The organism is Mycolicibacterium vinylchloridicum, from assembly GCF_013404075.1.
Taxonomy (GTDB): Bacteria; Actinomycetota; Actinomycetes; order Mycobacteriales; family Mycobacteriaceae; genus Mycobacterium; species Mycobacterium vinylchloridicum.
The window spans coordinates 1-55,780 of record NZ_JACBJQ010000034.1; the positions used below are offsets into that span (position 1 = coordinate 1).

Genomic DNA, 55,780 nt, shown 5'->3' on the forward strand with positions numbered 1-55,780 from the left:
ACATCGCCGTCAGGTAATACTTGATCGGGAACCGCTGACCAGCCGCCTCCCCGACCACCGGCTCAATACCGCACTCATACGCCTCGAGCTTGGCCCGGTTGAAACGCCGCGGACCGACCACCAACGCGATCACCACCGACACGATCGCAAACGCCGCGGCAATAACCCCCAACACCAAGATGGGTGTGTAGAGACTCATATGGCTGTGTCACTCCTCGCTGGGCTGGAGATGTGAGCTACAACACAGCCTAGCGATCTTGAGACTCGCTGTCGCGATTTCGTTAGGATGGCTTCAATAGCTGAGCGCGGCCCATCTCCCGCCGAGAGGGCAAGGGCGACAGCGTATTTGGCGTTTAGTTCACTGCACTGGGGTGCGCAGCAAATCGACGACCGCGTCGCCAAGGCGGATCGGATCGATCGGGTGCGGCACCGCCGCCTCCGCGCGCGACCAGTTGGCCAGCCATGCGTCATCCGGCCGGCCGGTCAGGACCAGCACCGGCGGGCAGTCGTCGATCTCGTCCTTGAGCTGTTTGGCAATGCCCATCCCGCCGACCGGTGCGGCCTCGCCGTCGAGGATGACCAGATCGAATCCGCCGGCGTCCATCAGCTGAATCACCATCGGGCCGGTGGCGACGTCGGTGTAGGTCAGCTCCGGCAGTTCGGGGTGGACGCGCTTGCCGAGTGCCAGGCGCACCTGTTCCCGGGTGCGGGCATTGCTGCTGTACACCAGAACGTGAAGCGGTTGTGCAGCGGGACGAGACACGCCGCCGATGCTACTGCGAAAATGCCTGCCGCCTAGGGCGTTCGGCAGCTTCTACTCAGCCTTGGCAAAGGCGACGTCCGCCAGCAGGGTGGTGGTCGCGGGCATCATGCCGACCATGTTGCCGCTGACGCCCAGCGCGGTGCGGTCGATCGTCGTCTGCGCGGTGAGTTGCACCGTGCGGTCGCCCAGCACGGCGACGGTGGCCGACAGCGGCAGCGGTTGGGTGTTGCCTCGCACCGTCAGGGTGGCCTGCACGGCGGCGGTGTTCGCGCCGGTGGGCTGCACATCCGTCACCTCGACGTGGATGACCGGGTGCGCGTCGACGTCGAAGAAGTCGGCCGAGCGCAGGTGCTCGTCACGTTTCCTGATTCCGGTCTTCAGTGACGACGCCTGGATGTCGAGCCCGCCGGAGACCGCGCCGTTTGCGCCGATCTCGCCGGCACCGCGTACGTCGGTGAAGTCGCCGGCGACGGTGGCCAGGCCCCAGAAGGTCTTGTTCTTGAACCGCAGCGAGGACTTGGCCGGCACCAGTTCCCAACGTCCGGCCGTGTCAGGGGCGACGAGGATCGCGTTCAGCTCGGACATGTGGTCGCCTTCCGTCAGCCCAGCAGTGGGCCCAATTCGGCGGGATCGAAGTATTCGTCGATCCGCCGGATGAGGCCGTCTTCTCCCAACTTCACCACCAGGCATACCCGCGTTGTGATGTTTTCGCCGCCGGTGGTCGTGGAATGAAGAAGGTGCTGCTGGACGAAGCCGCCGTCGAACACCTGCCGGTCGAGCACTTCGTAATGCCGGTAGGTAGTGGTGCCGACGTACCACCGGATCACTTTGAGGGCACGCGCCTTGTCGTTGTCGCGCTCATCGCCCGAGTGCCACACGGTGACGTCGTCGGACCACAGCGCTGTCACCGTGTCGATGTCGCCGTCCGAGATGGCCGCGAACAATTGATCGGCAGCTTCGATGATCTGGTCGTGGGTGGGCATCAGCGCGGCGCTCCTTCGGGGCGGTCGTAGCCGGGATGGGAGATGGCCAGCCGGTGGGCGACCAGTGTTCGCAGGGTTGCCATGAGCTCGGTGCCGCGAACGTCGAGGTCGCCGGCGCGGATCGCGGCAGCGAGTGTGTCTTCGCACGCGTAGCCGAGTTTTTCGAGTGCCGCCACCGCGTCGGCCGAGGTTGTGTCGAGCAGTTCGCGTTCGACGGTGCGCAACACGTTGGCGGCGACGAGCGCGTGGAAGTTGACCGAGCCGCTGGTGTTGGCCCGGACGTCGCCTTCGAGGAACTCGGCGACTGCGGCGACCAGTTCGGCGGCGGTGGGCCGGCCGTTCAGCGCGGTCATGACACACCCTCCAGCAGGTCCAGCAGGTCCCATTCGGTTTCGCAGACTCGGCGTCCGATCGCGGCGAGTTCCACCGATCGGGACTGGCCGGACAGGTGGCGTTCGGCCTGGAAGCGGCAGATCACCCCCCAGCGCAGCGTGGCGACCACGAGCCACCAGCGCAGTGCCGCGCGGTCGACGGTGGCACCACCGGCGTGCTCGTAGGCTGCGATGAAATCGTCGATGCCGCCCAGCCCCCCAGCGGCCATACCGGCCGGGGCGCCGAACCGCCAGGCCCTGATGCAGAACCAGGCGAGGTCTTCATAGATCTCGCCGATGTGGACCAGTTCCCAGTCCAGCACAGCGGCCAGCTCCGACCCGTCGACGATCAGGTTGCCCATCCGGAAATCGCCGTGGACCAGCCGCCGCGGTGACGGTGGTGGCCGGTGTTCCGCAAGCCACCGGAACGCCCACTCGAATGTTGCTGTCGTATCACCCATTTCGTCGAGACGCAGCCGCCACTGTGCCACGTCGTCTTGCGCGGTCAGCCCCGGAGCGTCGACAGCGCCGCGATGGATGGCGGCCAACGCCTGGGCGCATTGGCCCAAGAGCTTGGCGCGGCCGACGTCGTCGAGTTGACGTTGAATGCGCCGGACGATGGTCTCGCCGGGGATCTCGCCGCAGATCAGAAACGGGTTGCCCAGCGCCTCAACAGAGTCGGAGGCGATCAGGATCTCGGGAACCGGGGCGCCCGCCGCCGCGGCCGCCACCTGGACCGCGGCCTCCAGCTCCATCCCGGCGTGCACGTCGTCCGGCGGCCCGGTACGCAGGATCAGCGCGCGCCGCTGGGATCCGGTCACCGCGTCGAAGGCCCACGTGGTGCGGCTGGCCCCACCGGTCAGCGCCCGGAGGTTGTCGATCTCGGTGGCCGTGCCGAGGATGGGGCGCAGCACCCCGGCCAGATTCACCGACAGTGACTCGGCGGCCACGTCAGCGGGCCGGCTTGCCGAACTTGAACATCCGCTGTGCGACCCTGCGCATCTGGATCTCCTCGGCACCCTCGGTGATCCGGTAGCGGCGGTGATGGCGATAGATGTGTTCGAAGGGCTCGTGGCGGCTGTAGCCGATGCCGCCGTGAACCTGCATGGCCCGGTCGGCCGCCTCGCAGACCAGGCGATTGGCGCGGTAGTTCGCCATCGACACCTTGTCGGACACCTCGAGATGGTGGTTGCGGTCCAGCTCCCAGGCGGCGTAGCGGACCAGCAGCCGAACCATCTGCGCTTCGGTCTGCAGCTCCACCAACGGCCACTGCACCGCCTGATTGACCGCCAGCGGCTTTCCGAACGTCACCCGCTTACCGGCGTACTCCACCGCGCGGTCGATACAGTGCTGGGCCGCCCCCAGGCTGCTGGCAGCCTGCCGAATCCTGTTCTCGTGCAGGAACGTCTGCGCGACTTCCAGTCCGTGGTCGAGCTCACCGAGCACCGCGTCGGCGGGCACCCGCACATCCCGCAGTTCGACCTCGCCATGATCGGTGGGCATGTTGAACGTCCACCAGTAGAACGGCACCTCGAAGCCGGGGGCGTTGCAGGGGACCAGGAACGCGGTGATGCCGCGGGCCTGGCCAGGCTCACCCGAGGTGCGAGCGAACACCAGGTCGTGGGTGGCGCGGTGCACGCCGGTGTTCCAGCGCTTGGACCCGTTGATCACCCAGTCGTCACCATCGCGTTCGGCGCGGGTTTCCAGCCACGTCGCGTCCGAGCCGTGGTCGGGTTCGGTGAGGCCGAACGCCATCGACCGCTGACCGGTCAGCATCGCCTCGATCCACTCGCTCTTCTGCTCCTCGGTGCCGAACCGGTCCATCATGATGACCTGCGGGAAATTGCCGACGATCGACGACTCGTCCTGCAGGTCGTTGTGCAGGCCAAGGCCCTTGTGCGCCAAGTGCTCCCGGATGACGGCCATGTCCACATTCGTGCCGTCGCGCCCGCCGAACTTCGAGGGCAGTCCATAGCGCAGCCAACCGGCCGCATCGGCACGGCGGCGCATCTCGTCGAGCAGATCCTCCCATTCCCGGCGCGGGATACCACCGTTCTCCACGTCGGTGCGGGCGAACTCGCGGCGCTGATCGAAGTACTGCATGTGTTCTCGTTCGAGCGGTTTGATCTCGGCCTCGATGAACGCATCCATTTCGGCCAGAACTGCCGGAAGGTGTTCGGGCAGAGTGAAATCCACGTTGATCTCCTTGTGGGTCAGAAACCGTAGAGCGTTTTCTTCCAGATGGTGGACAGGGTTGTGATGGCCTCGGCGTCCGACAGTCGCAGACCGAGGCCGGCGCTGTCGGGACGTAGGCACACCGTGGTGAACTGCTCGAAAAGCAGCGCGATCGCCAGCGCGGTGTGTTCGGGCTGCAGGCCGGCCGCGTATCCGTGTTCCTGGGCGCGTAACACCGAGGCGGAGACGATGTCGATGCCGAACTGGCGGAACTGATTCTGCAGCGCGGCGAAGCGGGGCTGGGTGTTGGCGAGCTGATCCACGGCGACCATGATCCCGATGCTCTGCTTGAACATGTCCCAATAGGCGGTGACGACGGTGACGAAAAACCGGCTGTCGTCCGGGGATTCGGGCAGATGGAGCCGCAGGCCCGACGGCAGTACGACCTCGTGGAGAAACGAGTCGGCCAGCGCCGCCAACAGATCCTCTTTGTCGTCGAAGTACCGGTAGAACACCGCTGGTGACCGGCCGGCCGCCGAGGTGATGTCACCAAGGGTGGTGCCGTGAAAGCCCCGTTCGGCGAACAGTTTCCGTGCCGCGTCCTCGATGGCCCGGCGGGTCTGCCGACCTTTGGAGCTCAGTGTGCGCGGGCCGTCGCCGGCCCCGTCCGCCTTCTGCGGACGGTTAGACGGTTCCATGGCTGGCCCCCGTGCTCGCCGGTGCAAAACTAAAGCTAACGTTACTTTTCGTTCTGGTGGTTGGCAAGAGCTCGCCGGTGTCGGGAATTCGTCCTGACCTGCCTTTACGCAGTCTGGCAATGGCTCACAACAACGGTGGGTATTCTTGACCAAGGTCGGGGCGGCTCTTGAGCAGTAGGAGCTACGCACTACACAGCCCAACGTCGAAGGCCTTCCCTTGCTACCAGCACCGAGCAACACATTTGCCCTCAAGCCGCACTTCGAGGACGTTCAGTCGCACTACGACCTGTCCGACGAATTCTTCCGGCTGTTCCTGGATCCGACGCAGACGTACAGCTGTGCGTTTTTCGAGCGCGACAATATGACGCTCCACGAAGCCCAGCTCGCGAAGATCGATTTGTCGCTGGGCAAGCTGGGCCTGCAGCCCGGCATGACCTTGCTTGACGTCGGCTGCGGCTGGGGCGCCACGATGCGCCGGGCGATCGAGAAGTACGACGTCAACGTCATCGGGCTGACGCTGAGCCGCAACCAGCAGGCGAATGCGGAACGCGCTTTCGCCGAGATGGACACCAAGCGGACCCGCTGTGTCCTGCTCGGGGGCTGGGAGCAGTTCAGCGAGCCAGTGGACCGCATCGTGTCGATCGGCGCGTTCGAACACTTCGGGGCGGACCGCTACAACGCGTTCTTCGACTTCGCCTATGACGTCCTGCCCGACGACGGCTTGATGATGCTGCACTCGATCATGCAGATCCCGCGGTCCGAGATGGAGGCGCGTGGGCTGCCGATCACGATGAGCCTGCTGCGGTTCTTCAAGTTCATCTCGGTGGAGATCTTCCCCGGCGGCCACCTGCCGACCCGTGAGATCGTCAAGGAGTTGTCCGGAAAGGCCGGCTTCACAACCGATCTCGTCCAATCGCTGGAGCAGCATTATGCGAAGACCCTCGACCTGTGGGCGGCCGCGCTCGAGGCGCGCCGGGATGAGGCGATCGCGATCCAGTCCGAAGAGGTCTACGACCGCTACATGAAGTACCTGACCGGGTGCGCGGACCTGTTCCGCAACCGTTACACCGACGTCTGCCAGTTCACGCTGAAGAAGTAGGCGGTCGTCAGCTCACCGCTGGCTCGCGCGCCATTTCTCCAGAGCCCGTCGTTCGCGCTTGGTCGGCCGGCCCGCGCCGCGGTCGCGGGCGGCCACCGGCACGGCTGGAACGCTGGGCGGCTTGGGTGTGTGGTCCAGATAGCACGTGCCGGCGTCGGCCGCGCCAACCCGCTTCGCTATCACCCGCACCACCTCGACGACGCGCGTCGTGTCACCCACTCGGGCCCGCACCTCGTCGCCGGGGGAGATTGTCGTCGAGGGCTTGGCCAGTCGGTCGTTGACGCGGACGTGGCCGCCGCGGCAGGCCGCTGCGGCGTCCGGCCGGGTCTTCGTCAGCCGGACCGCCCACAACCACCGATCAACCCGAGTCGAGTCCACGACGCCTGACTAGTTCAGGAGCCGGTCGCCGGCCCGCAGCAACGCACTGGGCAGCTCGTGACCGACCACCGCCCTGGCGACGCCGGCGGCGCGGATCGCCGCGTCCAGATCGACATCGACACCGATTCCGCTGTCGCGCAACAGGTACACCAGATCCTCGGTGGCGATGTTGCCGCTGGCGCCGGGTGCGAACGGGCAACCACCAAGGCCGCCGACCGACGAGTCGAGCCGCGTCACCCCGGCGGCCACCGCGGCGTAGGCGCTGGCCAGCCCGGAGCCGCGGGTGTTGTGGAAATGCGCGCCCAGCGGCAGGTCGCCGATGCGGGGCTTCACCTGGTTCACCAGGGAAGTGACCCGACCAGGCGTGGTGGTGCCGATGGTGTCGGCGATCGCCAGCCGGTCCGCGCCGAATTCGCATGCGGCGTCGACGATGTCGAGCACCCGTTGCGGCGGGGTCGGGCCGTCGAAGGGGCAATCCCAGGCGGTAGCGATGATGACCTCGACGCTGACACCGGAGTCGTGGGCGATGGCGACGATCTCGGCGATCTGCGCGGTGGCCTCCGCACTGCTGCGTCCGACGTTGGCCCGGCTGTGAGCGTCGGCGGCCGACACGACGTATTCGAGGGAATGCAGCCCCGCGGCGATGGCGCGCTTGGCGCCGTTGGGACTGGCGACCAGCGCGGAGAATTCGATGTCGGGATAGTCGCCGAGGTGGGCGGCGAACTCGGGTGCGTCGGCCAGGGCGGGAACCTTCGACGGGGAGACGAACGCCGTCGCCTCCACTTCGCGGACTCCGGTGGCGGCGATGGCGGCCAGTAGTTCCAGCTTGGCCGACAACGGAATTGGCTCCTCGATCTGCAGGCCGTCGCGCAGGGCGACTTCGCGGACCGTTACGTGTTCTCCCAGCTCGCTCATAGCACCCCCTTGGACTCGAGGTCGGCGATCTCCTCAGCCGGCAGGCCCAGCAGCTGGCCGTAGATCTCGTCGTTGTGCTGACCGGGCCGCGACGATCCCGCCGACCGGATGGTTCCCGGCGACTCGGACAGCACCGGCACCACGCCCGGTCCCTTGACGTTGCGGCCGATGCGCTCATCCCAGTGATCGGCGATCATCCCGCGCGACACCAGCTGCGGATCGGTGACGACCTCGGCGACGGTGTTGATCGGCCCGCTGATGACACCAGCCGCGCTGAGGGTCTCGATGATATCGGCGGGCTCGCGAGCCGCGGCCCAGTCGCCGATGATCTTGTCCAACTCGTCCTGATTGCGGCCGCGCGCAACATGATTGACGAATCGGTCGTCATCGGCCAGCTCGGGTTGATCCATCGCCGCGCACAGCCGCCGGAACACGGTGTCCTGGTTGGCGGCGATCACCACCCAACTGCCGTCGGCGCTGCGATAGATATTGGACGGGGCGATCCCTTCCAGCCGGGTGCCCGACGGCCCGCGGACCACACCGCCGACGTCGTAATCGGGGATCGTCGACTCCTGTACTGCCAGACAGGATTCGGTCAGGGCGGCGTCGACGATCTGGCCCTCGCCGGTGACGGTGCGGCGGTACAGCGCGGCCAGTGCGCCCTGGGCGGCGAACATGCCGGCCAGGCTGTCGCCGAGCGAGAGAGCCAGACGGGGCGGGGGCCCGCCGGGAAAGCCGTTCATGTGTCGCAGGCCGCTGGCCGCTTCGGCGACCGAGGCGTAGCCGGCCTTCTTGGCCTCCGGGCCGGTCTGGCCGTAGCCGGAGACCCGGACCAGGATGATCCCCCGATTGCGTTCGCGCAGAACGTCGTAACCGAGGCCCCACTTCTCCAGTGTGCCGGGCCGGAAGTTCTCGACGATGATGTCGGACTTCTCGACCAGATCGAGGAACAGGTCGCGGCCGCGAGATTCCCGCAGGTTGAGGGTGACGGCTTTCTTGTTGCGCGCGTGCACCGTCCAGAAGAAGTGGTGACCGTCGAGTTCGGCCTGCCCCCAGGTGCGCAGCGGGTCGGGAGCGCCGGGCGGCTCGATCTTGATCACCTCGGCGCCCATATCGCCCAGCAGACGGCCGGCGAACGGTCCCGAGATCAGCGTGCCGACCTCGATCACCCGAATGCCGTCGAGAGGCCCGGTGGGGGTCACCTCAATCCGCCTTCGCGAAGTCGTGCCGAACCAGCCAGTCGGTGACGATGCCGACCGCTTGGCGCAGCGTCTCTTTCTGATCGGGCCCGGAGTAGTAGTGGTTGGCGCCGGGGATCTCGTGCATCTCCTTGTCGGGATGCCCGACCGCCTCGTACAGCCGGCGGGTGTGACTGGGTGTGCAGGCGTCATCGGCGAGGTTGCCGATCACCAGCGCGGGCACGGCGATGTCCGGGCCCGCCTTCACGGCGTCACCGTTGGCGTCGTCATAGCTCCACTGTGACAGCCAGCTGCGCAGCGTGCAGAACCTTGCCAGTCCGACCGGGCTCATGTTGACCACCTGCGGGTCACCGAGGTAGCAGGTGCCGGGGGCGCGTTCGTTGGGGTCGACGGTCGGGTCGAGCCAGCGCGGGTCGGCCATGGTGCCGTGCACGACGAAACAGAACTCGTCGTCGGGTCGGCCGTTCGCCCTAAGTTCGGCCAGTTTCTCCTTGACCCACTTGGTGATCCGCCGGTTGCGGGCGATCTGCGCCTCGTGGTAGCGCGCCAGGAACTCGCTCGTGTAAGGCGGCTGGTTGGGGTTGTCCGGGTTGTACAGGTCGAGTTCGGGATCCCGCTTGGTCGGGTCGTTCTCGTCCAGGATCGAGGCGTCCATCCACTCGGTCATCGTGCCGTGCCTGCTGATGTGGGCGGCCAGCAACATGATGCCGTCGGCGGGCAGCAGACCGAGTTTGGTCAGATCGGGACCGTCGCCCGACGGGCTGGCGGTGATCGTCGGGTGCTGCGCCTGCTGCTGGTAGAACACCGACAACGACCCGCCCCCGCTCCAGCCGGCCAGCACCACCTTGGCGTAGCCCAGCCGGTTCTTGGCGTCCTTGATGCATTCGCCGAGATCCTCGACCACCTTCTCCATCAGCAGTGCGGAGTCGGTGCCGCGGAAGCGGCTGTTGCAGTAGATGACGTGATGACCCGCCCGCGCCAGTGCGTTGATCATCGGCAGGTAGGCGCCGCCGCCGATCGGGTGCATGAACACCAGCACGGTGTCTGACGGGGTGGTCGGCTTGAGCAGGTAGCTTTCCAGCACGACCAGCTCGGCTACCCCGCCGTACACGTCACGAACAGCCGAATTGTTCTGGTAGGCAATAAGATACGGAATACGCTCGTAGGCCCGCTTGACTGGGGTGACCATCAGTGCTGCCCCAGATCATTGGCCAGAACCTCCGGTGAGGGCACCAGTCTCCTTCGGGTGTCGACGGCGATCACCTGCCAATCAACGCTGCTGAAGTCGTCGAACTTGCGCCTGGCCCGTTCACGCGCCTTCTCGGGTGCACCATGGTGCACGCCCTGCGGCGCATGACTGATCAGCCCCGGCGGCATCGGGATGCCGTAGAGGGATCCGCCGTGGAAGAACGCGATCTCGTCGAAGTCGACGTTGCGGTGATACCAGGGCGTGCGTTCGGTCCCCGGAACGGATTCGGCCGGCTTGGGCAGGAAGTTGCAGACATAGACGCCGGTGGCCTCCATGAAGAGGTGGACCATCGGCGGCAGGTGCACGCTGTCGGATGTGATCACGTTGTAGTCGGCCACATTGAAGGTGAACGCATAGTTGTCGCCCCGCCAGCCCTCGACGTCGATCGGATTGTGCGGGTAGATCAAAGTCGTCGTCTCGACGCCGTCGATCGGCCGGTGATACAACCGCACCTCATATTCGCCGTCGTTGTGCGGGCCTTCGCCGTCGGCCGTCGGCTCCGGTTCGGGGATCACGGCCTGGGACGGGTCGAAGGGCCAGTGGCGCCCGAGCGGGCCGGCCGGGGGCACCCGGAACTCGTCGGTGGCCTCGATCATCAGCCAGGTGCTCTCCGCTGGGTTTGTCCCCGAGTCGCTACGCTCCAGCCCCGAGGAAGGCGTCTGCCGCCACGTGCAGGCCTTCGGGAGGTAGATCCAGTCCCCGGTGCGGTAGGAGAGTGGGCCGAACTCGGTTTCCAGGCGTCCGGTGCCCTGATGGACGAAGCAGAGCAGGTCGCCGTCGACATAACGGGCATAGAACGGCATGGCGGCCTCGCGCCGGCTCAGTGAGATGCGGCAATCGGGGTTGGAGAACAGCAACAGAGGCGCCCCGGCGGGGTCGGTCAGATCACCTGGTTTGAGCTCACTGGACAGCACGTCGAGCGGCCGCAACGGGCCGGTGGCCCGAAATGTGGTCGGATCGTTGCGCCGATAGATGTTGGCGGTCCGGCCGGTGAATCCACCCCGGCCCAGCTCGTCGTCCTTGAGGCCGTCGAGGTCAGCGTGCAGGCGCCGTGGGGTCGTGCCTTTACGCAGGTGAGTGAAGGATTCCATGACATCTCCCAAGATCAGCATCGAGGTACTGGCGGGCGAAAACTAAAAGTGACATTAGTTTTCCTTCCGCCCACTGACAAGGCCTGAAGCACCAAGGTGTAACGTGGCGGACTTTCACAGGTTCGAGACGACATGTTTTACTCAACTCTGCAATCCGACTACCGGGGTCCATAGAAAGCTGGGTGGATTTGTGACTTCCTTGTTCGACAAGGTGCGCGGATGGTCGCGCCGATTCGCGGTCGCCGCAGTCGTGACGGCGGCCCTTCCGGGCCTGATCGGCTTGGTCGGCGGTACCGCGACGGCGGGCGCGTTCTCGCGCCCAGGCCTGCCCGTGGAGTACCTGATGGTTCCGTCGCCCTCGATGGGCCACGACATCAAGATCCAGTTCCAGAGCGGCGGCCCGAACTCTCCTGCGGTCTACCTGCTCGACGGTCTGCGTGCCCAGGACGACTTCAACGGCTGGGACATCAACACCCAGGCCTTCGAGTGGTACTACCAGTCCGGTCTGTCGATCATCATGCCGGTCGGCGGACAGTCGAGCTTCTACGCCGACTGGTACTCGCCGGCGTGCAGCAAGACCGGTTGCCAGACCTACAAGTGGGAGACCTTCCTGACGAGCGAGCTGCCGCAGTGGCTGTCCGCCAACCGGGACGTCAAGCCCACCGGCAGCGCGGCGATCGGTCTGTCGATGGCCGGCTCGGCCTCGCTGATCCTGTCGGTGTACCACCCGCAGCAGTTCATCTACGCCGGTTCGATGTCCGGCTTCCTCAACCCGTCCGAGGGTTCGTGGCCGTTCCTGATCAACCTGTCCATGGGTGACGCCGGCGGCTTCAAGGCCAACGACATGTGGGGCCCGACGCAGGACCCGAACAGCGGCTGGAAGCGCAACGACCCGATGGTGCAGATTCCTACGATCGTCGCCAACGGAACCCGCATCTGGATCTACTGCGGAAACGGCCAGCCCAACGAGCTCGGTGGTGGCGACCTGCCTGCCACCTTCCTCGAGGGTCTGACCATTCGCACCAACGAGACCTTCCGCGACAACTACATTGCCGCAGGCGGTAAGAACGGTGTGTTCAACTTCCCCAACAACGGCACCCACAACTGGGCCTACTGGGGTCGCGAGCTTCAGGCGATGAAGCCCGATCTCATCAGCCACCTGGGAGCCACTCCGCAGTCCTGACGTAGCAGTCAACAAAGCGGGCCACCGGTGAAAACCGGTGGCCCGCTTTGTTGTTGTGCTCAGAACCCGCCGGCGACTCGCACCACCGCGCGGCCCGAGTACTTGCCCGCCCGCACCTGGTCGATCACCGCGAGCACATCCTTGACATCGACCTCGTGGGTGACGTCGTCGAGGTGGCGTGGCTTCAGCCGGCCACCCAGGCGCTCCCACAGCGCGCGGCGCGGGGCGATCGGCAACTGCACCGAGTCGATGCCCAGCAGCGAGACACCCCGCAGGATGAACGGCATCACCGTCGTACTGAGACCAGGGCCGCCGGTCAGCCCGCTGGCCGCCACGGCCCCGCCGTACTTCAGCGTGCTGATGACGTCGGCCAGCGTGGCCCCGCCGACGCAGTCCACCGCACCGGCCCAGCGCGTCTTGCCCAGCGGGCGCGGTGTGGCGTCGGGATCCTCGGGCAGGCGGCCGATGACGTCGGCGGCCCCGAGGACTCTGAGATGCTGCGCGGCTTCGGCCTTGCCGGTGGAGGCCACCACCTCGTAGCCGGCCGCGGCGAGGATGTCGACGCTGACCGATCCGACCCCGCCGGTCGCTCCCGTCACCACAATCGGACCGTCCTGCGGCGTGATGCCATGGGAGATCAGCGCTTCGACGCTCATCGCGGCGGTGAAGCCGGCGGTCCCGATCGCCGCGCCTTCGCGCGGGGTCAGCGAGCCCAGCGCGACGACGTGTTCGGCGGGCAGCCGGATGTACTCGGCGTAGCCGCCGTGGTGGCCGGTGCCAATCGCGTAGCCGTGCGCCAGAACCTGTTCTCCCACAGCGAATTCCGGAGACCGAGACTCCACCACCTCGCCGGTGAGATCGATGCCGGGCACGATCGGATAGTCCCGAACGACACCGCCGCGCGGGGTCAGTGCGAGAGCGTCCTTGTAGTTGACGCTGGAATAGGCCACGCGAATCGTGACATCGCCCGGCGGAAGTTCAGCGGCGTCGAGCGTCTCGATCGAAGCGGTGACCTTGTCGCCGTCTTGGCGGGCTAGCAGTGCCTTGAAGGAATCCATAGCCAAGACGGTAGCGGCCCCGCTCCGGGCTACCCTCGGGTCGCCTCATAGCCGGTCGTGAACCACCGGACCGTGCGTTCGATGGTGGGCAGGATGTCGGTGATGGCGATCTCGCCGGCGGCGAAGCGGCCCGACAATCCGAACACCAAGGTGGCCAATACGGTGTCGAGGTCGGCGACGAAGTTCTCGTCGACGCCGTCGAGCACCTCCATCGCGGCGGGGATGACCATGTCGAGGCCACGGTTCAAGACAAGTTCGCGTCCGGTGGACGACCGCGAGCGGTAGTAGGCCTTGAGCATTTCGGGGTGCCGCTCCCACGGCTCGAAGATGGTGCCGAAGAGGCGCATCAACCCGTCGTAGACCGACTCGTCGGGCGCATGGTGTTGACGTGAAAGGCCCGCATAGCGGTGCTCGTCCATCCAGGACTCGAGCGCGGCGAGGATCAGGTGGTCCCGGGTGGGGTACCGCTTGTAGATCGTGGCCAGCGACGTGCGCGACCGCCGGGCGACTTCGCGCAGCTGAACCGCGTCGTAGCCCTCGCTTTCCAGGATGTCGACGACGATGTCCAAGATCCGATCGCGGGAGTCGACCGCGGTACCGGTTGTCGTCTCGACGTTGTCCACGAATGCCCTTGCCCTCGGTGAGTAACGCGGTTACTGTACCTCAGTAACACGGTTACTGCACGCAGGCGAAGGCGGGACACATGGGCTCTCTGGACGGCAAGGTCGCGTTCATCACCGGAGTTGCGCGCGGTCAGGGCCGAAGTCACGCCGTTCGGCTGGCCGCCGCCGGCGCCGACATCATCGGGGTGGACATCTGCGCGGACATCGCCTCCAACGGTTATCCGATGGCCAGCCGTGCCGAGCTGGACGAAACCGTCGAACTCGTGGAGGCCAAGGGCGGCAAGATGGTGGCCTCGGTCGCCGATGTCCGTGACTTCCACGCGGTGAAGGCCGCTCTGGACAGCGGGGTCGAGCACTTTGGCCGTCTCGACATCGTGTGTGCCAACGCCGGCATCGCCGCCATGGCCTTCCGCGAGCTGACGATCGACGAAGAGCTCGAGCAGTGGAACGACGTCCTGGGCGTGAACCTCGTCGGCGCATTCCACACCGCCAAGGCCGCGATCCCGCACCTGATCGCCGGCGGACGCGGCGGGTCGATCGTCTTCACCAGCTCGACGGCGGGGCTGCGCGGATTCGGCGGGCTGCAAGGCGGCGGGCTGGGCTACGCGGCGTCCAAACACGGCCTGGTCGGCTTGATGCGGACGCTGGCGAATGCGCTTGCCTCGGAGAGCATTCGGGTCAACACCGTGCACCCGACAGCAGTGCGCACCATGATGGCCGTCAACCCCGCGATGGTCGCCTTCCTGGAGAACTATCCCGGCGGCGGTCCGCACCTGCAGAACCCGATGCCGGTCGACATGCTCGAACCCGAGGACATCAGCGCCGCGATCGCATATCTGGTCAGCGACGAAGCCAGATTCGTCACCGGGGTGACGTTCCCGGTCGACGCCGGCTTCTGCAACAAGCTCTAGGAGAGACATGACGCAACCGACGGGGCGAGTGGCCGGCAAGCGGGTCCTGATCACCGGGGCCGCCCGGGGTATGGGCCGTAGCCACGCCGTGCGGCTGGCCGAAGAAGGCGCCGACCTGATCCTGGTGGACATCTGCGAATCGCTGCCGGAGGTGGAGTATCCGCTGGCGACGCGCGAAGAGCTCGACGAGACGGTCGCCCTGGTGGAAAAGCACGGCCGGCGCGCGGTGAGGTATGTCGTGGACGTCCGCGACGCCACAGCCCTGGCCGAGGCGGTGAACTATGGCGTCGAGCAACTCGGCGGCCTGGATGCGGCCGTGTCCAATGCGGGGGTACTCACGGTGGGGGCGTGGGACGCCACGACCCCCGAGCAGTGGCGAACAGTGTTGGACGTCAATCTTATTGGCACGTGGAACACCTGCGCCGCGGCCCTGCCGCACCTCGTCACCCACGGCGGGAGCCTGGTCAACATCAGCTCGGCGGCCGGACTGAAGGGCACGCCGCTGCATCTGCCCTACACGGCGGCCAAACACGGTGTCGTCGGGCTGAGTCGAGCGCTGGCCAATGAGCTTGGCGCGGTGAATGTTCGGGTCAACACGGTACACCCGACCGGTGTCGAGACGGGCATGCGGCCCGAGTCGTTGCACAAAGTGCTCGGTGAGGGCCGGCCTGATCTCGTGCCGATCTTCCTCAACGCGCTGCCCGTCGTGATGGTCGATGCGGTCGACATCAGCAATGCGGTGCTCTACCTGATCTCCGACGAATCCCGCTACGTGACAGGCACCGAACTCAAGGTCGACGCGGGCGTCACCATCCGATGACCGCGATCGAGAGCGACCGCCGCGAACGGGGCAGGCAGGCGTTCGCCGATGTGATGACGTTTCCCGCGCCGCAGGATGACACGCCGGCGGGCAGGGGCCTGATCGAGTTCGTGTACGGCGAGATCTGGTCGCGTCCGGCGCTGAGCCGTCGCGACCGGCGGTTCGTCACCCTGGCGTGCGTGGCGGCGGCCGACGCCGAGGGACCGCTGCGCGACCATGTGTATGCCGCTCTCAACAGTGGTGATGTGTCCATCACCGAGATGCGAGAGACGGTACTGCATTTCGCGGTGTACGCGGGGTGGCCCAAAGCGTCGTGGTTCAACATGCTCGTCGACGAACAATGGGAACGGATCCATAGCGACCGCGGGCAGAGTCCACCAGAACCGGAGCCGCTACTGCCATTGATCACGCCGAGCGACCCGGAGGGCCGGCTGCTGGTCGGCGAGCAGTCGTTCAAGGACATCAACTGCATCCCGTATGCCCCGATCCGGGACAACCCCTACTCCGGCGCCGGAATCCTGAACTTCGTCTTCGGTGAGATGTGGCTTCGCCCCGGCCTGGGCATGAAGGAACGCCGGCTCATCACGGTGGCGTGCGTGGCGTTCCAGGACACGCTGATCCCGATCATCAGTCACGTGTATGCCGCGCTGAAGAGCCGCGACGTCTCCTTCGACGAGATGGAAGAATTGGCATTGCATTTCGCGGCCTACTACGGCTGGCCCAAGGCGTCGCATCTCAATCAGGTCATCGCCGAGCAACAACAACGCGTGCTCGAGGAGTGGCGCACCGAAACGGGCGACTCGTGATCCCACCGGCCGGTCTGCTGATCGGTGGTGAGCGGATCGCACAATCGTCGGCGGGAAGCCACGACCACATCTATCCCGCCAGCGGGCAGCCGAATGTCGTTGTCTCGCTGGCCGGCCCGCAGGAGATCGATCGTGCGGTGGCCAGCGGCTGGCAGGCGCACCAGGCCTGGATGTCGTTGACCGTGGACCGCCGCCGAGACCTGCTCATCGACCTGGCCGACCTGGTGCACGAGCATCTCGCCGAACTCGCCGAACTCAATGTCCACGACTATGCCGTACCGATCTCCTACGCCGGAACCGCCCTGCTGCTCGAACGATTCCTGCGCCACTACGCCGGCTACGTCGACAAGCCACACGGCGCCAGCACGCCGGTCAACGGCTCGTTCGACCTCAATCTGATCGAACGCGAGCCCTACGGTGTCGTCGCAGTCATCGCACCGTGGAACGGTGCACTGGCTGTGGCGGCCTCATGCGTGGCGCCAGCACTGGCCGCCGGAAACGCGGTCGTGTTCAAGCCCTCTGAGCTGGCACCGCTGGCGGCCCTGCGGTTCGGCGAACTGTGCGTTGCGGCGGGGCTGCCGCCCGGCTTGGTGAACGTGGTTCCGGCGGGAGCCGAGGGTGGTGATGCCCTGGCCCGCCACCCCGGCATCCGCAAGGTCCACTTCACCGGTGGGGGAGTCACCGCCCGTAAGGTCATCGCGGCGGCCACAACGAATCTGACGCCGGTGGTGGCGGAGCTGGGCGGCAAGTCCGCCAACGTCGTGTTCGACGACGCCGACCTGCAGACCGCCGCGACCCTCGCGGCTCATCAGGGGCCGCTGATGCAGTCGGGGCAGAGCTGTGCCTGTGCCAGTCGGATCCTGGTGCAGGACAACGTCTACGACGAATTCGTCGACGCATTCCTGGCCCGGATCGCCGAAGCGAGGGTCGGCGATCCGCTGGACCCTGCGGTCACTGTCGGACCGGTGATCGCGCAGAGCGCGGTCGATCGCATCCTGGCGGCCATTGGTGATGCCGTCGGACACGGGGCCGGAGAGTTGCTCACCGGGGGTCGACGTCTCGGTGGGGAGCTGGCGTCGGGCTACTACATCGAGCCGACGGTGTTCGGCAATGTCGACAACGCTTCGGAGCTGGCCCAGATCGAGACGTTCGGCCCGGTGGTGTCGGTGATCAGATTCCGCGATGCCGACGAGGCGGTGTCGATCGCCAACGACAGCGCGTACGGGCTCAACGCATTTGTGCACACCCGCGATCTCGGCCGCGCTCACGGCGTCGCACGGCGACTGGAGTCGGGATCGGTCTGGGTCAACACGTTCAGCGACATGGCGCCGCAGGGTCCGTATGGTGGCTACAAACAGAGCGGCTTCGGCCGCACGGGTGGGCTGGAGGGGCTGCACGAGTTCCTCCAAGTCAAGAACATCCGTATCGCGATGCGCTGACCTTGACACGGGGCAGGCCCTGCTGCCACAGTATTGATCGATCGATCAAATTGTTGATCGACCCGTTGTCATCAGGCGCCGTACGCGCGTCAGGTCTCCCGAGACGAGGGATTTCATGGCTGGAAGAGTCGAAGGCAAGGTCGCTTTCATCACCGGTGCCGCCCGCGGCCAGGGCCGCAGTCACGCGCTCCGGTTGGCCCAGGAGGGCGCCGACATCATCGCCGTCGATGTCTGCAAGCGCATCAGCAGCAATGACGACATCCCCGCACCCACCCCCGATGACCTGGCTGAGACCGCGGACCTGGTCAAGGGTCTCAACCGCAGGGTCGTGACCGCCGAGGTCGACGTCCGCGACTACGACGCGCTGAAGGCCGCCGCCGACGGCGGGGTCGAGCAACTGGGCCGCCTCGACATCATCGTGGCAAACGCAGGTATCGGCAACGGCGGCCAGACCCTGGATCATGTCAGCGAGTCGGATTGGGACGATATGATCGGTGTCAACCTCACCGGCGTGTGGAAGACCGTCAAAGCTGCTGTGCCACATCTGATCTCTGCGGGACGCGGCGGGTCGATCATCCTGACCAGTTCGGTCGGCGGGCTGAAGGCCTACGCGCATACCGGCCACTACATTGCGGCCAAGCATGGGGTGGTCGGGTTGATGAGAACCTTCGCCGTCGAACTGGGGCACCACTCGATTCGGGTGAACTCGGTTCATCCGACCAACGTGAACACGCCGCTGTTCATGAACGAAGGCACGATGAAGCTGTTCCGTCCGGATCTGGAGAACCCGGGCCCCGAGGATATGGCCGTGGTCGCGCAGATGATGCACGTGCTGCCGGTCGGCTGGGTCGAGCCGGTCGATATCAGTAATGCCGTGCTGTTCCTGGCATCCGATGAGTCACGTTACGTCACCGGCCTTCCGATGACCGTCGATGCCGGAAGCATGCTCAAGTAGCTTGCGCCTGCTCGGGGGACGCGAACCGATTCAGGAAGCGCTCCACCAGCTCTCGCATCTCCTCGTGGCCTTCGGTCATCCCGATGGCGCTCTCGTTGCACAGACTGCGCGCGATTTGTGCAACGAGCATCGAGATCGCGACCGGCGGATATTCGGTCAGGTCCAGCCCGCGCGCGCGCATGGCGACTGTGGCAGCAGCGGTTTCGATATCGCGAACGCGCTCGGCGTAGGCCTTGAGCTCGGCGCTGATGGCCTTGCGATGGTTGGCCAGTGCGACGAACTCGGTGTACAGACCCGTCCAGCGCGGGTCGGTGTTGATGGACCACAAGGCCCGCAACGGTTCATCGGCGGTGATCGCCTGACGCATGCGCGCCAGCGATGCGTCGGAGCCGGACCGCAGCACCGCGACGAACAGATCGTCCATCGTCGGAAAGTAGTAGTACACCAGCGCGGACCGGACCCCGGCGCGTGCCGCCACGCGGCGAGACGTCGCGGCGGCGTAGCCATCTTCGAGCATGATCTGCGCGGTCGCCTCCATCAGGCGTTCGCGCGCGCCGGCGTCTTTGTCTTTGGTCTTCGGAGTCGACGCCATGGCGGCCATCCTCTCAAGACTGTTCCTCGCTTGGCTAGGCGCCGCCTCGGGGCCGGCTCTTGACCGGTTATTTCCGGGCGTGGTTAAGTATGTCCAACGCAGAATTTGATCGATCGATCAAACTTTGCCGAGCAATCGATAGGAGAGCGCGATGACTGCGGCTCGTTGGCGCGTGCAGGTCGACCGGGACCTGTGCGAGGGCCATGCCCTGTGTGTCGAGTTGGCCGCCGAGGTCTTCGACGTCGGACCCGACGATCTGGCGACCTGTCTCGAGTCGCCCCCCGACGAGCGGCGCGAGCAGGTCGAGGCCGCCGTGGCCGCCTGTCCGCGCCAAGCCATCAGTATCGTGAAAGGGCCCCAAGAATGACCGATTTGGCGACCGCCGATTACTTCTCCGACCAGGACATCGCCCAGGACCCCTACGCGTACCTGGACTACCTGCGCGGCCAGAACCCGGTCTTCCGCGAGCCCAACTACGGCGTCGTCGCGGTCACCGGGTACGACGAAGCCGTTGCGGCGTTCAAAGACTACGAGACGTTTTCGGCCGTGAATGCCATCGGCGGGCCGTTCCCGCCGCTGCCGTTCGTCCCCGAGGGCGACGACATCTCCGAGCAGATCGAGGAGCACCGGCACCTGTTTCCCATCAACGAGATGATGGTGGTGATGGATCCGCCGGCGCACACGCGGGCGCGGTCCCTGCTCAGCCGCCTGCTCACCCCCGCGCGGCTCAAGGAGAACGAAGACTTCATGTGGGAGTTGGCCGATCGCCAGCTCGACGAATTCATCGCCGACGGGCGCTGCGAACTCCTGGGCCAGTACGGCAAGCCCTTCGCGACGCTGGTGATCGCCGACCTGCTGGGCGTACCGGACGAGGATCGCGCGGAGTTCCGGCAGAGCCTGGGTGCGGGCAAGGAGCCGGGAAGCGCGGTCGGCGCCCTGGATCACACGCCGGTCGCGGTCAACCCGCTGGAATGGCTGGACGGCAAGTTCACCGGCTACATCGAGAACAGGCGCCGGCATCCCCGCGAGGATGTGCTGAGTTCCCTTGCGGCAGCTACGTATCCGGACGGCACGACACCCGCTGTCGTCGACGTGGTCCGGGCGGCGACCTTCCTGTTCGCAGCGGGGCAGGAGACCGTCGTCAAGCTGCTGAGCGCGTCGACGCGCGTGCTGGCCGAACGGCCCGACCTTCAGGACAAGCTGCGGGCGGACCGCAGCCTGATCGGTAACTTCATCGAGGAGTCGCTGCGCATCGAGAGTCCGACCAAGGTCGACTTCCGGTTGGCGCGCAAGACCACCACCTTGGGTGGCGTCGACATCAAGGCCGGCACGGTTCTGATGTTGTGCCTCGGTGCCGCCAACCGCGACCCGCGCAAATTTGAGCAGCCCGACGAATTCCTGGTCGACCGCAAGAACGTTCGCGAGCACATCACGTTCGGTCGTGGCATTCACACCTGCGCCGGGGCGCCCCTGGCTCGGGTCGAAGCGAAGGTCACGCTGAATCGGCTGTTGGACCGCATGACCGATATCGCCATCGACGAGACCCAGCATGGGCCGGCCGGGGACCGCCGCTACCGCTATGAGCCGACATTCCTGTTGCGGGGCCTGAGCGAGCTGCACCTTACCTACACGCCCGTCGCCTGAGATCAGAGGAGACCGATGACGCTGCAGACCGTCCTGGACGACATCGCCGCGCGCCCGGGCGCCGGGGAGCTCATCCAGATCATCAACCCGGCCACCGAGGAGCCGATCGCCGAATTCACCGACGGCGGAGCCGAAGCCGTCGACGATGCGGTTGCGCGCGCCCGGGCCAGCTTCGAATCCGGAGTCTGGTCGGGTAAGCCCGGCAACGAGCGCGCAAAAGTGCTGTGGCGGATCGCCGATCTGATCGATGAACACGCGATCGACCTGGCCGAGATCGATTCGTTCAACACCGGAATGCCGTACCTGCAGGCGCGCATGATCACCTCGACGTGCGCCGAGATGTTTCGCTACTACGCCGGCTGGTGCACCAAGCTCGAAGGCATTGCCCACGATGTGCAGCAGACGGGCGGCATCACCGGCGCGTTCTCCAACATGCACGCCTACACACTCAAAGAGCCCTATGGAGTAGTCGGGCTGATCTTTCCGTGGAACGGGCCGATCTTCAATTTCTGTGCCAAGCTTGCCCCGTCGCTGGCGGCGGGCTGCAGCAGCGTCGTCAAACCCGCTGAGGAGACGCCGCTTTCGGCGCTGCTGCTGATGCGAATTCTGGAGCAGGGCGGCATTCCGGACGGTGTGGTCACTCTGGTCACCGGTCACGGCCACACGGCGGGTGCGGCGTTGGCCGAGCACCCCGGCGTCGACAAGATCGCGTTCACCGGCTCGACCGAGGTGGGTAAGCGCATCGCGCAGGCGGCCGGCGCCAGTAACCTCAAGCGGGTCACTTTGGAGCTCGGCGGGAAATCGCCGGTCCTGATCTACGAAGACGCCGACCTTTCGATGGCCACCACCATGGCGTCGATGGGCATCTTCATCCATTCCGGTCAGGGATGTATCTGCGGCTCAAGGATTTTCGCGCACCGCAAGGTCTACGATCAAGTCGTGCAATCGGTGGCGGCCATGGCCGACTCGGTGCAGCTCGGTGGCCCGAAGGACGAAAACGCACTCATCGGCCCGCTCATCAGCGAGAAACAGCTGAGTCGAGTCATGGGATTCATCGACGAGGGCAGACGTGACGGGGTCGAGGTGGTGACCGGGGGGCACCGCCTCGATCGTCGCGGATACTTCGTTCACCCGACCGTGCTGACCGACGTCCACCCCGGGATGCGGCTGTATCAGCAGGAAATCTTCGGGCCCGTCGTCGCGATTCTGCCGTTCGACGACGACGACGAAGTTGTTGCGCTGGCCAACAACTCCGACTACGGCCTGGCCGCCACGGTGTGGACCAAGGATATCTCCCGCGCGCACCGGTTGGCCAAGCGCATCCGGTCGGGCACCGTCACACTGAACTGCCAGATGGTCTTCGACCATTCGATGCCGTTCGGCGGCTACAAGCAGTCCGGTTGGGGTTACGAGTGGGGCCGCGCCGGTATCGAGAGCTACCTGCAGACCAAGACGGTGTACGCGCAGCTCTAAGGACTATTGCACTATTAGTGCGATATAGTGCACTGCATGGACGGCAGTGCGGCAGCTCTCGCCACCGTGATCGGTGCCCGCGTGAGGCGCGAGCGCCTGTCGCGCGCGTGGACCCTCGACCAGTTGGCCGATACAGCGGGCGTGAGCCGGCGAATGGTGGTCAGCGTCGAACAGGGCGAGGTCAACCCCAGCGTGGGCACGCTGCTTCGACTCAGTGATGCGCTGGGTATCGGCCTGCCTGCGCTGGTTGAGCCGCCCCAGGTGGCGACGGTGAAGATCACCCGGCGCGGGGAAGGCGCGACGCTGTGGAGCGGCGAACATGGCGGCCAAGGCGTGCTGGTGGCCGGTACGGCGCCTCCCGATGTCGTCGAATTGTGGGACTGGACCCTGGCACCCGGTGACGCGCATGTCAGCGATGCCCATACGCCCGGCACCAAGGAACTGATTCAGGTCCAGCAGGGTTCGATCACGGTCACGATCGGCGATCAGTCGGCGACCCTTCGCGTCGGCGACGCGATGACGTTCGGCGGCGATGTGTCCCATTCCTACGTCAATGCGGGCGGGCGGCCGGCGCGCTTCAGCCTGGCTGTCTTCGAGCCGGGCGTCGGCTCGGGCGCCCCGCAGACCGGCGGCGCGTGATGGCTGAGAACGCGACGCTCAGCCAGGCGCTGGCCGGTGCTCGCGTCGAGGATGCGGTGTTCACGCTGCGGCCCGATTACCGAGCCTTGCTTCTGGCTGTCGACGGGCTGTCACCGGGCCCGACGGACGATGCGAGCGACGCGCTATTGGCGGGCGCTGAAGCTGCTGTCCGCGAATGCCTGTGCGGCAGGCCGGTGGAGGAACTGCCGCATATCGCCGCATGGCGGGAGGCATACCGGAGTTTCGGCGCAAAGCCACAACGCACTCGCAACAGTGTCGAGGCGTTGATTCGCCGAGCTGAGTCTGGGTTGCCGAGGGTCAACCGGCTCACCGATTTGTACAACGCGGTGTCGGTCATGCATCAGCTTCCGGTGGGTGGCGAGGATCTGGCGCGGTACATCGGCACGCCACGTTTGGTGCGGGCGCTGGGGACTGAACCGTTCGACACCGTGGCCGATGGCGGACCTGTGATCGACCATCCGGAGCCTGGCGAGGTGGTCTGGTGCGACGATGCCGGCGTGACATGCCGCCGGTGGAATTGGCGCCAGGCGCGGCGTACCCAACTGAGTGCGGACACGACCACCGCGCTCTTCATCCTCGATGCTCTCGGGACGATGTCGGACGTCGAATTGATATCTGCCGCAGACGATTTAAGTGCAAACCTCATCCGGTTGGGACCTGATGTCCGCATCGAGCGCCGACTCATCGCCGGCTCGGATAACCATCGAGGAGAATGACATGCTCATCCATCCCTGGGACGCCGCGCAGAGCGCCGGTGAGTGGCGCGACTGGCTGGCTTCCACCGACCGGTTCGGTGTGCTCGCGGTCAACAACGTGGATCCGGCCCAGGCTCCGTTGCTGCTGCCCACCCACTTCACCCTGGCCGGCGACGAGCTGCTGATCCATCTGGCCCGGCCCAACCCGGTCTGGCCGCATCTGGAGGCCGCGGCCGAGGTGCGGCTGGCCGTGATCGGCGACTACGCCTACATCCCCACCTACTGGCGGGCCAAAGCCGGCGGCCCCGACGAGGACGGTGTGCCGACCAGCTACTACTCCTCGGTCCAATTCGTCTGCCGTCCAACGATTGTCGATGATCCGCAGGGCAAGGTCGAGATCCTGGCGAGCCAGCTCGGCGACTTCCAGCCTGAGGGTCGGCACGCCGAGGTCGCCGTCGGAGAGGACCCGTACGGCCGGATGCTGCCCGGTATCCGCGGCGTCCGGCTCACGGTGGTGCGGGTGGAGGCCAAGTTCAAATACGACGACGCCAACCCCGTCGAACACCGGGAGCGGGTCGTGGGCTACCTGGAGGAGCGCGGCCGCCCCCTCGACGCCGGGGCGGCCGTCCAGCAGCGGCGCCGCCTGTCGGCGATCGGAGACTGGCGCACCCGGCGTGACCGGTCCTGACCGTTGTGCCGGCCCCGCTCACCCGCCTAACATGGACAGGTGTCCAGACAGTCGTCGGATGGTGGTGACCGTGTCACCCACCGGGTGACGTGCCCGCTCTGCGAGGCGATGTGCGGCCTTCGGGTCACGGTCGACGGCAATCGAGTCACCGATATCCGTGGCAATCCCGACGATGTCTGGTCGGCGGGCCACCTCTGCCCCAAGGGAACCGCGCTCGGCCAGATCCATGACGACCAGGACCGCCTGCGGTCACCGATGGTCAAGCAGGCAGGAGGAACCCACGTCGCGGTCTCCTGGGAGGAGGCCTTCGCCGAGGCGGAGCGGGTTCTTCGTCCGGTTCTCGACAGCGACGGCGCCGCAGCGATCACGGTGTACGTGGGCAATCCGGTCGCGCACAATCTGGGGCTGAGTTCCTACATCGGCGCGCTGGTCGGCATGGCCTCGGCCGCCGGGATGGGCGCGTACTACTCGCCGGGCACCGTCGACCAATGGCCGCTCAACGTCGTCGGGACCCTGCTCTTCGGCGGCATGTGGAACGCACCGATTCCCGACCTTGCCCGTACTGACCACCTGGTGATCATCGGCGCCAATCCGGCGGCCTCGCAGGGATCGATGCTCTCGGCGCCCAACGTCACGGGCCATCTCGCCGACATCCGTAAACGCGGCGGCCGAGTCGTGGTCATCGATCCCCGGCGCACCGAAACCGCCCAGCGGGCCGGCGAGTGGGTGCCGATCCGGCCGGGAACCGACGCGCTGGTGTTGTTCGCGGTGCTGCGCACGCTGGCGGCCGAGGGCTTGTTGCACCATCACCCGCACCTCGATGGGCGTGTCCAGGGCCTCGATGCCGTGATCGCCCTGGCTGAACCGTTCACCCCGGAGGCCGTCGAAGGACCGAGCGGGATCCCGGCCGCGACGATTCGCCAGTTGGCCCGCGATCTCGCGGGCGCGTCGAATCCCGTGCTGTACAGCCGCATCGGGGCCTGTACCCAGGAGTTCGGCACACTGGCCACCTGGCTGGTTTTCGTGCTGAACACCGCGCTGGGTGCCGTCGATCGGCGCGGCGGTGCGGTTTTCCCGACGCCGGCGGTGTACTCCCCGATGTTCATGAAGCCACCGGACCAGACCGGTCCCCGGTGGGAATTCGGCCGCTTCACCTCGCGGGTGCGCGGCATCGGTGAGGTGCTCAGTCAATTTCCGGTCAGCTGCCTGGCCGAAGAGATCCTCACACCGGGGGAGGGGCGGCTGCGCGCGATGATCGCGGTCGCCGGGAACCCCGCGATCTCGGCACCGGCGGCCGGCCGCATCGACGAGGCGCTCGCCTCCTTGGATGCGCTGATCTGCGTGGACAATTGGCTCAACGAGACCACCCGCCACGCCCACGTCATCTTCCCGGGGCTCTCGCCGCTGGAGCGCCCGCACGCCGACGACCTGTACTGGATGTACGCCGTCGCCTCCTGTCTGAAATGGTCGGAGCCGCTGTTCGCGCCCGACCCTGGGCGACCGTCGGAATGGGAAGTGCTCCTGCGCCTTTCAGGTGCTGTCCTGGGTACATCGGTGCCCGATGTCGACATTGTCGCGATGGATGACCTGTACACCGGCGGCCTGATCGCCACCATGTGCGCTCAGCCGGGCACGCCGCTGACCGGGCGGGATCCGGTCGAGGTGATGGGCATGCTGAAAGGGCAAGGGCCCGAACGGATTTTCGATCTCTACGTCCGATCGGGTCCCTGGGGTGACGGGTTGGGGGCCAACCCGGGCGGATTGACTCTCGACGATGTCCGGGCTCAGCCCGATGGTCTGCGGCTCGGGGAGCTGCAGGGCGGTCGCCTGGACGCCGCGGTCACGACGCCGTCGGGTGCCATCGAACTGGTGCACGACCTCTTCGTCGACGACGTGCCGCGCCTGCTCGGGCGACTGGACCGAGTCGAGGACTCGCTGTTGCTGACCAGCCGGCGGCATCTGCGGTCCAACAACTCGTGGTTGCACAATGTGCCGTCCCTGATGCGTGGCCGTGACCGGTGCACGCTTCTGATCCATCCCGACGACGCAGTGCGGGCCGGTGTTGGCGACGGCGATCTTGCGGAGGTCAGCACATCGGAGGGGAAGGTGTCGGTGCCGGTGGAGGTCAGTGACGAGATGATGCCTGGGGTGGTGTCGCTGCCGCACGGCTGGGGGCACGGTGTGCCGGGCAGTCGCCTCGGCGTCGCGAACGCACATCCGGGCGTCAACTCGAACCTGCTCAATCCGCCGGATCTGCTTGACGTGCCCAGCAATACCCAGGTGGTCAACGGCGTGCCATGCCAGGTTCGTCCGGGCTGAGCCTCAGCCGTCTATCGAGTCCGCCAGGCGCTGCAGCAGCTCGGTGAGCGCCAGCTGCTCCTTGCCCGACAGGATGGAAAACAACTCGTACGCGGCGGCGGTGTAGGCGCTCGCCCAGGTCTCGGCCTGGCGGCGGCCAGTGGCGGTGGTCTGCAGCAGGGTCACCCGACGATCCGACTCGTCGGCGAAGCGTTCGATCAAGCCCTCGCGGACGAGCGCGTCGGTCAGGGTGGAGGCAGTGCCCTGCGTGATGCCGACCGTCCTGGCCAGGTCCGTCAGCCGGACCGGACCGCACCGGTTCACTTCGAAGAGCACCTTGGAACGTGGGGTGGACACGCCATGGTCACCGAGCCGCTCGTCGAGGGCGCGGACGAGTGTCTTGCCGGCGCGGCCGAACGCGTCGGCGAGGGCGACGGCGCGCTGACGGGAATCGGCGTCGTGTGCTGAGCGCGGAATGTGGCTTCACCTCCCTGGGTTGACAGGAAGCGTAGCGCGCCGGCAATATAGTTTGACATCAAACAATTCGACCTCAATGCGAATGGAACATCGATGACACGCTTTCCGCTTGCCGGTTACCACGTCCACCGCGTCGGATTCGGCGCCATGCAGCTTCCGGGCCCGGGTGTGTTCGGGCCGCCGCGCGACCACGACCAGGCACTGGCTGTGCTTCGCCGCGCCGTCGACGCCGGCGTCGACCACATCGACACCTCGCAGTTCTACGGCCCCGATGTGGCCAACGAACTGATCCGCGAGGCGCTGTACCCCTATCCCGAGAACCTGGCCCTGGTCAGCAAGGTCGGCGCCCGCCGTGACGACCAGGGGGGATGGCTGCCCTACAACCAGCCTGATGAGTTGCGGGCCGGCATCGAGGAGAATCTGAAGACCCTCGGCGTCGACCGGCTGGCCGCGGTCAACCTACGGGTGATGGAGAACGAGGCCGACGCCCTGTTCACCGACCAGCTCGGCGCCATGATCACCGCCCGTGACGAGGGGTTGATCGCAGGCATCGGGCTGAGCAACGTCAGCCACGAGCAGCTGCTGCATGCCTTGGAGCTCACCGACATCGTGTGCGTGCAGAACCCCTTCAACCTGGTGGACCGCGCGTCGCAGCCCGTCCTCGACGAGTGCATCGCCCGCGATATCGCGTTCGTGCCGTTCTTCCCGCTCGGGTCGGCGTTTCACGAGGTGAATCCGGTCCTGACGCACCACCTCGTCGAGGGTGCGGCCACGCGACTGGGCTACACCCCGGCGCAGATTGCGCTGGCGTGGACGCTTGGCGTCGCCGACAACGTCCTGCTCATCCCGGGCACCTCCTCGCTGGGGCACCTCGAGGAGAACCTCGCCGTCGCCGATATCGAACTCGACGATGAGACCCAGCGGGAGCTGACCGCTGTCGCCTGACTACTTCAGCTCGGTCGACGACAGCCCGAGCAGCCTGCGGGCCACCACCAGCTGCTGGATCTGCTGGGTGCCTTCGAAGATGTCGAGGATCTTCGAGTCGCGGGCCCACTTCTCCAGCAGGGTCTGCTCGGAATAGCCTGCAGTCCCGGCCAATTCGACAGCCTTGAGGGTGATATCGCTGGCCACCCGGGCGGCCTTCGCCTTGCCCATGGAGGCTTCCTTGGAGTTCGGAATCGCGTTGTCGGCCTGCCACGCCGAGCGCACGGTCAGCAGGTAGCCGGCCTCCCAGTCCGCCTCCATGCGAAGGAATTCCGCGGCCGGCGCGCTCTGCGCGTGAGCGGGCTTGTCGTAGGAGATCTCCACGCCGGCCTCGGTCAGGATGGTGCGGAGCTCCTCCAGGGCGGCGCGAGCCACGCCGACGGCCATCGCTGCCACGATCGGGCGGGTGTTGTCGAAGGTCTCCATGACCCCGGCAAAACCCTTCTCCACGTGGATCTCCGGGTCGCCGAGCAGGTTCTCCTTCGGGATGCGCGCATTGTCGAACCGAATCACTGCGGTGTCGGAGGCCTTGATGCCGAGCTTGTGCTCGAGACGTTCGACGGTGACACCGGGATGCTCGCGCGGCACGATGAACGATTTGATGGCCGCACGGCCCAGCGCCTTGTCCAACGTCGCCCACACCACGATGTGGGTGGCCCGGGATCCGGCGGTGACGAAGATCTTCTCGCCGTTGATCACGTACTCGTCACCGTCGAGCACCGCGGTCGTGGACACCGCAGCAGAGTCGGACCCGAACGACGGTTCGGTGATCGCCATCGCGGCCCAGACGTTCTTACCCAGCCGCTCGAGCTGCTCGTCGGTGGCCACGCCCGAGATCGCGGCGTTGCCCAGGCCCTGGCGGGGGACCGACAGCAGTAGCGCGATGTCACCCCAGGAGATCTCCAGGGCATTGAGCAACGCGGACATGTTGCCGCCGTTGATGTTTCCCTTCGGCCCGTCATCGCTGTCGCGGAACGCTTCGGCGCCGGCGAAGGAGATCGTGTTCGCCTCCGAGATGCCCTCGAACAGCGTGGCCAGGGTGTCCAGCTCGACGGGGTAGGCGTGTTCGGCGACGTCGTACTTGCGTGAGATCGGCCGCAACATCTCCGCAGCACCCTGGTGGGCCTTCTCGATCACGGCTTCCAGCTTGCGCGGCATTTCGAGATTGATTGCCATGACTGTGTTTTCCGTTCGTTAGCCGGTAGGCGTTTGCCTGGACTTCAGAGAACAACAACACCCTCGGCGACGCCGATGGCCCGCAGATCGCGGTACCAGCGCTCGACCGGGTGTTCCTTGGTGTAGCCGTGACCGCCGAGCAACTGCACACCGTCCAAGCCGATCTGCATGCCCTTGTCGGTGCCCAGCTTCTTGGCCAGCGCGGCCTCGCGCGCGAACGGGAGGCCGCGTTCCGCGCGGGCGGCGCCGCGCCAGGTGATCAGCCGCAGGCCATCGAGTTCGATGGCGATGTTGGCGCACATGAACGCGACAGCCTGCCGGCGAGCGATCGGCTCGCCGAATGCTTCGCGTTCTTTGACGTAGGGGATCACGTAGTCGAGCACGGCATGGGAGGTGCCGACCGCCAGTGCGGCCCAGCCCAAGCGGGCCAACGCAATTGCTTCGGAGTAGTCCGCGTCGCCGGCACCGTCTTCGCCGAGGCGCGCCGACAACGGCACCGTCACTTTGTCCAGCTCCACCCGGCCCAGTGCGGCCGCGCGGATGCCCATGCTGGGATCGGCCTTCACCGACACGCCGGGCTCGGACGCCTCGACGATGAACAGCGCCGGCTTCCCGTTGAGTTGTGCTGCCACAATGAACAATTCAGCGTCGGCGGCGGCAGGAACCAATGACTTGACCCCGTCGAGGCGATAGCCGCTCGGGGTGCGCACCGCAGTGGTCTTCAACGCGGTGGGATCGAACAAGGCGTGCGGCTCGGCGATCGCCACGCAGGCCTGCGGCACGTTCTCGCCGGCAAAGGCATTGAGGTACGTCGCCTGCTGATCGGCGCTGCCCCAGTGCGTCAGCGCCGACGCGACGCCCCCGGGTGCCAGGATCGGCAGCGCCAGGCCCATGTCGCCGTAGGCCAGCGCCTCGGCCACCAGGGCGTTGGTGACGGTGGTGCGGTGCTCGGCGATGCCGTCGAAATCCTCGGGAACGTTGATGGCGGTGATCCCGAGCTCGGCGGCCTTGGCGATCAGGTCGGCCGGATAGGCCGCGGCCTCGTCGGCGGCGTGAGCGGCCGGACGCAGAATCTCCTCGGCGAACTCGTCGACCGTCGCAACGATCATCTTCTGGTCGTCGTCGGGGGTCAGGTCGAAATAGTCTGCGCCGCTGGGCCGCAGCCGCGTCGGCTCCTTGCCGATGCCCTGGACTCTCTTGAACTGACGGGTGACTGCCCCGCCTGTCGAGAACGCTTGCTTGACACCGTATTTCAGGCCGCGGTTGAGCGGATCGCGCAGGTGGTAACGGTCCAGGAAGTCCTGGCCGACCAGCGGCGTGATGATTGCCAGTCCGATGTCGGTGATGGACCGCCTGTGCTTGAACTGCCCGACCGCGCTGTCGCGGGCCCGGGTGCTCGTTGTTGTGGGCGGAAGTGTGTTGGTCATTTTCGTCAGCCTCGTCGACGGTGGGCGGTGCTGGTCAGAACGCGCTGACACCTATCTTACTCCAAAGTAAGGTAGGCGGCGGAACCCCAAACGGCCGGCAGGTTTTGTTGAGTAGGTCACACCGCCTGGAAATGGGGTAGTGGTCTACTCGCATCCGCACCCCGACTGCGTTCAAGACTCGATGGGAGAGTTATTCGAGCAGGTCTGGGGGCCGAAATGACCATCACCATCGACGCACCGCGATTGCCCAATGTGTTCGACGCCGGCTTGCCGGCCATCGACTACGACGCTGTGACGAATCCCGACGAGGCCCTGGCGATGCTGATGCGGGCGCGCCGGCAGGCCCCGATCGCGATCGGCCCGCACGGACCGGAATTCCTGAGCTACGAGATCGTCCACGACGCGTCGCGCGATCGCAGATTTCGCGTGCCCCAAGGGATGTTCCTCGCGTCCCAGGGCATCACGTCGGGTCCGTTGTGGGACCGGGTCGTCGCCACCATCATCAACATGGACGGTGACGAGCACCATCGGCTGCGGCGCCTGGTCTGCAAGGCGTTCACGCCCAGGGCGACGTCGCGACTGCGCACCACGGTCACCGACGTCATCAACGGATTGGTCGACCGGTGTACTTCCGGCGGACGCTGCGATGTCGTTTCCGACATCGCCCGGCACTATCCGATCCCGATCATCTGTGCACTCCTGGGTGTTCCGGACGGCGACTGGGAACAGTTCGCGACGTGGACCGACGAGTTCTTCAAGGCGTTCAGCTGGAATGTCGCCGAGTCGGTGCCGTCGATCCTGGCCGCATGGGACGAGTTGGACAGCTATGTCGACGACATGGTTGCCGAGCGACGGCACCGCCTCACCGACGATCTGGTCTCGGATCTGATCCGGGCCGAGGTCGAAGGTGACCGGCTCACCCTCGCCGAACTGCGGATGCTGGTGGCCGGGCTGCTGATGGCCGGCACCGACACCACGCGCAATCAACTCGCCGCGTCGGTATCGGTGCTGTGTGACCACCCCGACCAGTGGGCGCTGCTGGCGCGTCAGCCGGAACTTGCCGCCAACGCGGTCGAGGAGACCATGCGCCATTCGCCGATCGTGTTCGGCACGCTGCGCACCACGGTCACCGACGTCGAAGTCGCCGGATACGCCATCCCGGCCGATACCCTCGTGATCCTCAATTCTGCTGCCGCCAACCGTGATTCGAGTGTATGCGAGCACCCGGATCGCCTGGACATCACTCGCGCCGCAGCGTTGCCGATGCAAACGTTCGGCGGCGGCGTGCACTACTGCCTCGGTGCCAACCTCGCTCGCCTCGAACTGACCGAGGCGCTCACGGTGATGGCGCGGCGGATGCCGAACATCCGCCGCACCGGGCCCGCGCCGTGGAAACCGCTCAGCGGACTCAGTGGGCCGGCAACTCTGCCCGTGGAATTCGACCCCGGCTACTGACGGGCGGCCAGGCGCGCCAATGTCGCGTCATGCAGTAGTCCGTTGGTGGCTACGGCGTGCCCGCCATGCGGGCCGGGCGAGCCGTCGAGGTTTGTGAAGGTGCCGCCGGCCTCGCGCACCAGGATGTCCAGCGGGGCCAGATCCCACAGCTTGACCTCCGGTTCGGCGGCGATGTCGACGGCTCCTTCGGCGACCAGGCAGTAGGAGAAGAAGTCGCCATAGGCGCGCACCCGCCAGACCGCGTCGGTCAGGTCGATGAACTGTTCGCGCAGGCCCAGGTCGGCCCAGCCGGACAGGCTGGAGAACGACAGGCTGGCCGAGTCCAAGTCGGCCACGCCCGAGACGGCCAGCGGGCGCGCCGGCCCGCCCCCGGTGCTGGCGAAGGCGCCCAGTCCGCGGCCGGCCCACCACCGCCGGTTCAGTGCGGGGGCGCTGACCACGCCGACCACCGGCACACCGTCCTCGAGCAGCGCGATCAGGCTGGCCCAGACCGGCACGCCGCGGACGAAGTTCTTGGTTCCGTCGATCGGATCGATCACCCACTGCCTGCCACTGAAGACGGCCGTCCCGCCGTATTCCTCGCCGAAAACGTCGTCGCCCGGGAGTTCGTGGGACAGGATCGCCCGCAGGTCGGCCTCGACCGCTTCGTCGGCGTCGGTGACCGGGGTCAGGTCAGGTTTGGTCTCGATGCGCAGATCCAGTGCCCCGAACCGGTCGAGGGTGATCGCATCGGCCCGGTTGGCCAGCTCCATCGCCACCGAGAGGTCTGCCTGTACATCGTGGCCGTCGCTCATGGCAGCAGTCCTACCATGGCGGCATGTGGGAATTCGCGGTGATACTGCTCATCGTCGGCGCGCTGGTCCTGGTGTTGGCTCCGCGCTTGATGCGTCGCGGTCCGCGGGGTGAGGTCGCGCAGGGCACGCTGCTGGTGACCGGGGTGAGCCCGCGCCCGGACGTCACCGGGGAGCAGTTCGTCACGATCAGTGGGGTCATCAATGGTCCCACCGTCAACGAGCACGTGGTCTACCAGCGGATGGCGGTCGACGTGAACAGCTGGCCGACGATGGGGCAGCTCATTCCGGTGGTGTATTCACCCAAGAATCCGGACAACTGGTCGTTCGCGCCACCCGACCCGCCGCTCGGGTCTATGGGCTGATCCGCGGACCCCGCACTAGGTGCGCGGCGCGTCCACGCACTGGTCGATGATGCGGTCGATCACCGCGAGCAGTCCCTCGTCGAGCGGGGTTCGCGGTTGGCCGCCGAGCGCACTGGACATCGCGTGGTGGTAGAGCCCGTCGCCGATCAGCTTGATCGTGCGCGCGACGTCACGGTCGCCGAGCGCCTCGGTGAGCACGCTCAGCCACTGGTCCGAAATCATCTCGATCGCCGCGCGTGCCCTGGGATCGCCGGCCTGCTGTAGCCGGGCGACCGCGACCAGCGTGCGGTCCAGCGGGGTGTTCGCGTAGTGCGAGGTACGGATGTAATGCCGTGCGGGTCCGTCGGCCGCAGTGCGCATCATCTCGACATCCTCGGCGGCCAGGGCGATCAATCGATCGCAGAGCGCCTCGGCGAGCTGATCCTTGGCGGGGAAGTGGTAGAGCAGGCCGCCTTTGGACACCCCGGCCTTGGCCGCCACCGCGTCCAGCGTGGCGTGGCGCTCCCCATCGACGGCCAACGCGTCGGCATACGCATCGAGAATGCGCTCACGCGAGGTCGTCATCGGGAGAGTTTATCGACTTTCGCACTGTACCGTCTGGACGGTACAGTGCAGAGGCATCTGGAGAACTAGAACCAATTGATGGAGTGATAACCGTGCGCGCCTATGTCGAGCTCATTCGAGTTCCAGGCGTGGTCAACGTGACCGCCTCGCAGCTGTTTGCGCGGCTCCCGCTGGGGATGCTGTCGCTGGCGATCCTGCTGCACGTGCAGGCCCGGACCGGGTCCTACGCGGTGGCGGGAGCGGTGGTGGCAGCCACGAGCATCGGAGAAGCAGTGGCGATGCCCATGACGGCACGCCTGCTCGGCCGGATCGGTATGGTGCCGACTTTGGTGTCGGCCGCCGTGATCAACGGCATCTGCATGCTGGCGCTGGCTTTCGTCCACGTCCCCGCGACCGCCCTCATGGTGTTGGGGTTCGGAATCGGCGCCTCGGTGCCGCCGCTGTTGCCTGCGGTCCGCGCGCTGTACCCCCAGATGGTTCCCGGCGACGGGCTGCGGGCCCTGTTCGCGCTCGACACCACGGCGCAGGAACTCATCTGGGTGATCGGGCCGGTCGCCGCGACGTTCCTGGCGTCGGCGATCTCCACCGCGATCCCGCTGCTGTTCAGCGCCGCCGTCACCGTGGTGGGGACGGTCTGGTTCCTGCTCAGCGCTCGCCGGCTGCGGCCCGCGATCGTGCCCAATACGGTCGCATTCGGCCGCGTCCTGGCGAACCCCGCGGTCATTTTGGCCATGGTGGCCAGCCTCGCGCTGGTCGCCTCGTTCATGGCCCTCGAGGTCGGCGTGCTCGCCCTGTTCGGCAACCACAACCTCTCGGCCGGCGTGGCCTTGGGTGTGGCCAGCCTCGGGTCACTGATCGGCGGCGTGCTGTTCGGACATCGCCGGCTGGGCGTGCGCGGTCTGGCGATATCGATGACGGTCGTCGCCACGGGCACCGCAGTGTTCGGGCTGGTCGATGGCTACGGTCTGCAGCTGACCGCGCTGTTCGTGTCCGGGCTCGGCTTCGCGCCCGCGCTGGCCGCGCTGTACGTGATGGTGTCGCACGAGATCGCCGAGCACTCCACTGCCGAGGCGTTCGGGTGGCTCAACAGTGGCGCGCTCGTCGGTGGTGCCATGGGCACCGCGCTCGGCGGCGTGATCGTCGACAGCTACAGCACGTTCGCGGTGATCATGGTGTCGGCCGGCCTGGCCCTGGCCGCGGCATGCACGCCGCTCATCGCGCGTACGGCCGGTCCGGTCGGCGGGCTGTCCCGCGAGCGGGAGACCTGCGAGGTCTAGCCGTGCTGTATTGGCTGACTCCTCAACGCTCGTGCCTCGCTTGATCGTCGTCAGCCGTGCCCGATGCGCAGCAGCTCGGCGACGCTGGTCAGCTTCACCCGCGGCCGGCCGTGCGGCTCGCCGGCGCCGCGCTCGTGCGCGTCGATCAGCTTCCAGTGATCGTCGGTGATCAGCTTGGGCTGACGCGACAACAGCCATTCGACGAGCGTCTGGCCCTGATCGTCGCCGGCATCGCGGAGCTCGCGGCCCTCGAGGTCGGCCAGCAGCGTCGCGACGGTGTCCGCCGAGTCCTTCTTGTTGCTGCCGATGACCCCCGACGGGCCGCGCTTGATCCAGCCGACGACATATTCGTTGGCGCTGCCGTCGACGCGGCCGTCGGTGTGCGGAATCGTGCCCGAGCGGTCGTCGAACGGCAGACCCGGTGTCGCGATGCCGCGGTAGCCGACCGCACGCACCACCAGCTGGGCGGGCAGCTCCTCGCGCGCCCCGGTGTCCTTGGCGACGATGCGGCCACCCTCATCGACCAGCTCGTTGCGGCCGAGCACCACCGCCTCGACACGACCGTCGCCCTTGATCTCGATGGGCGAGGTCTGGAAGCGGAACACGATGCGGCGCTTGGCCCCCCGCGGTGGGGTCTCGGCATAGCCGCGCAGCACCTTGACGTTCAGTTTCACGGTCTTGCCCGCCGCCTCGAGCTGGTCGTCGGTGATGGAGTCGAAGTCCGCCGGGTCGACGATGACGTCGACGTCGGCCATGGCCTCGAGGTCGCCCAGCTCGCGCAATTCCATCGTGGTGAAGGTCGCCTGAAGCGGACCACGGCGGCCGATGACGACGACCTCTTCGACGCCCTTTGCGTGTAGCAGGTCGAGTGCGTGGTCGGCGATGTCGGACTTGGCGAGTTCGCGGGGATCGCTGACGAGAATGCGCGCGACGTCGAGTGCCACGTTGCCGTTGCCGACCACGATGGCGCGCCCGGACGAGAGGTCCGGCGCCATCTCTCCGAAGTGGGGGTGGGCGTTGTACCAGCCGACGAAGTCGACGGCGGCCACGCTGCCCGCCAGCTCCTCACCGGGGATGCCGAGCGGGCGGTCGGACTGCGCCCCGATCGCGTACACGACGGCGTCGTAGCGCTCCGCAAGCTCCTCGGCCTGCACGTGCTCGCCGACGCGGATGTTGCCGAAGAACCGGAACCGCGCGTCGAGCGAGATCTTTTCGAACTGGGCGCTGATGGTCTTGATCTTCGGATGGTCCGGTGCGACTCCGGAGCGCACCAACCCCCACGGGGTTGGCAGCATCTCGAGCATGTCGACGTGAACATCCGGTCCGCCACCGGCAACCGAGCTGTCGGCAAACTTCAGCAGCGCCGCCGCCGCGAAGTATCCCGAGGGTCCCGCACCGACGATCGCGACATAGTAAGGACGCATTCCCGCGCTTTCTGTCCGGACCCGGCCGCGCGCAAGGGGCTGTCGCGTCGCAGTCGAGAAGCACCGCTATGGGCTGCGCGGCGCCACATCCTGGTTACGGATGTGATGTTAGACGCGCGACCGGACCACGCGCCCCAGAAGTCTCTGGAGCCGCCGTGGATCACAACGTGTCGTGGCGCCGGTACCCTGAGGACCCGTGGACCTCGATCGTCAGTCAGATATCGCCGCCCTCGATTCCACCTTGACGACGGTGGAACGAGTGCTCGACGTCGACGGTCTGCGCGCCAAGATCGAGAAGCTCGAGCACGAAGCCGCCGATCCGAATCTCTGGAACGACCAGAGCCACGCGCAGAAGGTCACCAGCGAGCTGTCGCATGCCCAGGGTGAGCTGCGCCGCGTCGAGGAGCTCCGCCAGCGCGTCGAGGACCTTCCGGTGCTCTACGAGCTCGCCGCCGAGGAAGGTGGAGCAGGCGGCACCGAAGCTTTCGCCGAGGCGGACGCGGAGCTGACCAAGCTGCGCGAGGACGTCGAGGCCATGGAAGTCCGCACCCTGCTGTCCGGGGAGTACGACGAGCGCGAGGCCGTCGTCACGATCCGCTCCGGCGCCGGCGGCGTCGATGCCGCGGACTGGGCCGAGATGCTGATGCGGATGTACATCCGCTGGGCCGAGGCGCACAAGTATCCCGTCGAGGTGTTCGACACGTCGTACGCCGAAGAAGCCGGCATCAAGAGCGCCACCTTCGCCGTGCACGCCCCGTACGCCTACGGCACCCTCTCGGTCGAGCAGGGCACGCACCGGCTGGTGCGGATCAGCCCGTTCGACAACCAGAACCGGCGGCAGACGTCGTTCGCCGATGTCGAGGTGCTGCCCGTCGTGGAGACGACCGATCACATCGAGATCCCCGAAGGCGATCTGCGCGTCGACGTATACCGCTCCAGCGGCCCCGGCGGACAATCGGTCAACACCACCGACTCCGCGGTTCGGCTCACGCACATTCCCACCGGCATCGTCGTCACCTGCCAGAACGAGAAGTCGCAGCTCCAGAACAAGGTTTCGGCGATGCGCGTCCTGCAGGCCAAGCTCCTGGAACGTAAACGCCTCGAAGAGCGGGCCGAGCTCGACGCCCTCAAGGGCGATGGCGGGAGCTCCTGGGGCAATCAGATGCGCTCCTACGTTCTGCACCCCTACCAAATGGTCAAGGATCTGCGGACCGATTACGAGGTCGGCAGCCCCGCGGCGGTACTGGATGGGGACATCGACGGGTTCCTCGAGGCGGGAATCCGATGGCGCAACCGGCGAGATGACGACGATTGATCTCGTGGCCTCCGCCACGAGGACCAGCTTCGCCGCGATCGCATTCTCCGATCGCTGGCATGACTTCTGGCACGGCACGATCGGCGAGTGGATCCTGAGCAAGGGTCTGCGGATCACGTTGCTGATCCTCGGCGGGCTGCTGGCTGCCCGGTTCATCAACTGGTCGGCCCAGAAGATCTCCCGGCGCATCGACGCCGACTTCCGGGAAAGCGACGCCCTGGTCCGCTCGGAGAGCGCCAAGCACCGCCAGGCGGTGGCCTCGGTCATCTCGTATGTGGCGATCGCCCTGCTCGGCGTCATGGTGGTCGTCGAGGCCACCGACATCCTCGCGGTCCCGGTCAGCTCGCTGGTCGCTCCCGCGGCCGTCCTGGGTGCGGCGCTGGGCTTCGGCGCGCAGCGCATCGTGCAGGACCTGCTGTCCGGGTTCTTCATCATCACCGAAAAGCAGTACGGCTTCGGTGATCTGGTGTCGCTGACCGTGGCCGGTATCGCCAAGGAGGCGACCGGCACCGTCGAGGACGTCACGCTGCGGGTGACCAAGCTGCGGTCGTCGGAGGGCGAGGTGTTGACGATCCCCAACGGGCAGATCGTCAAAACCCAGAACCTGTCCAAGGACTGGGCGCGCGCCGTCATCGACATCCCGGTGCCGACCACCGCAGACCTGAACCAGGTCAACGACGTGCTGCATGGGGTATCCGAGAAGGCGATCGACGACCCGGAGTTGAAGGATCTGCTGCTGGACGCCCCGCAGCTGATGGGAGTGGAAAGCATCGAACTCGACACCGTGAACCTGCGCATGGTGGCGCGCACGCTGCCCGGTAAACAGTTCGAAGTCGGCCGCAAACTGCGCGTGCTGGTGATCGCCGCACTGATGCGGGCCGGCATCGCCAGCCCGGCCGACAGCTCGCCGGTGGTGGAGGCCATCGTGCACCCGGCGACCGCCGGCGGTGCCGAAGAGGGCCAGGGACCGGTGACGTCGAAGTGAAGCTGATGCCGACGCGCAGGGAAGGCCGCGGCTGGCCCCACTACATCCTGTGGGGACGGGTCCGCACGTCCACGGCCGTACTGTTGTCCGCCTTCATCGCGGTCTGGTGGCTGTATGCGACCTACCAGCCGGCTCCGGAACCCCCGGCCACCCAGGTGGTGCCGCCAGGCTTCATCCCCGACCCGTCCTATACCTGGGTGCCGCGCACCGACGTCCGGGATCGCACCACGACCACCAGGACGACCACCACCACGACGACGCCGACGACAACCACGACGACCGAGACGACCGAGCCCACGACATCGGAGACGTCCCCGACATCGCCGACGTCGCCGACCTCGCCGACGTCGACCACGCCGACATCACCTGCGCCGTTCCAGATACCCGGGCTGCCCACGCCGACGCCCACACCCACGCCGATTCCGTCACCGGCGCCGGGGCAGGGGCCCATGCTCACGCCCGCGGCTCCGACGCAGTAATCCGGCGTCCGGCTACACTGGCGTGCCGTGATGATCACCCTTGACCATGTCAGTAAGCAGTACAAGTCGTCGGCGCGGCCCGCCCTCGACAATGTCAGCGTCAAGATCGACAAGGGTGAGTTCGTCTTCCTCATCGGCCCGTCGGGGTCGGGTAAGTCGACGTTCATGCGGCTGCTGCTGGCCGAGGAGACGCCCACGTCGGGCGAGCTGCAGGTGTCGAAGTTCCACGTCAACAAACTTTCCGGCCGGCACATCCCCAAGCTGCGCCAGGTGATCGGCTGCGTCTTCCAGGACTTCCGGCTGTTGCAGCAGAAGACCGTGTTCGAGAACGTGGCCTTCGCGCTGGAGGTGATCGGCAAGAAGCCCGACACCATCAACCGGGTGGTGCCCGATGTGCTGGAGATGGTGGGCCTGTCGGGCAAGTCCAACCGGCTGCCTGCCGAGCTGTCCGGCGGCGAGCAGCAGCGCGTGGCGATCGCGCGGGCGTTCGTCAACCGCCCGCTGGTCCTGCTCGCCGACGAGCCGACCGGAAACCTGGACCCGGAAACCAGCAACGACATCATGGATCTGCTCGAACGGATCAACCGGACGGGCACCACCGTCGTCATGGCCACCCACGACCACCACATCGTCGACTCCATGCGCCAGCGCGTGGTGGAGCTCTCCCTGGGCAGACTCGTCCGCGATGAGCAGCGTGGTATTTACGGAATGGATCGTTAAGTGCGCTTCGGCTTCCTGATCAACGAGGTCTACACCGGACTTCGCCGCAACGTCACCATGACAGTGGCGATGATCCTGACGACGGCGATCTCACTCGGTCTGTTCGGCGGTGGTCTGCTCGTGCTGCGGATGGCCGACCAGTCTCGCCACATCTACCTCGACCGTGTCGAGAGTGAAGTGTTTCTGACCGACGACATCTCGGCCAACGACCTGACGTGTGACGGCGATCTGTGTAAGGCGTTGCGCGCCAAGATCGAGGCACGTGATGACGTCAAGTCGGTGCGATTCCTGAACAAGACGGACGCATACAACTTTGCATTGCAGAAGCTGCCGCAACTCGCGAAGGACGCCACCCCGGACACGTTCCCGGCATCGTTCATCGTCAAGCTCGACAACCCCGACCAGCACGTCGAATTCGAGAAGGCGATGCAAGGTCAGCCCGGGGTGCGCGGCACTCTCAACCAGAAGGTGTTGATCGACCGCCTGTTCGCGGTGCTCGACGCGATGTCCAAGGTCACGTTCGCGATCGCGGTGGTGCAGGCTATCGGCGCGGTTCTACTGATCGCCAACATGGTTCAAGTCGCGGCCTACACCAGACGTACCGAGATCGGCATCATGCGGATGGTGGGTGCGACCCGCTGGTACACCCAGCTGCCGTTCCTGTTGGAGGCGATGCTGGCGGCGTTCATCGGTGTCGTCATCGCAGTCGTCGGGCTGGTCGTGGTTCAGGTGCTGTTCTTGGACGACGCACTGGCCCAGTTCTACGCGGTGAATCTGATCGCCCGCGTCGATTGGCAGGACATCCTTTTCATTGTGGCGCCCTGGATGCTCGGAGTCGGTCTCGCGATGTCCGGGCTCACGGCCTACGTCACGCTGCGCTTGTATGTACGGAAGTAGCCGTGGCCAAAAATCCGGACAAGAAGCCCGATCGCAAAGTCGTTGCCACCAATCGCAAGGCGCGGCATAACTATTCGATCCTCGACACCTACGAGGCCGGCGTCGTGCTGCAGGGCACCGAGGTCAAGAGTCTGCGTGAGGGCCACGCGTCGTTGGCCGACGCGTTCGCGACCGTCGACGACGGCGAGATCTGGCTGCGCAACCTGCACATCCCCGAGTATCACCACGGCACCTGGACCAATCACGCGCCGCGGCGCAACCGCAAGCTGCTGTTGCACCGCAGCCAGATTGACACGCTGGTCGGCAAGATCCGTGACGGCAACCTGACCTTGGTGCCGCTGTCGCTGTACTTCAACGACGGCAAGGTGAAGGTCGAGCTGGCGCTGGCGCGCGGTAAGCAGGCCCACGACAAGCGGCAGGACCTCGCCCGCCGAGATGCCGAGCGCGAGGTGATCCGCGAGCTCGGCCGGCGGGCCAAGGGCAAGCTCTGATCGGGGTCCTGCTCGCGCTGGCATCGGCAATCGGTTACGGCGTCAGCGATTTCGTCGGGGGTATCGCGGCGCGGAGGGTCGCGGCCCTGCGGGTCGTATTGGTGTCCTACCCGCTGGCGATGGTCATGCTCGGGATCGTGGCGGTCGGGGTCGGTGGCACTGTGTCCGAGCCGGCGGTGGTCTGGGGTCTGCTGTGCGGGGTGAGTCAGGCGTTCGGTGTCTGGTGGTTCTATGCCGCGCTGGGTGCGGGCCCGATCTCGGTCGTCTCGCCGCTGACCGCGGTCCTCGTCGCCGCTGTGCCGGTCAGCGTGGGACTGGCGATGGGGGAGCGGCCCGGCGTCATCGCGGGAATCGGAACGGTGTTGGCCTTGATCGCCGTCGTCCTGGTCAGCCGTGAAGCCACCGATGAGGATGTGCGCCCGCACCGGTTCACCCTGACGGTGGCGTGGCTGACCGTCGGCTCGGGTCTGGCGTTCGGACTCAATTTCGTGCTGCTGCACCAGGCCCCGACCGACGCCGGGATGTGGCCGCTGTTCTTCGCGCGCGTGTCGGCGACGGCCATCGTGTTCGTGGTGGCCGCGTTGAGCGGCAACTTCCATGTGCCGGGCGGGCTTCCGCTGAAGCTGGCGGTGGTGGCGGCGCTGCTGGATACCGGCGCGAACGTCGCGACGCTGCTGGCCCTCCAGGCCTCGATGCTGTCGCTGGCCAGCGTGCTGATGTCGCTCTACCCGGCGGCGACGGTGCTGCTGGCCATCGTGGTACTACGCGAGCGGGTCACCCGCTGGCAGGTGCTGGGGATGGTGCTGGCGCTGATTGCGGTCGGGCTGATCGCGGCACGCTAGCCCATCGTGCGCGACCGTGCGTGTCTGCGCGCGACACCCGGACAGTTGCGAGCATTTCGCGCACGCTCGCGGCTGACTTGCTCTTCGCGGTTCGCTAGCGCAGTGTCTCGCTGGGCACGTTGAAGCGCTCCTGGTAGGCGCGAACCTTCTCGCGGAGCTCTGCGGCGTCGAGTCCGGTATCGGCCCAGGTGTACCGATTGCCGCCACCGTCGCCGGGATTCTCCGAAAGGTGGTCGCGCATGCGCTGTTCGGCAACCGGCGTCAGTTCTCGGCCCAGCCGAGCGTAGATCGTCCTGATCGTGGCGAACGGGTCGCTCATGAAATCGGCGAACTGCACGTCGATGATCCGGTCCTGTGCGATCACGCCGTCGTCGATCATCTTCATGGTGCGTTCGAGCCCCAACAGCGTGTCGGAACTGCACAGCTCGGCGGCACGCTGGACCGATGCGCTGTCGCTGGCGAGCTTCTGAAGGTGCGCGATCAGGGCGCTGATCGAGGAGATGACCACCAGCGGATCACGGTGTGTCTGAACCAGAATCGCATCGGGATATTCGGCGAGCAGCTTGTCCAGCTGCCAGGTGTGGGCCGGGCTCTTGAGCAGCCACTGGCCGGGAACACCAGATTGCAGGTGCTGCAGGTAGGTGCGGTGATAGCGGTAGGCGGCGCTGTGGTCGGCCTCGTAGTTGAGCCAGTGGGCGTAGTTGGGCAACCGGTACTGCGTGTTGAAGATCATGCTGCAGAACGTGCCTGCCGTGATCCGGACGCATTCCTGGCCGCCGCGCGCGCTCATCGGATGGAACTTCATGAATCCGGGCATCAGCTGTTCGGTCATCTCCAGCTGCGCCTGGGTTTCGGCGATCCGCGGGTCGGTCTCGTAGGTCTCGGGCTGGGGGACCGGGAAAGGGTTGTCGACCTCCCAGGTGAGCGGCGCCCGCAGGTCGGGATCCTGGGTGAGCAAGTCGTAGAGGATCGTTGTGCCGGTGCGTGGTTGGCCGAGGATGAAGATCGGCTGCTCGATCCGCTCGTCGGCGATCTCGGGATGTTGCTTGCGCCAGTTGGTGATCTGCAGTCGGTTGCGCAGCGGCACGAGGATGTCGGCCGCGGCGATCTCCACACCCAGCGGGGACAGGTCGGCCTCGGCGACGAAGTCGTCCACCAACCGGGCCAGGTTCTCCCGCCAACCGTCGTCGACGCCGAAGTCGTCACTGCCGGCCAGCTCACAGGCCTGCTCGATCATCTTGTCCGGATCAAGCCGGGCCTCGACCGCACTGGTCATCGCTGTATCTCCTTCTCCAGCAGGCGAACTGTCACGTCGGGGGCATTCGGGTTGTCCAGCCATCGCACGATCACGAATCCGCGTCCGCGTCCGCCGGTGTCCAGCCAGTGGCCGTCGCCGATGTCCTCGGCGCCGATCGTCAATCGGACGAAGCCGTCCGGGTCGGCGCTGACGCCCTTGTTGGTCACCGAGCTGTTGCGCACCAGAGGTTCGAGGCATTCGTGCCAGATGCTCTCCAAAGTGACTGACCAATAACGGGTTTCGGGAGGCTGGAAGATCAGTTGCAGGCTCTGGTTCGGCTCGAGGTCGAACATGCCGAGCATGTAGAGGTTGTCCGGGGTGGTGTTCTCGCCGCCCAGATTCTCCGCGCCCGACGTGATCAGGATGTTGGGGGTGTCCAACAGGTCTGGCCGCACGGTGCGATGCAGGGTGGTGAGTTTGACGATGGTCCAGCCCATCGCGGTGAGCTGGCCGGCCAGCACCTCGTCGCTCAGCGGGGCCGGCGGCGGCGCCTCGCCGAGAAGTGAGATATCCAGCTGGACCGGGATTTCGGTGGTCGGATCGGCGATGTAGTCGCGGACCACGATCGAGGTGGCGTCCTCCGGGATCTCGATGAACTGGGCGCCGGCCAGGTCACTGTCGGCCGGGCGGGTGGCGGCGAAGACGACCTCGAACCGGCCGCCCTCGTCGAGATGCAGATCGCGGTCGGAGAGGTAATTGCTCATCCGGCGCGGGTTCATCCCGGTGCCGGCCAGCACCTGCAAGCCCAGATAGGTGGAGGTGCCACGGGTACCGGTGACGCGGTAGGCGCGGTCACCGCTGATCATCGCCAGCGGGTAGGCGCCGTGCGGATTGGGTCCGCCGACGAAGCGGAATGGGGTGCACATGTCGACGAAGCGCGGATAGTCGGGGTCGACGTCGACGGACAGTTCGGTGCACAGGGCGCTCACCCGGTTGAGGACGCGCAGCCCCTCGAGCAGTTCGCGTTCGTCGCGGGCGTCCTCGGTGATCTGGCCGGTCAGGTCGTCGAGGACCTTGCGGACGAATCCCCATGCCTCCAGGGACTTTTCGCCACTCATGTGCTCCTCATTCCTTGTCTGGGCACGGGGCCATCGAGTTGACCGCGCGGGAGATCCGATCCGACAGCGATCCGCCGTCGCGTAACCAGTCGTCGATGGAGATCCGGACCGATGCCATCGCCAAGGCGCCGATCAGTCGCGGGCGGGGGTCGTCGACGGTCAGATCGGGCAGCCGGGGGGCGATCGCCTCGGCAATGGCCGTCTCGAAGTTCAAGTAGCACAACAGCGTCCAGGCGCGCAGGCTCAGCGAGTCGCGGGTCTGGCGTTCGATCTCGGCGATGTTGTCTTCGACGAGCGCGAACCCCGGGGTGAGTTCTGCGAAAGCGGCGGTGAGCGCCTCGTTGACCGAGAGTTCGGCGGGCTGGCGGAGCAGGGCATCGGTGATCGCGGCAATCCAGGTCGAGGTGAACCCCTCGGCGACGGCGTACTCCTTGGACTCGAAGTACCGGAAGAACGTCGCGCGGGCGACATCGGCTGCTTCGGCGATCTGGTCGGCAGTGGTGGCGCTCAGCCCGTTCTGCATGACCAGGTGGGAGGCCGCGGCGGCGATGCGTTCCCGGGTTCGCTGCCGCTTCCGGACCCGCAGTCTTTCAGACACCGTCTCACTGTAGACAGAGTCTCATTTTCTGGTGTGCCTTTTCGCCCAAACCGACACATCGCAGAAGAAGTCCCAGGAGGCGTCCTGCGGAACGTCGACCTCGACGCACGGATTAATCCACTTCAGTCCGGGGTTATAACTCGCGTACCATTGGATGTCCGGTCGAACCTCGGCCGGGGTGCGAGGGGCTGAACGGTTTCGACTTCGCGCATCGAATCAAGGGAAGCGTGCCGGTGCAGGCAAAGACCACCGTAAGCGTCGTTGCAACCAATTAAGCGCCGATTCCAATCAGCGCGATTACGCTCTCGCTGCCTAAGCGAAGCTAATCCGTCAGACCGGGAGAGCCCTCGACCCGGACCCTGGCGTCATCTAGAGGGACCCACCCACGGGTTCGGTCGCGGAACCTGTGGGGACATCAAACAGCGACTGGGATCGTCATCCCGGCGAGTCCGCGAGACCGGGAGATCCAAGTAGAGGCATAGCGGACTGCGCACGGAGAAGCCTTGAGGGAATGCCGTAGGACCCGGGTTCAATTCCCGGCAGCTCCACCGAACCGAAGAAGGGCCAGGACGAAAGTCCTGGCCCTTCTTGTGTCGGCACCTGGGTCAACGAATGCGCCGACAGTCATCCGTACTTCACGAACAGGGCCATCGCGTCGTCGATCTTCTGGCGGACGAACTCGTTGTCGTGCCCGCGCATGGCCAGGCCGGCGCTGTAGCCGGTCAGTCGAACGACCAGGTCGACGGGGTTGTCGACCTCCAGGAGTGCGGTACGAAGCCCCACCTCCCAGGGGCCGTCGAGTTTCACGCCGTCGAAGCGGCGTTTCACTTCGTCGTAGAGGGTGTTCCACGCGCGGTCGCGATCACTCGGGACGGTCATCGCGCGAGCCTAGGTAGTGCACTACGCAACAGTCATGCGTAGTCGACCACTCTAAAATTGACGGAGTGATCCCCGGCACAAAAGTTTGCCGCTGCTGGGTACGGGGTAGAGACGAGAATGCCGTCTCGCTGCACACGTGGGTCTCGCGCGGGCACCGCGCGATCTCCCCGACGTTGGCTCGGCGTCGGCGCTTCGGCACTCGTGACCGCCGGCGTCCTGCTCGTCGCCCCCACCGCGCCACCGGTCGCCTCAGCCGCCGACTGCCCCGACGTCGAGGTCATCTTCGCGCGCGGCACCGATGAGCCCGCCGGCATGGGCCGGGTCGGTGATGCGCTCGTCGACTCGCTGCGCAAACAGACCGGCGGCCTGAACATCGACACCTACGCGGTGAACTACAAAGCCAGCAAGTTGCAGCTCCACGGCGGCGACGGCGCCAAAGACACCATCGCCCACATCAAGTCCACGGTCTCGGCCTGCCCCGACACCAAGATCGTGCTGGGCGGCTACTCGCAGGGCGCAAGCGTGATGGACATCGTGGCCGGCGTTCCGGTGGGCGGCATCCCCTGGGGTGATCCGCTGCCGCCGCAGTACGCGACCAACATCGCAGCGGTCGCGACCTTCGGCGACGTCGCCACGCGGACCGGTCAGGCGCTGCCGACCACGAGCACCCTGCTCGGGGCCAAGGCGATCGATCTGTGCAACCCGGCCGACCCGATCTGTCACGCCGGTCCGGGCAACGAATGGGCCGGTCACACGCAGGGCTACGTGCCCGGATACACCGACCAGGCGGCGGCGTTCGTGGCGGCCAAGTTGTTGGCCGGCTACACCCAGCACCTGCCCGGTTACGGGCCGCCGCCGGGAACCGGCTCGGCATCGATGGGATATGGCCCCGCGATCATGGGGACCGACCCCGACACCGCGATGCACGGTCCGTCAAACGGATACACCGCCGAGACGCCGGCGTACGGTCCGCAGGCGCCGGGGCCCGGCCCATCGGCGGTCGGGCCAACTCCGTCGACGGTCACGCCGACGTCGCCGTCGTCTCAAACCCCGCTGGCCGCCGAGGCCCGCTGACCAGGCCGCCCTAGCGCGCCGCCTTCTTCGCTTCCTGCTCGGCGGCATGGTCTTCGATCGCCTTGCCGATGGCATGCGCGGCGCGATCCACGAACTCCGTCCCGCTGCCGGTCACCCAGTCGCGTGAGGCCTCCGGCCCCTCGAGTTGGCCGGTGAAATGCGGCATCACGTACTGCGCGAACAATTCGTAGCTGTGCAGCTTTGCCGCCGGCGGTGCCCAGTCGTGATCGAAGAGCAGGAACGCGCCGAAGCCGCCATTACTCGCCTCGACCAGTTCGGAGATCTTGGCGACGGCGTCCTCGGGCGTACCGATGACCGCGAAGCCCGATTCGCGGTTGTTGGCGATGATCTCGGCCGCGGTGTCGCCCTGCACCGGACCCGCGGGCAGGATGTGGCTGAAGTAGCGGGAGAACTCTGCGATGCCGTACTCGACGTCACGCTCGGCCTGCTCGCGGGTGTCGGCGAGGTGCATCGGCCCGACGAGCCGCCACTTCGAGCGGTCGGCGACGTGCCCGTTCTCCCGCGCCACGTCCTCCCACGTCGCCCAGTGGTGGGCCAGAAGGTCCATGCCCTGCTTCGCGGTCGCCGCGATCGACAGCATGCCGATGCCGTGCTTGCCGGCGCCGCGCGGCCCGGTAGGCGAAAAGGACGCTGCGACAGCAACATCGAAGCACGGATCGCTGTAGGGCTTCAGCTGCAGGCGTGCGTCTTGGAGGGTGAACCCGTCGGTGTGCATGGTCACGGTCTCGCCGCGCAGCAGCCGCATGATCGCGTCGAGACACTGTTCCATGCGCGGGCGCTGCTCGTCGGCGGGGATGCCGAGCATGTGCGCGTCCGATGTCAGCTGTCCCGGGCCGCAGCCCAGCATCGCCCGGCCGCGGGTGAGGTGATCGAGCAGCACCATGCGGTCGGCCAGCATCAACGGATTGTGGTAGGGCAGTGAGCTCACGCCGGTGCCGAGCTTGATGTGCTTGGTGCGCTCAGCGGCAACGGCGATCACGACCTCGGGTGAGGCGATGATCTCGAATCCCGCGGAGTGATGCTCGCCGATCCAGGCTTCCTCGAATCCCAGGCGATCCATCGCCACGATCAGGTCGAGGTCCCGCTCGATCGCCAGCGTGGGGTTCTGCCCCGTCGGGTGGAAGGGGGCCATGAAGCTACCGAAGCGCATACGCCCGCACGCTACCGGGTGAGCACCGAATCCAAGCCCCGACGACGCTGCAGGGGCCTTCTCGATGCAGGACTTACGTCGAGTACGCCCTATTCTTCCGTGGTGAGCGCGATCGACCCGGACAAGCTCAGCACCTGCCTGCAGGTGCTGTCTGACGTCGAATCGTTGCCGCCCGAGCACCCCGATGCCGTCGCCGTGCGTCGGGCAACAGCGGCCATGTTCAAGTCGGTCAAGAAAGCCCGCCGCGCCGCCAAACGCGACGAGGTGTCGGCCGCCGACCGTGCCGTCATCGCCGCCACGGCCACCGGGGCCCCCGGACGTATCGATGACGAAACCGCTGGCCTGCCCCTGGTGTCCAACGTGGTCGGGGCCAGCGCGGGAACGCTGATCCGCTCGCGCGCCTGCTACATCTGCAAGAACCACCACACGGTGGTCGACGCGTTCTATCACCAACTCTGCCCGGACTGCGCCGCGCTGAACCGCGCGAAACGCGACGCTCGCACCGACTTGACCGGGCGGCGGGCTCTGCTCACCGGTGGCCGCGCCAAGATCGGCATGTACATCGCGCTGCGGCTGCTCCGCGATGGCGCCCACACGACGATCACCACCCGTTTTCCGAACGACGCCGTGCGCCGCTTCGCCGCGATGCCCGACAGTGCCGACTGGCTGCACCGGCTGCGGATCGTCGGGATCGACCTGCGCGACCCCGCTCAGGTCGTCGCGCTCGCGGACACCGTGGCCGCCCAAGGCCCGCTGGACATCCTCATCAACAACGCCGCGCAGACCGTGCGCCGGGCACCCGGCTCCTACGCGGCACTGGTCGAGGCGGAGCGGTCCCCGGCGCCGGAACTCGTCGACGTGGTCACCTTCGACCGGGTGAGCGACGCCCATCCGGCAGCCCTCGCCGGCAGCCTCGCCGAGCACCAAAGTCCGCACGCTCCATCGATTCCCGGGTCGCTTCGCTCCTGCCCGCCGGTCACAGAACTCGCCCTCGTCGCCCGCAGTGCCTCTCCGGAGCGGATCGCCGCGGGCACCGCGATCGACGCGGGTGGTCTGCTGCCCGACACCGCGCCAATCAACAGCTGGACGCAGCGCGTGGACGAGGTCGACGCGATGGAACTGCTCGAGGTTCAGCTGTGCAACCAGACCGCGCCGTTCATTCTGGTGAGCCGTCTGCGCGCCGCGATGGCCGCATCGCCCGCGCGCCGCAAGTACGTCGTGAACGTGTCTGCCATGGAGGGTCAGTTCGGCCGGGCGTACAAAGGCCCGGGGCATCCGCACACCAACATGGCCAAGGCCGCCCTGAATATGCTCACTCGCACCAGCGCCGGTGAAATGCTCGAGAAGGACGGCATTCTCATGACCGCCGTCGACACCGGCTGGATCACCGACGAGCGACCGCACCCAACCAAGCTGCGGCTCGCCGAAGAGGGTTTCCATGCCCCGCTCGACCTTGTCGACGGGGCCGCCCGCGTGTACGACCCGATTGTCCGGGGCGAGTTGGGCGAAGACCTGCGCGGGTGTTTCCTGAAGGACTACTCACCGAGCCCCTGGTAGCTTCCGGCGAAGCTGCAAGGCCGCGACAGTGAGCGGATTGTCCAACCGCCGGGGCAGGACGAGGCTGCGCGCGACGGTCCGGCCCAGCCGGTGGCGCAGCACCGAGGCCCCGACGAAGCCGGTGACCACGCCGAGGGCGAAGTATCGACGCGCATGGTGCTGTCGCCGCTGACGCACGACGCCCGCGACGTATCCACCCACAGCGGCCAGCGCGGCGATCGCGATCAGCAGGCAGCACAGAGCTCCTACCGGATCCACGTCTGCGATCACACCACCCTCTGGACCAAATCTGCAGTGCCCACGAAAGGTCGTGACCGAACCGAGGACGCAGCGTTACCGTCAACGGGGAAGAGACTCCATCCGGGCCTCGTCCCAACAATGTGCGATTGACTCGTTTCGCCAGGTCATGTTGCTAGGCTCCGCATGGCAAGCAACGCCACCTGACGTCTTACGGGTTCGATTCGGAGCAGACGACTGTGGCAAACATTGTCATCATCAATCCCCGGTTCGAGGTGTCCTACTGGGGCCTGGAGCACGCGTTGGCGCTGCTCGGCAAGAAATGCAACGTCCCGACGGCTTGCCTGCCGCTGCTGGCCGCGTTGACCCCCGCCGAGCACCACGTGACGCTCATCGACGAGAACGTCGAGGAGATCGACTTCGAGAAAGTCGCCCAGGCCGACATCGTCGGCCTGACCGGCATGATCGTTCAGCGCCAGCGGATGCGCGAGATCCTGGGCGAGCTCAAAGCCCGTGGCGTCTTCGTCGTCGTCGGCGGTCCGTGGGTCAGTGTGCAGGAGGACTACTTCGACGGCCTGGCCGACGCCATCTTCGTCGGCGAAGCCGAGACCACCTGGCCGCAGTTCCTCGACGACTGGGCGCACGGCCGGCACCAGTACCGCTACGAGCAGGCCGACCGCACCGACATGACACAGGTCCCGGTGCCCCGCTACGACCTGCTCAAGACCAAGAACTACGTCTTCGGCAGCATCCAGTTCAGCCGCGGCTGTCCGTTCCAGTGCGAGTTCTGCGACATCATCGTCACGTTCGGCCGCAAGCCCAGGTTGAAGACCAGTGCTCAGGTGATCGCCGAACTGGAGGCCATGCGCAAAGCGGGCCTGTCGATCGGGTTCATCGTCGATGACAACCTGATCGGGAACAAAGCCGCCGTGAAGGTGCTGCTGGCCGATGTCCACGAGTGGCAGGAGCGCGAAGGATATCCGCTGCAGTTCTTCACCGAGGCGTCACTGAACCTCGCCGAAGACGACGAGTTGATGGAGTTGATGGTCGCCGCCAACATCACGGTGGTTTTCATCGGCATCGAGAGCCCGAACGAAGACTCGCTGAAAGAGGCGAAGAAGTACCAGAACGTGAAGAAGGGCGGCACGATCGTCGACCGCGTCCGCAAGGTGCAGGACTCCGGGCTGGAAGTCTGGTGCGGAATGATCGTCGGCTTCGACAACGACGATGCCCGAATCTTCAAGGAACAAGCCGAATTCATCAACCAGACCGACATCATGCACGCGATGGTCGGCATGCTCGCGGCCATCCCGAAGACGCCGTTGCATGCGCGCCTGAAGAACGAGGGCCGACTCGATCTCGACGACGAACAGACCTTCGGCACCAATGTGATTCCACTGAACATGAGCCGAGATGAGTTGCGCGACGGCTACATCGCCCTGATGCGCGACCTGTACGATCCCGATTCGTACTTCGAGCGTCTCGAAAATCTCTATCTCACACGCGAATTCGACTTCGGGCGGGCCCGCAATGCGTACCTGCGCGAGCATCCGTGGCGCCGCAGAAAAGCGCAATTGCTAGACGGCGGACGGGCTTTCGGCCTGTTTGTGCTGCTGATGAAGAACGTGCCGGATCCACACCTGCGGCAGGTCTACCGGCGTCGGATGTGGAAGATGCTTCGGAGCCGGCCGGATCCGGGCGTCCTGTTCGTCAGCGTGGTCAAGTGCGCGACGCACTACCACCACTACACGATGTCGCGGGAGATGTCCGAGCGCCGAACGCTGGTCAATACCTTCTAGTTCTGCTCGCCGTTGCTGCCGGTGACCTTGTCCAGGAAATCCACGGCGAGAACGCGAACGGGCACGTTCGTCGCCTGACTCTGCACGCGCAACACATCGAACGCCTCGTCGGCGTCGATGCCGCGCATCGCCATCAGCACACCCTTGGCCTGCTCGATCGGTGCCCTGGTCTGCAGCACCCGCTGGATGGACTCCGCGGTGTCGTGCGCGGATTTGAACCGCGCGAAATCTCCGATCGCCCGGGACACCGCGGTGGTCAGCAGGTCGAGGATCTCGGCGTCCAGGCTGTCGAAGGCGTGAAAGTCCCGCCCGTACAGATTGAACGCCCCGAGCGTCTGCTCGTCGGTGAACAGCGGCGCGGCCAGGAAGCTGTTGACGCCCTCCGCGCGTGCGGCCGCGGCGAACGCCGGCCAACGCTGCATCGCTTCTTCGGACCCGAGCAACACGATGCTGCGGGTGCGCGCGGCGTGCAGGCACGGCCCGTCGCCGGCCGCGTACTGGTCGCTGTCGATACGCAGGGTGCGCTCGTCGGTGTGCACCGCGGTGTACGTCAGGCCGCCGAGGTCGATCGTGATGCCCGTGTAGTCGGCGCCGTCGATGGCCTCGTGCGCGATACCCGCGACGTGCTGCAACAAGGTCAACAGGTCGTCTTCGTCGGCGACGCTGCGGCCGGCGTCGACCAGCATCCGGCCCAGTGCTGCCGGGGAGATGGTCTTGCGGATCGCGGCGTCGACGACGATCTCGGCCGCCTGTTCGGTTTCGGCTCCATCCAGGACCTCGGTCGGGATGGAGTCTTCGACGCGTCGGTCGCTGGTGTCGTCCATGACCTTGAGTGTCCCACCGCTGGGCCATTTGGGTAGTAATTGGGCCGTCAGGGCAGCACAGTATGCATCAGCATCACGTTGTAGGCCGACCACAGCGAGAGGTTGTAGTACAACTCCCGGCCCGTCGACCACGGGTGCAGGAACGGCGCGTAGATGCCGCCCGGGATCTGCATGGAGGACACCAGCATCTGCTCGGGGCCCCACGGCCCTTGCGGCGCCGGCGCGGTGCGCATCACCACGTCGTTGTTGCCGTTGCAGTACAGCACCAGGTATTGCTTCAGATAGGTGTTGAACTGGGCCGACATCTCTCCGACCGGACCCGGGATCACCGGAGTCGCCGCTGCCGGGCTACCGGCCACCCACGAGTTGGTGTCGGCGTTCCAGTACTCGTACGTCGCCAGGTCCGGGATGGTGGCCGGGTTCACCCGTGCCACGTAGGCCGATCCGCCGCGCCCGTTGGGCGTTCCGAACGAGTAGATGTACGGGTCACCCGGGCCGGGCTTGAGGAACGCGCCCATCTGGAACTTCTCGTTGCCGTTGGTCGGCTGGCGGACGGTGTTGGGGTAGACACCCCAGGTCTCACCGTTGTCGGATGACACCGCGACGGCCGAGTAGTTCGTCGTCCACGCGCCGTAGTTGTCCCAGCTCTTGATGGACATGAAGTTCATGAACTGTTGCGACCCGACGGCGACACCGGAGGTCGGGATGATGCCCGTCTCCTCCGGCGCGCGGTTGATGCTGTTGACGACCTGCTTGGCGATACCGGGCCGCCACACCGGCGAGCCGGAGTACTTGTTGCCGACGGCGCCGTCGGGCACCGCGACGGTGTTGGCCAGCGAGCCGTCGGTACTGCGCATCAGCACGTTGTAGCGCCACTGCTTGCCAGGGATCTGACAGAAACCGTTCGTATCGCCGAACGCCATCAGAACCTGGCGGTGCGCGGGATCGCCGTTGTCCCACATGATTCCGAGGTCGGTGCCGGTGATCGCGAATTTCTGGATGGTCTGGTTCGGGCTGTCCGGGCCGGTCACCCAGCCGACGACCGAGGTACCTGCCGGCGCGGTCGACGGTGCCGGCGTCGCCGCGGCCGGTGCCGGTTGCGGCTGGGCGGGTGCGGGTTTGGGCGACGGAGCGACCGCGGCCTGCTTCTGCACCTGCCCCGCGTTCGGGATGAACGCATTGATAAGCATCTTGCCCAACGCCGGCAGTGGCGCTTGGTCATTCGCCCCGGCGGGCTTGTGCCCGATCGGGCGGTCGAAGGGCGCGATCGCCGATGGCTGTGGAATCTGGAACGCCTGGTTCGCTGCGGGTTGCGCTGCGGCAGAAGCGCCCTCGCACGGGTCGGCATTGGCCACCGGGGGCGTGACGCCTGTCGATGCGCACAGTCCGACGACAAGCGCCGAGGCCAGTGACAACGAAGGAATGCGGGGGCGCGGCGACACGACACACCTTTCGGGGCGGGACGTCGCTGTGACGTCTGTTATCCCATGTGACGATAGGGAGCCGTGAGTCCCTTGTGACCGGTCCTGTATCGATAGGTATCCATCCGTGACCGTGTCGCAACCTGGGAGGCCCCAGGTGGGCTACTGTGCGCATGACACCCAGAGGGGGACCCATGAGACGTGGAGCGTGTGCGATAGCGGCCGTTGCCGTGGTGATCGGGATTGCCGGCACGGCCTGCAGTAACTCTGACTCCAAATCGGGCACCGGCTCGGCGTCGCCGGCCAGCAGTGCGGCCCCGGTCGCGACCGACAAGCTTCCAGGCCTGGTGCCGACACCGGCCAACAGCCAGGAGACCAAGGGGCCGAACAACATCGCCGACGGCGGGATCCACCTGTTCTTCAAGGTCGACGGACCGCCGAATGATGTGATGACGGCCTACAAGGCGGCACTGCAGGACAAGGGCTGGTCGGTGACCACGATGGTCACCTCGGGCGGCGATGGCGGAGGGGGCGCCACCTACACCGGAACCAAAGACAGCGCCTACGGCGTGTTCGACGGGGGCGGCTACAACACCAACACCTTCCTCGACGTCTGTGTCTGGCCGGCCAAGCCCGAGAATCCCACCTGCAGCCGCGGAGATCGATGACAGGGCCTCGACGCGCAAGCGAGGGCGCGGGGAAAAACGAAAAAATGAAGGACTGAAAGCCACAGCCTCTGTGGTCCCTCGAGAAAGCCGCACCAGGCGGGGTCCGCGCACTCATAGGCATTGAATCGCATGCCGGTGCTCATGGCAAGGTCTTCACCGTTCGTTGCGCAGCTTTACCAACGACACCAAGCCCATCTCGCCTCGTAGTGCCGCCGGGGACACCACCCGAAAGCCCAGTACTCCCGGCCGCCCCGTGGCGGCCTGTACTATCTTGCGAGCGATGCGAAAGTCCAAGTCTTTCAACGTCCCTCGATCTGTTGTGCTGTCGAGCAAGGATGGCAGGCCGGCAACCGCAAAGGGGCTCGTCACATCCAGCATCACATTTGTGGCGGCGACGAGCTGACGAGCTCGCTCGGTGGGCGGCAGCCGACGGAGTCCGGCCGCAACCCCGTCGATTCGGGTGGCAACCCGCGCGACGAAGCGGCGCAGCCGGTGGGGGCCTACGGCCAGGGTGCCGGCGTGACTGACCGAGAGACCAAGTGAGTCGATGCGCCCGCGCCCACGATAGGCGGGATCGTCGGCGCACGTCTGACCCGTCGCGCTCAGCGCGGTCCGCAGTTCCTTCGTGAGCTTGCGTTTGACGCCCAGTTCATCGAGCAACGCGTCGATTCGCGCGTCCGCCTCGTGCAGTGCGGTCAGATCCGGGTGGGCGATCAGGAAGTCGTCGTTGTACCGGGCATAGAAAATGCCGTCGATGTCCAA

The 55,780-nt window shown here is 66.4% G+C and carries 60 protein-coding genes and 1 other RNA gene (1 of these 61 cut by a window edge); 29 read left to right on the plus strand and 32 right to left on the minus strand.

Annotated elements, in window-relative coordinates; all coding sequences use genetic code 11:
• The 8 genes from ndhC to HPC46_RS23750 form a co-directional block, all read right to left on the minus strand.
• A partial coding sequence (ndhC, locus tag HPC46_RS23720) for an NADH-quinone oxidoreductase subunit A (protein WP_179474497.1) occupies positions 1 to 199 on the minus strand: 199 nt, incomplete at its 3' end.
• Positions 200 to 358: 159 nt separating this feature from the next.
• Positions 359 to 763, minus strand: a complete 405-nt coding sequence (locus HPC46_RS23725; RefSeq protein WP_179474499.1) for an Rv3143 family two-component system response regulator — start codon at positions 761 to 763, stop codon at positions 359 to 361.
• Positions 764 to 814: 51 nt separating this feature from the next.
• Positions 815 to 1,348: a YceI family protein gene (locus HPC46_RS23730; RefSeq protein WP_179474501.1), complete on the minus strand. Its 534-nt coding sequence runs from the start codon at positions 1,346 to 1,348 to the stop codon at positions 815 to 817.
• Positions 1,349 to 1,362: 14 nt separating this feature from the next.
• Positions 1,363 to 1,746, minus strand: a complete 384-nt coding sequence (locus tag HPC46_RS23735; protein ID WP_179474503.1) for a nuclear transport factor 2 family protein — start codon at positions 1,744 to 1,746, stop codon at positions 1,363 to 1,365.
• A complete protein-coding gene (locus HPC46_RS35110) occupies positions 1,746 to 2,099 on the minus strand; it encodes a DUF6285 domain-containing protein (protein ID WP_233716607.1) in 354 nt (117 codons plus the stop codon). Before HPC46_RS35110 ends, HPC46_RS23735 begins: the two co-directional genes overlap by 1 nt.
• On the minus strand, positions 2,096 to 3,067 hold the full coding sequence (locus HPC46_RS23740) for a phosphotransferase family protein (RefSeq protein WP_325096747.1): 972 nt from the start codon (positions 3,065 to 3,067) through the stop codon (positions 2,096 to 2,098). Before HPC46_RS23740 ends, HPC46_RS35110 begins: the two co-directional genes overlap by 4 nt.
• Before the next feature lies 1 nt (position 3,068).
• On the minus strand, positions 3,069 to 4,313 hold the full coding sequence (locus HPC46_RS23745; RefSeq protein ID WP_179474505.1) for an acyl-CoA dehydrogenase family protein: 1,245 nt from the start codon (positions 4,311 to 4,313) through the stop codon (positions 3,069 to 3,071).
• Between the two features lie 17 nt (positions 4,314 to 4,330).
• Complete coding sequence (locus tag HPC46_RS23750; protein ID WP_179474507.1) at positions 4,331 to 4,990, minus strand: TetR/AcrR family transcriptional regulator; 660 nt, start codon at positions 4,988 to 4,990, stop codon at positions 4,331 to 4,333.
• Positions 4,991 to 5,207: 217 nt separating this feature from the next.
• On the opposite strand from HPC46_RS23750, the gene HPC46_RS23755 reads away from it, so the two are divergent.
• Positions 5,208 to 6,089, plus strand: a complete 882-nt coding sequence (locus HPC46_RS23755; protein ID WP_179474509.1) for a cyclopropane mycolic acid synthase family methyltransferase — start codon at positions 5,208 to 5,210, stop codon at positions 6,087 to 6,089.
• A gap of 12 nt (positions 6,090 to 6,101) precedes the next feature.
• Here the strand turns inward: HPC46_RS23755 and HPC46_RS23760 are convergent, their stop codons facing one another.
• From HPC46_RS23760 to HPC46_RS23780, 5 genes are read right to left on the minus strand one after another with little or no spacing between them, the layout of a single operon-like run.
• Positions 6,102 to 6,467: an Hsp15 family ribosome-associated heat shock protein gene (locus tag HPC46_RS23760; protein ID WP_179474511.1), complete on the minus strand. Its 366-nt coding sequence runs from the start codon at positions 6,465 to 6,467 to the stop codon at positions 6,102 to 6,104.
• Between the two features lie 9 nt (positions 6,468 to 6,476).
• Positions 6,477 to 7,382, minus strand: coding sequence for a hydroxymethylglutaryl-CoA lyase (locus HPC46_RS23765; protein WP_179474513.1), 906 nt, complete (start codon positions 7,380 to 7,382; stop codon positions 6,477 to 6,479).
• Positions 7,379 to 8,584, minus strand: coding sequence for a CaiB/BaiF CoA transferase family protein (locus HPC46_RS23770; protein ID WP_179474515.1), 1,206 nt, complete (start codon positions 8,582 to 8,584; stop codon positions 7,379 to 7,381). The genes HPC46_RS23765 and HPC46_RS23770 overlap by 4 nt, the downstream gene beginning before the upstream one ends.
• A 1-nt stretch (position 8,585) precedes the next feature.
• Entirely contained in the window at positions 8,586 to 9,770 is a 1,185-nt protein-coding gene (locus tag HPC46_RS23775; protein WP_179474517.1) for an alpha/beta hydrolase family protein, read from the minus strand.
• Positions 9,770 to 10,921 carry a homogentisate 1,2-dioxygenase gene (locus HPC46_RS23780; protein ID WP_179474519.1) on the minus strand — a complete coding sequence of 384 codons (1,152 nt, stop codon included), beginning with the start codon at positions 10,919 to 10,921 and terminating at the stop codon, positions 9,770 to 9,772. Before HPC46_RS23780 ends, HPC46_RS23775 begins: the two co-directional genes overlap by 1 nt.
• A gap of 190 nt (positions 10,922 to 11,111) precedes the next feature.
• On the opposite strand from HPC46_RS23780, the gene HPC46_RS23785 reads away from it, so the two are divergent.
• A complete protein-coding gene (locus HPC46_RS23785; RefSeq protein WP_179474521.1) occupies positions 11,112 to 12,104 on the plus strand; it encodes an esterase family protein in 993 nt (330 codons plus the stop codon).
• A gap of 59 nt (positions 12,105 to 12,163) precedes the next feature.
• Here the strand turns inward: HPC46_RS23785 and HPC46_RS23790 are convergent, their stop codons facing one another.
• Positions 12,164 to 13,162 carry an oxidoreductase gene (locus tag HPC46_RS23790; protein WP_179474523.1) on the minus strand — a complete coding sequence of 333 codons (999 nt, stop codon included), beginning with the start codon at positions 13,160 to 13,162 and terminating at the stop codon, positions 12,164 to 12,166.
• Positions 13,163 to 13,191: 29 nt separating this feature from the next.
• Positions 13,192 to 13,785, minus strand: coding sequence for a TetR/AcrR family transcriptional regulator (locus tag HPC46_RS23795; RefSeq protein ID WP_179474525.1), 594 nt, complete (start codon positions 13,783 to 13,785; stop codon positions 13,192 to 13,194).
• Positions 13,786 to 13,865: 80 nt separating this feature from the next.
• On the opposite strand from HPC46_RS23795, the gene HPC46_RS23800 reads away from it, so the two are divergent.
• From HPC46_RS23800 to HPC46_RS23820, 5 genes are all read left to right on the plus strand, one after another.
• Positions 13,866 to 14,696, plus strand: coding sequence for a mycofactocin-coupled SDR family oxidoreductase (locus HPC46_RS23800; protein ID WP_179474527.1), 831 nt, complete (start codon positions 13,866 to 13,868; stop codon positions 14,694 to 14,696).
• 7 nt (positions 14,697 to 14,703) lie between these two features.
• Positions 14,704 to 15,516, plus strand: coding sequence for a mycofactocin-coupled SDR family oxidoreductase (locus HPC46_RS23805; RefSeq protein ID WP_179474529.1), 813 nt, complete (start codon positions 14,704 to 14,706; stop codon positions 15,514 to 15,516).
• Positions 15,513 to 16,322: a carboxymuconolactone decarboxylase family protein gene (locus HPC46_RS23810; RefSeq protein WP_179474531.1), complete on the plus strand. Its 810-nt coding sequence runs from the start codon at positions 15,513 to 15,515 to the stop codon at positions 16,320 to 16,322. Before HPC46_RS23805 ends, HPC46_RS23810 begins: the two co-directional genes overlap by 4 nt.
• Entirely contained in the window at positions 16,319 to 17,761 is a 1,443-nt protein-coding gene (locus HPC46_RS23815; protein ID WP_179474533.1) for an aldehyde dehydrogenase family protein, read from the plus strand. Before HPC46_RS23810 ends, HPC46_RS23815 begins: the two co-directional genes overlap by 4 nt.
• 115 nt (positions 17,762 to 17,876) lie before the next feature.
• Positions 17,877 to 18,716, plus strand: coding sequence for a mycofactocin-coupled SDR family oxidoreductase (locus HPC46_RS23820; RefSeq protein WP_179474535.1), 840 nt, complete (start codon positions 17,877 to 17,879; stop codon positions 18,714 to 18,716).
• Here HPC46_RS23820 and HPC46_RS23825 read toward each other — a convergent pair.
• A complete protein-coding gene (locus HPC46_RS23825) occupies positions 18,709 to 19,308 on the minus strand; it encodes a TetR/AcrR family transcriptional regulator (RefSeq protein WP_179474537.1) in 600 nt (199 codons plus the stop codon). The genes HPC46_RS23820 and HPC46_RS23825 overlap by 8 nt on opposite strands.
• 151 nt (positions 19,309 to 19,459) lie before the next feature.
• Between HPC46_RS23825 and HPC46_RS23830 the strand changes: the two genes are divergently transcribed.
• Genes HPC46_RS23830 through HPC46_RS23860 form a run of 7 tightly spaced genes read left to right on the plus strand, consistent with a single transcriptional unit; the run spans position 19,460 to position 26,787 of the window.
• Positions 19,460 to 19,675, plus strand: coding sequence for a ferredoxin (locus HPC46_RS23830; protein WP_179474539.1), 216 nt, complete (start codon positions 19,460 to 19,462; stop codon positions 19,673 to 19,675).
• Complete coding sequence (locus tag HPC46_RS23835) at positions 19,672 to 20,952, plus strand: cytochrome P450 (RefSeq protein ID WP_179474541.1); 1,281 nt, start codon at positions 19,672 to 19,674, stop codon at positions 20,950 to 20,952. The genes HPC46_RS23830 and HPC46_RS23835 overlap by 4 nt, the downstream gene beginning before the upstream one ends.
• Positions 20,953 to 20,967: 15 nt before the next feature.
• Complete coding sequence (locus HPC46_RS23840; protein ID WP_179474543.1) at positions 20,968 to 22,425, plus strand: aldehyde dehydrogenase family protein; 1,458 nt, start codon at positions 20,968 to 20,970, stop codon at positions 22,423 to 22,425.
• A 36-nt stretch (positions 22,426 to 22,461) separates the two neighbouring features.
• The gene (locus tag HPC46_RS23845; protein WP_179474545.1) at positions 22,462 to 23,064 is read left to right on the plus strand and encodes a helix-turn-helix domain-containing protein; all 603 of its coding nucleotides are present in this window, start codon (positions 22,462 to 22,464) and stop codon (positions 23,062 to 23,064) included.
• A 56-nt stretch (positions 23,065 to 23,120) separates the two neighbouring features.
• Positions 23,121 to 23,801, plus strand: coding sequence for a B3/B4 domain-containing protein (locus tag HPC46_RS23850; RefSeq protein WP_218894587.1), 681 nt, complete (start codon positions 23,121 to 23,123; stop codon positions 23,799 to 23,801).
• Position 23,802: 1 nt separating this feature from the next.
• The gene (locus HPC46_RS23855; protein ID WP_179474549.1) at positions 23,803 to 24,468 is read left to right on the plus strand and encodes an FMN-binding negative transcriptional regulator; all 666 of its coding nucleotides are present in this window, start codon (positions 23,803 to 23,805) and stop codon (positions 24,466 to 24,468) included.
• Between the two features lie 39 nt (positions 24,469 to 24,507).
• The gene (locus tag HPC46_RS23860) at positions 24,508 to 26,787 is read left to right on the plus strand and encodes a molybdopterin-dependent oxidoreductase (RefSeq protein WP_325096748.1); all 2,280 of its coding nucleotides are present in this window, start codon (positions 24,508 to 24,510) and stop codon (positions 26,785 to 26,787) included.
• 3 nt (positions 26,788 to 26,790) lie between these two features.
• On the opposite strand, the gene HPC46_RS35115 is transcribed toward HPC46_RS23860, so the two are convergent.
• Complete coding sequence (locus HPC46_RS35115; protein WP_325096749.1) at positions 26,791 to 27,123, minus strand: MarR family winged helix-turn-helix transcriptional regulator; 333 nt, start codon at positions 27,121 to 27,123, stop codon at positions 26,791 to 26,793.
• Between the two features lie 213 nt (positions 27,124 to 27,336).
• Between HPC46_RS35115 and HPC46_RS23870 the strand changes: the two genes are divergently transcribed.
• The gene (locus tag HPC46_RS23870; RefSeq protein ID WP_179474551.1) at positions 27,337 to 28,188 is read left to right on the plus strand and encodes an oxidoreductase; all 852 of its coding nucleotides are present in this window, start codon (positions 27,337 to 27,339) and stop codon (positions 28,186 to 28,188) included.
• Here the strand turns inward: HPC46_RS23870 and HPC46_RS23875 are convergent, their stop codons facing one another.
• A complete protein-coding gene (locus HPC46_RS23875) occupies positions 28,189 to 29,403 on the minus strand; it encodes an acyl-CoA dehydrogenase family protein (protein ID WP_005140981.1) in 1,215 nt (404 codons plus the stop codon). It abuts the gene before it with no gap.
• 44 nt (positions 29,404 to 29,447) lie between these two features.
• Positions 29,448 to 30,830: an acyl-CoA dehydrogenase family protein gene (locus HPC46_RS23880; RefSeq protein WP_179474553.1), complete on the minus strand. Its 1,383-nt coding sequence runs from the start codon at positions 30,828 to 30,830 to the stop codon at positions 29,448 to 29,450.
• Between the two features lie 216 nt (positions 30,831 to 31,046).
• On the opposite strand from HPC46_RS23880, the gene HPC46_RS23885 reads away from it, so the two are divergent.
• Positions 31,047 to 32,285, plus strand: coding sequence for a cytochrome P450 (locus HPC46_RS23885; protein WP_179474555.1), 1,239 nt, complete (start codon positions 31,047 to 31,049; stop codon positions 32,283 to 32,285).
• On the opposite strand, the gene hisN is transcribed toward HPC46_RS23885, so the two are convergent.
• Positions 32,279 to 33,079 carry a histidinol-phosphatase gene (hisN, locus tag HPC46_RS23890; protein WP_179474557.1) on the minus strand — a complete coding sequence of 267 codons (801 nt, stop codon included), beginning with the start codon at positions 33,077 to 33,079 and terminating at the stop codon, positions 32,279 to 32,281. The two genes, HPC46_RS23885 and hisN, sit on opposite strands and share 7 nt — an antisense overlap.
• Positions 33,080 to 33,102: 23 nt before the next feature.
• Here hisN and HPC46_RS23895 point away from each other — a divergent pair, with 23 nt between their 5' ends.
• Positions 33,103 to 33,441, plus strand: coding sequence for a hypothetical protein (locus HPC46_RS23895; protein ID WP_179474559.1), 339 nt, complete (start codon positions 33,103 to 33,105; stop codon positions 33,439 to 33,441).
• 15 nt (positions 33,442 to 33,456) lie between these two features.
• On the opposite strand, the gene HPC46_RS23900 is transcribed toward HPC46_RS23895, so the two are convergent.
• On the minus strand, positions 33,457 to 34,005 hold the full coding sequence (locus tag HPC46_RS23900) for a TetR/AcrR family transcriptional regulator (protein ID WP_179474561.1): 549 nt from the start codon (positions 34,003 to 34,005) through the stop codon (positions 33,457 to 33,459).
• Between the two features lie 92 nt (positions 34,006 to 34,097).
• Here HPC46_RS23900 and HPC46_RS23905 point away from each other — a divergent pair, with 92 nt between their 5' ends.
• On the plus strand, positions 34,098 to 35,282 hold the full coding sequence (locus HPC46_RS23905; RefSeq protein ID WP_179474563.1) for an MFS transporter: 1,185 nt from the start codon (positions 34,098 to 34,100) through the stop codon (positions 35,280 to 35,282).
• A gap of 50 nt (positions 35,283 to 35,332) precedes the next feature.
• Here the strand turns inward: HPC46_RS23905 and HPC46_RS23910 are convergent, their stop codons facing one another.
• Positions 35,333 to 36,706 carry an FAD-dependent oxidoreductase gene (locus tag HPC46_RS23910; RefSeq protein ID WP_179474565.1) on the minus strand — a complete coding sequence of 458 codons (1,374 nt, stop codon included), beginning with the start codon at positions 36,704 to 36,706 and terminating at the stop codon, positions 35,333 to 35,335.
• Positions 36,707 to 36,902: 196 nt separating this feature from the next.
• Between HPC46_RS23910 and prfB the strand changes: the two genes are divergently transcribed.
• Positions 36,903 to 38,021: a peptide chain release factor 2 gene (gene prfB / locus HPC46_RS23915; protein ID WP_179474567.1), complete on the plus strand. Its 1,119-nt coding sequence runs from the start codon at positions 36,903 to 36,905 to the stop codon at positions 38,019 to 38,021.
• A gap of 4 nt (positions 38,022 to 38,025) precedes the next feature.
• Positions 38,026 to 39,006, plus strand: a complete 981-nt coding sequence (locus HPC46_RS23920; RefSeq protein WP_325096750.1) for a mechanosensitive ion channel family protein — start codon at positions 38,026 to 38,028, stop codon at positions 39,004 to 39,006.
• Between the two features lie 187 nt (positions 39,007 to 39,193).
• Here HPC46_RS23920 and HPC46_RS35980 read toward each other — a convergent pair whose 3' ends face one another.
• Complete coding sequence (locus HPC46_RS35980) at positions 39,194 to 39,463, minus strand: hypothetical protein (RefSeq protein WP_179474579.1); 270 nt, start codon at positions 39,461 to 39,463, stop codon at positions 39,194 to 39,196.
• 52 nt (positions 39,464 to 39,515) lie between these two features.
• On the opposite strand from HPC46_RS35980, the gene ftsE reads away from it, so the two are divergent.
• Genes ftsE through HPC46_RS23945 form a run of 4 tightly spaced genes read left to right on the plus strand, consistent with a single transcriptional unit; the run spans position 39,516 to position 42,435 of the window.
• Positions 39,516 to 40,205, plus strand: coding sequence for a cell division ATP-binding protein FtsE (gene ftsE / locus HPC46_RS23930; protein WP_179474623.1), 690 nt, complete (start codon positions 39,516 to 39,518; stop codon positions 40,203 to 40,205).
• Entirely contained in the window at positions 40,206 to 41,102 is an 897-nt protein-coding gene (gene ftsX / locus HPC46_RS23935) for a permease-like cell division protein FtsX (protein ID WP_179474581.1), read from the plus strand. It begins immediately after the preceding gene.
• 2 nt (positions 41,103 to 41,104) lie between these two features.
• The gene (smpB, locus tag HPC46_RS23940) at positions 41,105 to 41,593 is read left to right on the plus strand and encodes an SsrA-binding protein SmpB (protein ID WP_179474589.1); all 489 of its coding nucleotides are present in this window, start codon (positions 41,105 to 41,107) and stop codon (positions 41,591 to 41,593) included.
• Positions 41,590 to 42,435, plus strand: coding sequence for an EamA family transporter (locus tag HPC46_RS23945; protein WP_407665552.1), 846 nt, complete (start codon positions 41,590 to 41,592; stop codon positions 42,433 to 42,435). Before smpB ends, HPC46_RS23945 begins: the two co-directional genes overlap by 4 nt.
• A 94-nt stretch (positions 42,436 to 42,529) precedes the next feature.
• Here HPC46_RS23945 and HPC46_RS23950 read toward each other — a convergent pair whose 3' ends face one another.
• From HPC46_RS23950 to HPC46_RS23960, 3 genes are read right to left on the minus strand one after another with little or no spacing between them, the layout of a single operon-like run.
• Positions 42,530 to 43,711 carry a sulfotransferase family protein gene (locus tag HPC46_RS23950; RefSeq protein WP_179474590.1) on the minus strand — a complete coding sequence of 394 codons (1,182 nt, stop codon included), beginning with the start codon at positions 43,709 to 43,711 and terminating at the stop codon, positions 42,530 to 42,532.
• Positions 43,708 to 44,790, minus strand: coding sequence for a DUF1214 domain-containing protein (locus HPC46_RS23955; RefSeq protein WP_179474592.1), 1,083 nt, complete (start codon positions 44,788 to 44,790; stop codon positions 43,708 to 43,710). The genes HPC46_RS23950 and HPC46_RS23955 overlap by 4 nt, the downstream gene beginning before the upstream one ends.
• Before the next feature lie 7 nt (positions 44,791 to 44,797).
• Positions 44,798 to 45,388: a TetR family transcriptional regulator gene (locus tag HPC46_RS23960; RefSeq protein ID WP_179474594.1), complete on the minus strand. Its 591-nt coding sequence runs from the start codon at positions 45,386 to 45,388 to the stop codon at positions 44,798 to 44,800.
• A 184-nt stretch (positions 45,389 to 45,572) separates the two neighbouring features.
• Between HPC46_RS23960 and ssrA the strand changes: the two genes are divergently transcribed.
• Positions 45,573 to 45,939: a transfer-messenger RNA gene (ssrA, locus tag HPC46_RS23965) on the plus strand.
• Between the two features lie 73 nt (positions 45,940 to 46,012).
• On the opposite strand, the gene HPC46_RS23970 is transcribed toward ssrA, so the two are convergent.
• A complete protein-coding gene (locus HPC46_RS23970; RefSeq protein ID WP_179474596.1) occupies positions 46,013 to 46,267 on the minus strand; it encodes a hypothetical protein in 255 nt (84 codons plus the stop codon).
• Positions 46,268 to 46,384: 117 nt separating this feature from the next.
• Here HPC46_RS23970 and HPC46_RS23975 point away from each other — a divergent pair, with 117 nt between their 5' ends.
• Entirely contained in the window at positions 46,385 to 47,341 is a 957-nt protein-coding gene (locus HPC46_RS23975; RefSeq protein WP_179474598.1) for a cutinase family protein, read from the plus strand.
• A 10-nt stretch (positions 47,342 to 47,351) separates the two neighbouring features.
• On the opposite strand, the gene HPC46_RS23980 is transcribed toward HPC46_RS23975, so the two are convergent.
• A complete protein-coding gene (locus HPC46_RS23980) occupies positions 47,352 to 48,512 on the minus strand; it encodes an LLM class flavin-dependent oxidoreductase (RefSeq protein ID WP_005141036.1) in 1,161 nt (386 codons plus the stop codon).
• Between the two features lie 102 nt (positions 48,513 to 48,614).
• On the opposite strand from HPC46_RS23980, the gene HPC46_RS23985 reads away from it, so the two are divergent.
• The gene (locus tag HPC46_RS23985) at positions 48,615 to 50,069 is read left to right on the plus strand and encodes an SDR family NAD(P)-dependent oxidoreductase (RefSeq protein WP_179474600.1); all 1,455 of its coding nucleotides are present in this window, start codon (positions 48,615 to 48,617) and stop codon (positions 50,067 to 50,069) included.
• On the opposite strand, the gene HPC46_RS23990 is transcribed toward HPC46_RS23985, so the two are convergent.
• Entirely contained in the window at positions 50,052 to 50,339 is a 288-nt protein-coding gene (locus HPC46_RS23990; RefSeq protein WP_179474602.1) for a hypothetical protein, read from the minus strand. The genes HPC46_RS23985 and HPC46_RS23990 overlap by 18 nt on opposite strands.
• A 206-nt stretch (positions 50,340 to 50,545) precedes the next feature.
• On the opposite strand from HPC46_RS23990, the gene HPC46_RS23995 reads away from it, so the two are divergent.
• Positions 50,546 to 52,105, plus strand: a complete 1,560-nt coding sequence (locus tag HPC46_RS23995; RefSeq protein ID WP_179474604.1) for a B12-binding domain-containing radical SAM protein — start codon at positions 50,546 to 50,548, stop codon at positions 52,103 to 52,105.
• On the opposite strand, the gene HPC46_RS24000 is transcribed toward HPC46_RS23995, so the two are convergent.
• Both HPC46_RS24000 and HPC46_RS24005 read right to left on the minus strand, forming a co-directional pair.
• Complete coding sequence (locus HPC46_RS24000; protein WP_179474606.1) at positions 52,102 to 52,929, minus strand: GAF and ANTAR domain-containing protein; 828 nt, start codon at positions 52,927 to 52,929, stop codon at positions 52,102 to 52,104. The genes HPC46_RS23995 and HPC46_RS24000 overlap by 4 nt on opposite strands.
• Before the next feature lie 47 nt (positions 52,930 to 52,976).
• Complete coding sequence (locus HPC46_RS24005; protein WP_179474607.1) at positions 52,977 to 54,371, minus strand: glycoside hydrolase family 183 protein; 1,395 nt, start codon at positions 54,369 to 54,371, stop codon at positions 52,977 to 52,979.
• Positions 54,372 to 54,544: 173 nt separating this feature from the next.
• Here HPC46_RS24005 and HPC46_RS24010 point away from each other — a divergent pair, with 173 nt between their 5' ends.
• The gene (locus HPC46_RS24010; protein ID WP_179474609.1) at positions 54,545 to 55,018 is read left to right on the plus strand and encodes a hypothetical protein; all 474 of its coding nucleotides are present in this window, start codon (positions 54,545 to 54,547) and stop codon (positions 55,016 to 55,018) included.
• Positions 55,019 to 55,171: 153 nt separating this feature from the next.
• Here HPC46_RS24010 and HPC46_RS24015 read toward each other — a convergent pair whose 3' ends face one another.
• A protein-coding gene (locus tag HPC46_RS24015) for a reverse transcriptase family protein (RefSeq protein ID WP_179474611.1) crosses the window boundary here: on the minus strand, positions 55,172 to 55,780 show its final stretch. The gene runs 726 nt beyond the window's last position; only the last 609 of its 1,335 coding nucleotides appear in the window; its start codon lies beyond the right edge, outside the window; its stop codon occupies positions 55,172 to 55,174.

Bases quoted from the DNA above. Each gene is read 5' to 3' on its own strand.
- HPC46_RS23730 (WP_179474501.1), bottom strand. From the start codon at position 1,348: ATGTCCGAGCTGAACGCGATCCTCGTCGCCCCTGACACGGCCGGACGT.
- HPC46_RS23735 (WP_179474503.1), bottom strand. From the start codon at position 1,746: ATGCCCACCCACGACCAGATCATCGAAGCTGCCGATCAATTGTTCGCG.
- HPC46_RS35110 (WP_233716607.1), bottom strand. From the start codon at position 2,099: ATGACCGCGCTGAACGGCCGGCCCACCGCCGCCGAACTGGTCGCCGCA.
- HPC46_RS23750 (WP_179474507.1), bottom strand. From the start codon at position 4,990: ATGGAACCGTCTAACCGTCCGCAGAAGGCGGACGGGGCCGGCGACGGC.
- HPC46_RS23765 (WP_179474513.1), bottom strand. From the start codon at position 7,382: ATGAGCGAGCTGGGAGAACACGTAACGGTCCGCGAAGTCGCCCTGCGC.
- HPC46_RS23775 (WP_179474517.1), bottom strand. From the start codon at position 9,770: ATGGTCACCCCAGTCAAGCGGGCCTACGAGCGTATTCCGTATCTTATT.
- HPC46_RS23780 (WP_179474519.1), bottom strand. From the start codon at position 10,921: ATGGAATCCTTCACTCACCTGCGTAAAGGCACGACCCCACGGCGCCTG.
- HPC46_RS23790 (WP_179474523.1), bottom strand. From the start codon at position 13,162: ATGGATTCCTTCAAGGCACTGCTAGCCCGCCAAGACGGCGACAAGGTC.
- HPC46_RS23800 (WP_179474527.1), top strand. From the start codon at position 13,866: ATGGGCTCTCTGGACGGCAAGGTCGCGTTCATCACCGGAGTTGCGCGC.
- HPC46_RS23805 (WP_179474529.1), top strand. From the start codon at position 14,704: ATGACGCAACCGACGGGGCGAGTGGCCGGCAAGCGGGTCCTGATCACC.
- HPC46_RS23810 (WP_179474531.1), top strand. From the start codon at position 15,513: ATGACCGCGATCGAGAGCGACCGCCGCGAACGGGGCAGGCAGGCGTTC.
- HPC46_RS23820 (WP_179474535.1), top strand. From the start codon at position 17,877: ATGGCTGGAAGAGTCGAAGGCAAGGTCGCTTTCATCACCGGTGCCGCC.
- HPC46_RS23825 (WP_179474537.1), bottom strand. From the start codon at position 19,308: ATGGCGTCGACTCCGAAGACCAAAGACAAAGACGCCGGCGCGCGCGAA.
- HPC46_RS23830 (WP_179474539.1), top strand. From the start codon at position 19,460: ATGACTGCGGCTCGTTGGCGCGTGCAGGTCGACCGGGACCTGTGCGAG.
- HPC46_RS23835 (WP_179474541.1), top strand. From the start codon at position 19,672: ATGACCGATTTGGCGACCGCCGATTACTTCTCCGACCAGGACATCGCC.
- HPC46_RS23840 (WP_179474543.1), top strand. From the start codon at position 20,968: ATGACGCTGCAGACCGTCCTGGACGACATCGCCGCGCGCCCGGGCGCC.
- HPC46_RS23845 (WP_179474545.1), top strand. From the start codon at position 22,462: ATGGACGGCAGTGCGGCAGCTCTCGCCACCGTGATCGGTGCCCGCGTG.
- HPC46_RS23855 (WP_179474549.1), top strand. From the start codon at position 23,803: ATGCTCATCCATCCCTGGGACGCCGCGCAGAGCGCCGGTGAGTGGCGC.
- HPC46_RS23870 (WP_179474551.1), top strand. From the start codon at position 27,337: ATGACACGCTTTCCGCTTGCCGGTTACCACGTCCACCGCGTCGGATTC.
- HPC46_RS23875 (WP_005140981.1), bottom strand. From the start codon at position 29,403: ATGGCAATCAATCTCGAAATGCCGCGCAAGCTGGAAGCCGTGATCGAG.
- HPC46_RS23880 (WP_179474553.1), bottom strand. From the start codon at position 30,830: ATGACCAACACACTTCCGCCCACAACAACGAGCACCCGGGCCCGCGAC.
- HPC46_RS23885 (WP_179474555.1), top strand. From the start codon at position 31,047: ATGACCATCACCATCGACGCACCGCGATTGCCCAATGTGTTCGACGCC.
- hisN (WP_179474557.1), bottom strand. From the start codon at position 33,079: ATGAGCGACGGCCACGATGTACAGGCAGACCTCTCGGTGGCGATGGAG.
- HPC46_RS23895 (WP_179474559.1), top strand. From the start codon at position 33,103: ATGTGGGAATTCGCGGTGATACTGCTCATCGTCGGCGCGCTGGTCCTG.
- HPC46_RS23900 (WP_179474561.1), bottom strand. From the start codon at position 34,005: ATGACGACCTCGCGTGAGCGCATTCTCGATGCGTATGCCGACGCGTTG.
- HPC46_RS23910 (WP_179474565.1), bottom strand. From the start codon at position 36,706: ATGCGTCCTTACTATGTCGCGATCGTCGGTGCGGGACCCTCGGGATAC.
- ftsE (WP_179474623.1), top strand. From the start codon at position 39,516: ATGATCACCCTTGACCATGTCAGTAAGCAGTACAAGTCGTCGGCGCGG.
- HPC46_RS23950 (WP_179474590.1), bottom strand. From the start codon at position 43,711: ATGACCAGTGCGGTCGAGGCCCGGCTTGATCCGGACAAGATGATCGAG.
- HPC46_RS23955 (WP_179474592.1), bottom strand. From the start codon at position 44,790: ATGAGTGGCGAAAAGTCCCTGGAGGCATGGGGATTCGTCCGCAAGGTC.
- HPC46_RS23970 (WP_179474596.1), bottom strand. From the start codon at position 46,267: ATGACCGTCCCGAGTGATCGCGACCGCGCGTGGAACACCCTCTACGAC.
- HPC46_RS23975 (WP_179474598.1), top strand. From the start codon at position 46,385: ATGCCGTCTCGCTGCACACGTGGGTCTCGCGCGGGCACCGCGCGATCT.
- HPC46_RS23980 (WP_005141036.1), bottom strand. From the start codon at position 48,512: ATGCGCTTCGGTAGCTTCATGGCCCCCTTCCACCCGACGGGGCAGAAC.
- HPC46_RS24000 (WP_179474606.1), bottom strand. From the start codon at position 52,929: ATGGACGACACCAGCGACCGACGCGTCGAAGACTCCATCCCGACCGAG.
- HPC46_RS24010 (WP_179474609.1), top strand. From the start codon at position 54,545: ATGAGACGTGGAGCGTGTGCGATAGCGGCCGTTGCCGTGGTGATCGGG.